Source organism: Humibacillus xanthopallidus (assembly GCF_006717145.1).
Taxonomy (GTDB): Bacteria; Actinomycetota; Actinomycetes; order Actinomycetales; family Dermatophilaceae; genus Humibacillus; species Humibacillus xanthopallidus.
Window position 1 is genome coordinate 287,071 of sequence record NZ_VFQF01000001.1, and the last position, 57,671, is coordinate 344,741.

Sequence of the window (57,671 nt, forward strand, 5' to 3'; positions counted from 1 at the left end):
CGGCTGGGCCCTCAACAAGGGGTATGCCGCGCCGGAGCACATGGACGCCATCACCCGCCTCGGGCCGTGCGAGCTGCACCGGCGGTCGTGGCGTCTGCCCGGCGTGCACGAGCCGGGTCTCGATGGGGTGTTGAATGGGATGACGGACCTGCCGGTGCCCGCCTCCGTGCCCGAGCAGACAGCGACGACGGTCAGGTGAGCCAGCGGTGAGTTCGGAAGACCTCGAGAAGTACGAGACCGAGATGGAGCTGCAGCTCTACAAGGAGTATCGCGACGTCGTCGGCCTCTTCACCCACGTCGTCGAGACCGAGCGGCGCTTCTACCTCGCCAACTCCGTCGACGTGAAGGTGCGCACCGACGGCGGCGAGGTCTTCTTCGACGTGACGATGGCCGACGCCTGGGTGTGGGACATCTACCGCCCGGCGCGCTTCGTCAAGAACGTGAGGGTCGTGACGTTCAAGGACGTCAACGTCGAGGAGCTGCCCAAGCCCGACATCAAGCTCCCGGAGTCCGGCGACTTCTCCTGACGGCCCGTCTGTTGTCCACACCTCCCCCCGCGGCCGTCGCCGCAGGGGTATGCCGTCCACAGCCGTAAGGTGGGTCTCGCGCCGTCACGCGTGGGGCACCGATGGTGGGACGCATGGACCTCACGACCCCCGTTCTCCCCGGTGGCGCACCCCTCTCCGACTCGTGCTCCGGCTCGGGCTCTCGCTCACGGTCGAGCCCTGGGAGGAGAAAGGGCGCGCGCTCGTCGCCGCCCGCCACGCGCGCCCTCGGTGACTACGGCGAGCGGCTGGCTGCGCGCTACCTCCTCGAGCAGGGTGTGGAGATCCTCGACCGCAACTGGCGGTGCGTGCGCGGGGAGCTCGACATCGTCGCGAGAGAGGGCGCCGACCTGGTCATCTGCGAGGTGAAGACGCGCAGCGGCGAGGGCTTCGGCGCGCCCTACGAGGCCGTGACGTGGCGCAAGCAGCGCCGGCTGCGCCAGCTCGGGGGGCTCTGGCGGGACGAGCATCCGGAGAAGTGCGCGGGTCCGCTGCGCATCGACGTCATCTCGATCCTGTGCCTGCCGGGTCGGCCGGCGCGGCTCGAGCACCTGAGGGGAGTGTGCTGATGGGCTTCGGGCACACGCGGTCCGTCGCCCTGCGCGGGGTCAACGGCTTCGTCGTCGACGTCGAGGCACACGTGGCGCCGGGCCTGCCGGGCTTCGCGATCAGCGGGCTGGGCGACTCGGCCGTCAAGCAGTCCTCCGACCGCATCAAGGCCGTGTCCGCACTGATCGAGGGGCTGCCGGTCAGCCAGCGGCGAGTCACCGTCAACCTCTCACCGGCAGGGGAGCGCAAGATCGGGACCGGCTTCGACCTCGCCATCCTCATCGCCGTGGCCGCTGCGATGGGCGTGGTCGAGGACCGCGTCGTCGCCGACGTCGTCCACATCGGCGAGATCGGCCTCGACGGCACGGTCCGCTCGGTGCCGGGCGTGCTGCCGCTCGTGCGCGCCGCCAGCCTCACCGGCGTTCGGCACGTCGTCGTGCCGGTCGCGAACGCGGCCGAGGCGAGGCTCGTCCGGGGGGTCAGGGTGCATCCGGTCTCCGAGGTCGCCGAGCTCATCCGTCGCTATGACGCGCTCCGGCGCGGCCGAGCCGTGGAGGAGGTGAGCGTGCCTCCGGGCCCACCGCCGGCAGTGGGAGCGGCCAAGGACCTCTCCGAGGTCGTCGGCCAGGCGGATGCGAAGCTCGCCCTCGAGATCGCGGCCGCAGGCGGGCACCACCTCATGCTCGCGGGGCCACCCGGGGCCGGCAAGACGATGCTCGCCGAGCGACTGCCGGGCATCCTGCCCGGCCTCGACAACGAGGAGTCGATGGAGGTGACGGCCATCCACTCGGTGCTCGGTGCGCTCGGGTCATCGATGGGCGGCGGTCAGCTCATCACCCGACCCCCGTTCGTCGCGCCGCACCACGGAGCGTCGCAGGCAGCCATCGTAGGTGGGGGCAGCGGGCACATCCGGCCCGGGGCGATCACGCAGGCGCACCGCGGGGTGATGTTCATGGACGAGGCTCCGGAGTTCTCGAAGGCGGTATTGCAGTCGCTGCGCACGCCCCTCGAGACCGGGTCCGTGACGATCGCCCGGGCCCTGGAGACGGTGACCCTGCCGGCCCGCTTCCAGCTCGTCATGGCGGCCAACCCCTGCCCGTGCGGCCACGGCTGGGGCAAGGGCCTCGACTGCACGTGCACGCCGATGATGCGTCGCGCCTACTTCGGGCGGTTGAGCGGTCCCTTGCTCGACCGTGTCGACCTCCAGGTCCATGTGCAGCCGCCGGGGCTGTCGCTCGCCGGCCGGTCGCCGGGGGAGTCGAGCGCGGCGGTGGCGGCGCGTGTCACCGGGGCACGGATGGCGCAGGCCAAGCGCTGGGGCCCGGTGCTCGACGCCCGTAGCCCCGTCAACGCTGACGTGCCCGGCTCCGTGCTGCGGGCCGCGCCCTGGCGGTTGCCCCCCGACGCCACGGCGACACTCGACCGCGCCCTCGAGAGGGGGTCGCTCAGCCTGAGAGGCTACGACCGGTCGCTTCGAGTCGCGTGGACCGTCGCCGACCTCGTGAGGCTCGAACGCCCCGAGCGCGAGCAGGTCGACCTCGCCCTCTCGCTGCGCCACCGGCAGGGGGTGGCGGCGTGAGGGGCGACGACCGGTGGGCGCGGGTGGCGCTGTCCCGGCTGGCGGAGCCCTGCGACAAGGAGGTGCACGCCCTCGTGGAGTCCGTCGGTGCCGTGGAGACGGTGCACCGCATCCACGAGGGCGCGGGCAAGCTCTCGCGCTTCGCCGCGCGGGTGGCCACGCTCGACACCGAGCGCGACCTGGCCATCGCCGGCACCGTGGGTGCTCGGGTGGTCGTGCCCTCCGACGAGGAGTGGCCGCAGTCGCTGAACGGCATCGCGGTGCCGCCGTGGTGCCTGTGGGTGCGCGGGCCCCTCCATCTCGGCGAGACCGTCGAGCGCTCGGTCGCGGTCGTCGGGTCACGCACGGCCACCTCCTACGGCGAGCAGATCGCCGCCGACCTCGCTGCCGGGCTGGCCACCCGGGGCTGGGCCGTCGTCTCCGGCGCCGCCTTCGGCATCGACGGCAGCGCCCACCGCGGGGCCCTCGCCGTCGACGGCCCCACGGTCGCGGTGCTCGCCGGCGGCGTGGAGCGGCCCTATCCGGTCGCCCACTCTGCGCTCATCAACCGCATCGCCGCGCAGGGGCTCGTCGTGTCCGAGGTGGCACCCGGCTCCGCCCCCATGCGGTCGCGCTTCCTCTCGCGCAACCGGCTCATCGCCGGCATGACCCGCGGCACCGTGGTCGTCGAGGCCGACCTCAGGTCGGGCTCGCGCAACACCGTCGGGCACGCGACGGACGCCGGGCGTCCGGTCGGAGCGGTGCCCGGTCCGAGCACGTCGATGGCCTCGGCGGGGTGCCACCAGGAGATCCGCGACGGGCGCGCGGTCCTCGTCACCTCGGTTGCGGAGATCATCGACCTCGTCGGAGAGATCGGCGCCGATGCCTGCGAGCCGCTCCACGGGCCCGTCCTGCCCGAGGACGGGCTGTCGCTCCTCGACGCGGCGGTGCTCGAGGCGGTGCCCTTCCGCGTCGGCACAGATCTCGACCGGCTCGTCGTCGCGACGGCCCAGTCACCGCTCGGGGTCAGGTCGGCACTCGGGCGACTCGAGCGGGCCGGCCTCGTGGTCGAGTCCGAGGGGCGGTGGCGCAAGCGCGCCGCACGCGTCCAGCGCGCCGACTGACCGCAAGGTCGAGTGCGCACTTCTCGACGGGCCGGTCTCGGCTGCCGCGCTCATCCTTCGCATGCTCCCGCTAGAGGCGGCTGTCGGGAAGTGAGTACTCGACTGTGTCTGGGGTGTCGGGAGGTGGGCACTCGACTTCTGGGGCGTGGGGGTTGCCCTATGCGGGAAGGTTTGTCATGGTGCGGGAGTGACAGATGTGGTGCAGGAGCCGGAGGGTGTGCTCGAGCGGCACTCCGAGCTGCTGCACGCGTACGGACGGCACCTCGGTGCCGAACGCGGTCGGTCACCTCACACGCGCCGCGCCTACCTCGGTGACGTGCGCAACCTGCTGACCTTCGCGGCCGGCCGCGGCATCCTCGAGCTCGACGAGCTGCGCATCGCCGACCTGCGCGCCTGGCTGGGCGAGCAGGCTGATGCCGGAGCAGCGCGCTCGACCATCGCCCGACGGGCAGCGTCGGCGCGGACGTTCCTCGGCTGGGCCGCGCACACCGGTCGCATCCCCACGGATCCCTCGTTGCGGCTCGTCGCGCCGCGACGTCACTCGGCCCTGCCCGACGTGCTCAAGCAGACCGAGGCGGGCCAGCTGCTCGACGTGGCGGCGGTGCGGGCCGACGACGCCGACCCGATCCACGTGCGCGACCGGGCCATGCTCGAGCTGCTCTATGCCAGTGGCATCCGCGTCGGCGAGCTCGCGGCGCTCGACGTCGACGACCTCGACCTCGACCAACGGGTCGTCCGCGTCATGGGCAAGGGGTCCAAGGAGCGAGTCGTCCCCTTCGGGGAGCCCGCCCGCCGTGGCCTGCTCGCCTGGCTCTCCGTTCGAGCCGCGCTCGTGACCCCCACGTCAGGCCCCGCGCTGTTCCTCGGCAGGCGCGGCAGGCGCGTGGATGCCCGGCAGGTGCGTTCGACCGTCCACGAGATGCTCTCGCACCTGCCGGACGCCCCCGACCTCGGACCGCACGGCCTCCGTCACAGCGCTGCGACGCACCTGCTCGAAGGCGGCGCCGACCTTCGGATGGTGCAGGAGCTGCTCGGCCACGCGAGCCTCGCGACGACGCAGCTCTACACCCACGTCTCGGTCGAACGGCTCCGGACGAGCTACGAGCAGGCGCACCCGCGAGCCTGAGCGCGGGCGCGGGCGCGCGGTTGGGCGCGATCTCGGGCCACTCGGGCACTCCGCCATCCGGCCACTCGGGCGACCGGAGCGTCAGCCCAGCGGCAGCAGGACGATGCGTGCCCGCCCGACGAAGGCGAGCGGGTCGAGGTAGGTGCGGCCCCGCAGCACGCCCCAGTGCAGGCAGGTCACAGGTGCGCAGTGCCCAGCCTCCGCAGAGATCGCCCCGACCGGGTCGCCCTGCGCCACAGCGGTCCCCACGCCCACCGTCGACGAGACGGGCTCGAAGGTGCTGCGCAGACCTCCCGCGTGCGTCACGACCACGACGCCGCGCCCGGCGAGCCGGCCGGCATACGTCACTGTGCCGTCCGTGGGGGAGTGGACCGCCTGCCCGACCGCGCCCACGAGGTCGACGCCGCGGTGGCCGGGCAGCCACGGCTGGTCGGGCGGGTCGAAGCGTCGTGCCACCTCAGGCGTCGGCTGCAGCGGCCACGACCAGCGAATCTGCTGCTGAGGCGCCGACGCCCTTGTGGCAGAACGACTTTCGATCGTCGGCTCGGCAACTGCACTGGCCCCCGCACTGACTGCGAGGGCGAGGGCCATGACGGCAGACAACAGCGACATGTGGCCATCGTCAGCCCAGCCACGACCCGACACGGTCGGCCGAGTCCCATCTGTGGACGACGACCTCGACGCTCTTGGAGGTGTGGACAGCCGCGCGTCAGGTCGCAGCCGCAGCCAGCCGCCGACTGGCCTCGAGCAGGACGTCGTCGCGCTTGCAGAAGGCGAAGCGGATGAGCGTGCGCGCGGCATCGGCGTCGTCGTGGAACACCGAGACCGGCACCCCCACGACGCCCGCAACAGCCGGGAGACGACGGGCGAACTCCAGGCCGTCGGCGGCCCCGAGCGGCGCCGCGTCGGCGATGACGAAGTACGTGCCCGACGGGCGTGACACCCGCAGCCCGCACTCCTCGAGCGCCGAGCACAGGAGGTCGCGCTTCGCCTGCAGCGAGTCGCGCAGACCGGCATACACCTCGTCGCCGAGTCCGAGCGCGAGCGCCACGGCCGGCTGGAACGGCCCCGACGCGACGTAGGTGAGGAACTGCTTGACGGTGCGTGCCGCGGCGACCGCCTCGGCGGGACCCGTCAGCCAGCCGACCTTCCAACCCGTGGCCGAGAACGTCTTGCCCGCGGAGCTGATCGTGATGGTGCGCTCGGCCATGCTGGGCAGGGTCGCGACGGGCACGTGCTCGGCGCCGTCGAAGACGAGGTGCTCGTAGACCTCGTCGGTCACGACCCAGGCGTCGTGCTCCCGCGCGAGCCCGGCGATCAGCTCGAGCTCGGCCCGCGTGAAGACCTTGCCCGTCGGGTTGTGGGGTGTGTTGAGCAGGACGAGCCGGGTGCGGGAGGAGAAGGCCGCCCGCAGCGAGTCCTCGTCGACGGCGAAGTCGGGGAAGCGCAGCACCGAGGTGCGGCGCGTGGCGCCCGCGAGCGCGATCGTCGCGGCATACGAGTCGTAGTAGGGCTCGAAGGTGACGACCTCGTCACCGGGCTCGCACAACGCGAGCACGACCGCGGCGATGGCTTCCGTCGCCCCGACCGTGACGAGCACCTGCGTCGCGGGGTCGAGCGAGACGCCGTAGAAGCGCTCCTGGTGCGCGGCGATCGCCGCGAGCAGCTCGGGCACGCCAGGGCCGGGTGGGTACTGGTTGCGGCCGCCGTCGATCGCCGCCTTGGCCGCCTCGAGCATCTCGCGCGGCCCGTCGGTGTCGGGGAACCCCTGACCGAGGTTGATGGCCCCGGTCGACGTGGCGAGGGCCGACATCTCCGCGAAGATCGTCGTGCCGAACGGCTGCATACGCGTGACCAGCGGCGAGCTCATGCCGACCAACCTACCCAGCCACGTCTCGCGCAGAGGCGGTCGACGTCGCAGGCCCGCGCACCGCTGGTCGTTCTCGCTAGCGTGATCGTGGTCGTGCTGTTCACGAACTGGGCCACGTCGCTGATCATGCTGACGGTGGTGGCCGGGTGGGTGACCTTCCTGCGGAGGCGGCGCGGGACGGTCAAAGACACCGCGGGGCCTGCCACGGCCCAGGAGGCACGTGCAGAGGCGTCCACCGCGATGGGCCGGACACCGGGCGGGTGATGTGACGCGTCCTCTGCCACCTGAGTTATCGGCATTCTGCTCCGGGGCCGCACAACGCGGTACTAGCGTTTTCAGGTCACGCTCGGTTGACCCCCCTGCCGGGTGGACACCGCCTGTGGGAGGCAGCTGTGTTCGCATCTCGTGCCCGCATCCTCACCGTCCTGACCGCGGCAGCCCTGCTCTTCGGCTCCGCCGGGGCGCTCGCCGCCCCCGCCGAGGTCGCCTCTGCCGCGTCGGCGGCTCCTGCTGCCAGTCCGGCACCGGCCAAGGCCGACCGCGCGGTGCTCTTCGCGTCCGACGGCATGCGACCCGATCTCATGCAGAAGTACGCCGGGCAGGGAGCGATGCCGACGTACTCGTCGATGATGGCGAGCGGAGTGCGCGGCGACAACGGCATGGTGCAGGCCTTCCCGCCGAACACCGGCGTCGGCTGGTACACGATGGCCACCGGCACCTACCCGTCCGAGCACGGCTCGACGAACAACACGTACTACCGCCCCGGCGAGGCGTTCAACAACAGGACGAGCTTCTCGGCTGCCGGGACCCTCCAGGCCGACACGATCGCGGCAGCCGCCGAGCGGGGCGGCAAGAAGGTCGCCCAGATCGAGTGGGTGGGGGGCGCCAATGCCGCAATCGCAGGTCCCACAGTCGATTTCGCCAACTTCTACTCCACACGCGGTGTCCTCTCCTATCCGCTCAACGCGACAGAGCAGGCCGGTGCGGCATCGTTCGGCATCAGCTACCAGGTGGCGGGCTTCGCCCCCGCAAGCGGCTGGGCCAACGTGCCTGCCGGCGACCCGGCCGCGCCGCCGCAGGAGACTCAGCTGACGGTGGCGACGACCTTCGCCGCGCAGAACCCCACCCGCCTCTACGACATCTACGTCTACGACTCGGTCGTCGACGGCGTCTCGGCGTACGACCGCGCGGTGCTCGTGCCGGCACTTGCCGCCAAGAACGCAGCCAGCCCGGCCGCGCAGCTCGGCGTCGGCGACTTCAAGGACGTCAAGCTGCGCGGTGCGGACGGCCTTATCGGCGCTCGCGCCGGACAGTCTGCGGGCTTCTACACCAAGCTCATGACGCTGGCTCCGGACCTGTCCAGCTTCAAGCTGTACTTCACGTCCGTCCAGCGGGTCATCGCGACGTGCTCGACCGACGCGTGCAACGCACTCACCGCCGGTGGACCTGGAGAGGACCGCCTGGAGAAGTACATCGCCGACAACCTGCCAACGGCCGTCGATGCCGACTTCGCCCCGCTCGAGGCGCGGATCATCGACGAGGACACGTACGTGCAGCAGGGTCGTGACCTCGAGAGGGCCTACGGCGACGCGGTGCTCCAGTACGTCCTCGGCACGCTCCAACCTGACACCGACCTCGCCCTCGTCGGCTATCCCGTCACCGACGAGTTCAGCCACCAGTTCATGGCTCTCGTCACCCCCACCGGTCCGAACGGCAAGCCCAACCCGGTCTACGACGACGCCGACTACAACGGCAGCCCCGACGGGCGCATCGCCCAGCGCGAGGCATACATCCGTAGCGCCTACCACGAGGCTGACGCCAAGCTCGCGCTCACGCGCTCCCTCATGGGTGGGACGCCCACGACCATCGCCGGTTCCGACCACGGCTTCGCACCCCAGTGGTATGCCGTGAATGCCGCCAAGGTGCTCTCCGACGCCGGGCTCCAGTCGCCCGAGCAGCCCTCGAACTGCAGGGCGGCCGTGCGTACGGCGCCGCCCGCCGTCAACCTCGCCAAGGCCTGTTGGGCCGGCGGTACGGCACAGATCTACGTCAACTCCACCCTGCCACCCGGCACGACGTACGAGCAGGTCCGCACACAGGTCATCAGTGCCTTCCAGAACCTCACCGACCCGGCCAACCCGGGTGACCCGGTCGTGCTCAAGATCATGAAGAAGGAGGAGCTGCGAAACGTCGACGGCAGCGACTCCCTGCACCCGAGCAGGAGCGGCGACGTCGTCGTCGTGCTCGCCCCTCCCTACCAGTTCGACGCAGCCACCCCGGGCCAGACCATCGCGTACTCGAACTTCTTCGGCCAGCACGGCTACCTGCCCGACCTCGTCGACCTTGCGCACAACATCAACATGCACGCGACGTTCGTGGCCTCCGGTCCGGGCATCCGCAAGCAGTCGCCGGTCACGGGCATGCGTGCGATCGACGTCGCCCCGACGCTCGCCTTCCTGCTGCGCATCCCCGGCCCGCAGAACGCGCGGGGCAGGATCCGGGTGGACCTGACGACGTCGCCGAACCTCAAGGTCGCGACCATCCTCGACGTCAGCGACTTCCACGGCCAGCTGATCCCGCTGGCCGAGGCGCCTGACAACACTGCTCCGTCGACGCCGTCGTTCACCATCGGTGGCGCCGCGTACCTCAAGACGTGGTTCGACTGGTACCGCAGCACCGGCGAGGCCGCTGACGGCTCGCTCCTCGTCGCGGGCGGTGACTCCGTCGGTGCCACGCCGCCGATCAGCGCCTTCTTCGGCGACACCCCGACGATCGAGACGATGAACGACATGGGCTTCACGTCCGACGGACTGGGGAACCACAACTTCGACAAGGGGTCCGCCTACCTGCGGGGCACGCTGATCCCCTTGGCGAAGTACCCCTTCCTGTCGGCCAACGTCGTCGACGCCAACGGCAAGACGCCCCCCGAGTGGAAGCTGTCGCAGGTCTTCTCCTTCGCCGGCGTCAAGATCGGGGTCGTCGGCTTCACCAACGACGACGCACCGACCCTCGTCTCGCCGACGGCGTTCCCGCCGTTCCACGTCGCGGACTCCCTCGCAGCGGTCAACGCCGAAGCGGCGCGTCTCAAGGCGACCGGCGTCAAGACGATCGTCGCGGTGGGGCACCTCGGCGCGACCAACGGCACGCTGACCAACCCGACCGGACCGCTGCTGGACCTCGCCGACAACGTCAAGAACGTCGATGTCGTCATCGGCGACCACACGGACTTCCAGGTGGTCAGCACCCGAGGCAACGGGGTGCTCGTCACGGAGAACCGGAGCAAGGGCATCAGGTTCACGCGGGTCCGGATCGTCATCGACCCGTCGACGAAGTCCGCGGTCTACGAGACGGCCGACTTCCACAAGCCGTGGAACGTCGGCGTCACACCGGATCCGACGATCCAGGCGCGGATCAACGACCTGAACGCGCAGCTGACCCCGATTCTCTCGACGGTCATCGGGTCTGCGACGAGGTTCATCCCACGCACGGATGCGTGCGGAAACGGCGCGGGGCGCACCTGCGAGTCTCTCGTCGGCAACGTGGTCTCCGACGCGATGCGCGACACCTACTCATCGATCGGGGTCGAGTTCGCCATCACGAACTCGGGCGGGCTGCGTGACGCGCTCACGTGCCCGACGACCGACAACCCGTCGGACTTCTGTCCCGCATACACGCCGCCGCCCTTCCCGATCAGCCGCGGTCAGGTGCTCACCGTGCTGCCCTTCGGCAACATCGTCGTGACGCTGACGGTGAACGGCGCCGAGCTGAAGACGATGCTCGAGAACGGCGTGTCACGGATGCCGGCGGTGGACGGTCGCTACCCGCAGGTGTCGGGTCTCTGCTTCACCTACGACATCTCCCAGCCTGCCGGTTCTCGGGTGACGGGGGCGGTTCGGCAGGGCACGGACGGCCAGTGCAGCGGCGCCCCGGTCGACCTCACGGCGAGCAGCACGTACCGGATCGCGGAGAACGACTTCATGTCGACCGGTGGCGACGGCTACCCGATCTTCGCCCCGCGGGTGACGACGCAGAACATCATGGACCAGGTCGTCGCGGACTACGTCACGCAGAAGACGCCGCTCAGCCCGACCATCATCGGGCGCAGTTCGTGCACTACCTCCGGCACCCCCGCCTGCCCCGTGGTCGTCCCCTAGAAGATGCGAGAGAAGGATCGGGTCGGGGCCAGACCGTGAAGCGGCTGCTGCGTCCCCTGGGCGCCGTCGTCGTCGCGCTTGGCGTGGCCGTCGCCGGGTGCCCTGCCGTCGGCGCCCACGGCGACGAGGACGCGCTGGTGCTCCAACCGGCCGTCACGACGCCCGGCGGAGTGGTGGGGGTGCGCGGCGACCTGCCCACGACGAACAGCATCCGGCTCGTGCTGGTGGCGGTGGGGCAGGGCGATCAGGGGGAGGTGACGCTCGCTCGGCTCGAGGACCCGCCCCAAGGGCACTTCGAGACGGCTGTCACCGTGCCGACGACAGCCGCGCCCGGGACGTGGCATGTCGAGGCCCAGACGGCCGGTGGTGCGGTCCTTGCCGAGAGTGAGCTCACAGTGCTGGCCGCGTCGCCGTCGGCGGCCCGGGACGACCGGGCCGAGCCGGTTGCGCTCTCGCCGGGCTCGACGGCCCGAGCGCTGAGCGCCATCCGGCCTGACGTCGCGGACCCTGCCACTCGCGAGCGGGCGCCCACCGTGTGGTGGCCGTATGCCGTCGTCGCGGTGATGCTGCTCGCTGCAGTCGGGTGGGTGCGCCGGCACCGACAGCGTGAGCACGGTCGCGTCCCGCCGGCCGCCACGTCTTCGAGGTGAGCCGAGCCCCTCGTCAGCCGCCGAGTCCGCAGCCGGTGATCTTGTAGAGGGTGTAGTCGCCGATGGTCGTCACCTTCTCGAGCCCTTCGACCTTGGCGAGGTCGGCGAGCCCCGACGACCGCTCGGGCCGGTCGAGCCAGTAGGTGTGGGGGGAGTCGATGGCCCAGCGCACGTTGTGACGGGCGAGGGCTGCGCAGACGTCGGGTCGATTCACGAGGTCGTTGAAGCCGGTGCCGATGACGATCTCGTCGCCGGTCGTCGGGATGGGGATCGACCGGTAGAGCGTGTTCGTTCCGAAGAGCGCGAACATCAGGGGGGTGCCGTTCTCCGGTCGGCCGACGACGCCCTCACCGTCGGGGATCAGGCGCGCCATCTCGCGCAGGGAGTCCTGAGCCTCGAAGGAGAGGATGACCTTGTGCGGCGCGTCGGGCCGGAAGAAGCTCGAGAGGAAGTCGCTGCGGGTTCGGGCGTCGAGCACGACGGTCGACAGCGGAAGCACCGCGAGCGCCAGGGCTGCCGCCACGGTGGGTCGGGTGCGCAGCGGGGGCAGCTTCGAGAGCAGCGCCCGCAGGGCGGGAGCGGATGCCGCGACGAGCACGACGCCGGGCACCGCTGCGAGAGAGGCGAGTCGGACCTTGTCGTTGTACCAGTACCCGGTGATGAGAGCCGTCCACGACGCCGTCGAGGACGCTGCCATGACATAGAGCACGACGCAGGCCACCCACATCGCGACGACGGGCAGCGCAGCCCGGGCGCGCATGACGATCCACCCGATGCCGAGGACGATGAGCGCGAGCAGACCCCAGAGGATGTCGGGGATCTGCAGCCGCCCGCCGACGACCTCGACGAGGGCGGTCCAGGTCGTCACCCGGTCCGTCCACTGGTAGGACTGCGTCGAGGCGAGGCGCGCCGACACGACCGGGGCGATGAACAGGCCGACCGCGACGGCCGCGGCCACGATCGCGAGGTCGCGGGCGACCTTCCCCCAGCCGAGGTGACCCAGCAGCCCCGCGCGCATCCGTGCAGAGCCGAACCACACGAGGGCGAAGACGACGAGGGCGACCAGCGCGTTGGGCTGGATGAGGGCGAGCCCCGGCAGCGCAGCGGCGAAGCCGAGCCACTGCCCGACCCGACGAGAGCGCGCCGCCTGGAGCATGAGGGCCAGCGCTCCGGGCGTGAGGGCCGTTGCCATGAGGTTCGGCCAGAGGACGCCCCAGCCGAGGAGGATCGTCGGGAACGACACGAAGGCGGCGGAGGCCAGCCCTCCGGCATACGTGACGAGTCGGGAGGTGCCGAGCGCGTGCCGCACGAGGGCGACGCACCCGACCGGCCACACGACGGCGGCGAGCACGACGGTCGCGACGTTGGTGCCCGGCAGCACGTCGGCGACCCCGGGCAGCAGGCTCGTCGCCACCCAGGCGTGGAAACCGTTGGGATAGAAGGTCGGGTTGGCGATCGAGAAGTTGCCGGTGTCGAGGTAGAGCGCGATCCGGCTGAGGTGGTAGACGGCGTCAGGGCTGTCGACGAGCTCGTCGGGGCGCCCGATCGCCGGCAGGATCGTCACGAGCGCGACGAAGATGCCGATGCCGATCGCTCCGACGACGTCGGGGCGGGGCCGGCCCAGCAGCCGGCGGCTCGGTGACACGGTCGGCGCGGCGGTGCCCGCCCACCGCGCGGGGAGCCGGCCGACGAGGAGGCCGACGCCCCACGCCGCGCCGAAGGCGAGCAGCGTCACGACGGCCAGCGTGGCGAGCCCCCAGCCGATGCCGACCCGCTGGGCGACCGTCGCGGCGGCCGCGATGAGCCCCACCGAGACCGCCGGCGAGACCGCGAGGGCCTCGAGCCCACGGGACCCCAGAGCGCGCACGACGAGCCAGCCGGGCAGGAAGAGCACCACGGTGAGGACGACGAACGCCGGGATCGTCTCCACCCATTGCGTCATGCCGGTCATTCTGGTGGGTCGGCTCGATTTCTCCACAACCTGCTCGAGGTCGTAGGATCGAGGGCGGTCACGTGTGCTCGTCGCACGGACCGCAATTCGCGCGTCTCCGACCGGGTCGACACCCGGGTCGCACCACGGCAGTCCCACTCCTCTCGCGAGGGCGGGCGGGGTGCGTCGAGGCGCCAGGAGCGGCGTATGCCGTCGGGCCCGTCCGTCACGGACGGTCCCGCCGCGTGCACGCAGACAACTGACAACCACACAACACCAGGAGGACACGGCATGGCCGTCGTCACCATGCGCCAGCTCCTCGAGAGCGGCGTCCACTTCGGGCACCAGACCCGTCGCTGGAACCCCAAGATGAAGCGCTTCATCATGACCGAGCGCAACGGCATCTACATCATCGACCTCCAGCAGTCGCTGACGTACATCAACAACGCCTACGAGTTCGTCAAGGAGACCGTCGCCCACGGCGGCACCATCCTCTTCGTCGGCACGAAGAAGCAGGCCCAGGAGCCCATCGCCGAGCAGGCGACGCGCGTCGGCATGCCCTACGTCAACCACCGCTGGCTCGGTGGCATGCTCACCAACTTCCAGACGATCTCCAAGCGCCTCACGCGCCTCAAGGAGCTCGAGGAGCTCAACTTCGACGACGTGGCCGGCTCCGGCTACACGAAGAAGGAGCTGCTCATCCTCAAGCGCGAGAAGGACAAGCTGGAGAAGACCCTCGGCGGCATCCGCACGATGGCCAAGGTCCCCTCGGCCGTCTGGATCGTCGACACGAAGAAGGAGCACCTCGCCGTCGACGAGGCGCGCAAGCTCGGCCTGCCCGTCATCGCGATCCTCGACACGAACTGCGACCCCGACGAGGTCGACTACAAGATCCCCGGCAACGACGACGCGATCCGCTCCGTCACGCTGCTGACGCGGGTCGTCGCCGACGCCGTCGCCGACGGTCTCATGCAGCGCTCGTCCGGCAAGTCCGGTGGCGACGCCCAGGCCGAGGAGCCGCTGGCCGAGTGGGAGCGCGAGCTCTACGCCGACGCCGCTGCTGCCACCGAGGCTCCGGCTGGTGCCGCGGAGATCGACGCCGCCGAGGCCGCTGCCGAGGCGCCGGTCGAGACCCCCGTCGAGACGCCGGCCCCCGAGGTCGCCGCCGAGATCGCCGTCGATGCCCCCGCTGAGGCTCCCGTTGCCGAGGCCGCCGAGGCTACCGAGGCTCCTGCCGCCGAGGCCGAGGTCGCCGAGCAGGCCTGAGCCCTCCGCGGCCAGCCCCTTTCGAGACATACACACACGGACGAAAAGAGCGATACAGAGCATGGCGAACTACACCGCCGCTGACATCAAGGCACTGCGCGAGCAGACCGGCGCCGGCATGATGGACGTCAAGAAGGCGCTCGACGAGGCCGACGGCGACCGCGCCAAGGCTGTCGAGATCCTTCGCGTCAAGGGCCTCAAGGGCGTCACGAAGCGTGAGGGCCGCTCGGCCTCCAACGGCCTCGTGGCGGCCAAGGCCGGCGACGGCGTCGGCACCCTCGTCGAGGTCAACTGCGAGACCGACTTCGTCGCCAAGGGCGAGAAGTTCATCGCCCTCGCCGACCAGGTCCTGGCGCAGGCGGTGGCTGCCAAGGCCACCGACGCCGACTCGCTCCTCAAGAGCACGTTCGACGACGGCAAGACCGTCCAGGAGCTGCTCGACGAGGCCAACGCCACCATCGGCGAGAAGATCGAGGTGCGCCGCGTGGCTCGCCTCGAGGGCGACACGGTTGTGTCCTACCTCCACAAGACGAGCCCCGACCTGCCCGCGCAGATCGGTGTCCTCGTGGCGCTCGAGGGTGACGAGGCCGTGGGCCGCGACGTCGCGATGCACATCGCGGCGTTCAGCCCCACCGTCCTCACCCGCGACGAGGTCCCCGCCGAGACGGTCGAGAACGAGCGTCGCGTCGCCGAGGCCACGGCCAAGGAGGAGGGCAAGCCCGAGGCTGCTCTCCCGCGTATCGTCGAGGGTCGCGTCAACGGCTACTTCAAGGAGAACGTCCTGCTCGAGCAGCCGTTCGCCAAGGAGCCCAAGAAGACCGTCGCCAAGGTGCTCGAGGAGGGCGGCGCCACGGCAAAGTCCTTCGCGCGCTTCCGCGTCGGCCAGTGAGGACACCCCTCACGCACCTTTCGTAGCGCCAACCCGCGCATCACGACGACGTATGCCGGTCGCCCCCCTGGGGCGGCCGGCATCGTTGCGTCCCAGGCACATTCACCCCAGCACATTCACCCCAGCACCATCACCCCAAGCACATCCACCCCGGGCACATCCACCGCGAGGAGGGCCGCATGGCCACCGACACCCGCACCACCGCAGTGCCGACCGACGGCCCGCTGACGGTCTCGATCACCCGTCGGGTGCGCCCCGAGGACGAGCCGCTCATGCAGGCCTGGGTGCACGCAGGCACGTCGATGGCCGAGCGCTTCGACGGCTTCCTCGGCGCTGGCTGGGTCCGCTCGGGTGAGCAGGACTGGCACATGCTCTACCGCTTCGACTCCCGCGCGAACCTCGACGCGTGGGAGCGATCGACGGAGCGGATGCGCTGGCTGCGCTCTGCAGCCGACCTCGTCGAGCACCGCCGGACCGAGTACCGCACAGGCATCGAGGGCTGGTTCGACGAGCCGGAGACGCGCTCCGTCGAGGGGCCGGCCGATTCCGACCGGTCCACCGGAGCGCCGCCGCCGCGGTGGAAACAGGCCACGGTCATCTGGCTCGCCTTCTTCCCGACGAGCCTCGCGCTGACCTACCTGTTGTCGCCGGTGAGCGGCGACTGGCCGGTGCTGCTCCGGGTGCTTGTCACTACGCTCATCGCGACGCCCTGGATGACGTACGTCTTCCTGCCCTTCGTCACGCGGCTCTTCGCGCGCTGGCTCAGAGCCGCGGGCTGACCCGCGCTCCGGTTGCCGCCTCGAGGGCGCCCGCCCACCGCAGCACTTCGGCATCGGCGCCCCGGCGGCCGATGAGCGTGGCACCGACCGGCATGCCGCTGGAGCGCAGCCCGAGAGGCACGGTCACGGCAGGGTGACCGGCGCTGGCGTAGAAGGCCGAGTGCACGTTCGACAGCGACAGGAGCACGTCGGCGCCCGAGTGCTCGAACGCCTCGCCGAGCAGCTGCCGTGTGCGCTCGGCCAGGGCCGCGGCAGCCGCCGCGTGCGCCTCGGCGGTGGTGCGCCGCACGGCGGCGAGGCTGACGAACGACTGCCCCCGGGGGATGCGGCGCTCCGGGTCGGCGAGCCCCAGCCGCTGGAGCTCCACTACCGATGCCGGTCCTCCAGCGGCAGCCACGGCGGCCATCGTCTCGTGGGAGAGCCCGCCGAGGACCACGGCCACGAGGTCCTTCTCGACCGCGCCCGCGGTCTTGGCGTCAGCCACCTCCACCTCGACGCAGGTGGCCCCGAGCGCCTCCAGCGCCCTGGCGGCACGGTCGAGCAGGGCGCCGTTGTCGGTCGTGTCCTCGAGAGCGCTGCGCTGCCGCAGGACCTCCGCCCGCAGGACCCCGACCCGCGAGCCCGGCAGCGGTCCGGAGCCCACGATCTCGACGCGAAGCGCCCCGCCTGTCATCGCCTCGAGCAGGGCGGCCGCATCGGCCACGGTGCGCGCCACAGGTCCTGCGTCGTCCTGCGTGGCGACGAGAGGCATGATGCCCGCGCCGGGCACGAGCCCGTGGGTGGGCTTCATGGCGACGACACCGTTGAAGGAGGCCGGCGCGAGGAGCGAGCCGGAGGTCTCGGTGCCGATGCCGACGACGGTGAGGCCGGCGGCGACCGCGACCGCGGTGCCGCTGCTCGAGCCGCCGGGCGTCACGTCGGGGCCGTGGGGGTTGACGGTCTGCCCACCGACGGCGCTGACGCCGGGGGTGGTCGACACCGCGCCGGCCAGCTCGGAGAGGTTGTTCGTGCCGAGGACGACCGCCCCGGCCGCGCGCACGGCGGCGACGACGGCGGCGTCGGCGTCGGCCACGTGGTCGGCGAGGGAGAAGGTCCCACCCGTCGTGTGCATCGGCGCTGCCGTCGCGATGTTGTCCTTCACCGTCAGCGGTATGCCGTCCAGCGGGCCCCGCGCGGCACCCGCGGCGCGTCGTTCGTCGGACTTACGCGCCTCGTCCAGAGCACGGGGGTTGAGCTCGAGGATGCTGCGGAGCCGGTCGTCGAGGGCGCGGACGCGGGCGAGGTGGTGTAGCAGGAGGTCACGTGCGGAGAGAGAACCGGAGTCGAGCGCCGTTGCGAGAGAGGCAATGTCGGCTCCCTCCACCAACGAGCTGACACGCTCGGCGTCCGTGCCGGAGATGGTCGCCAGGGCCGCTTCGAAGGGAGCGAAGTCGAGAGGGCGGAGCCGGTCGGGCGTCGTGACCCGTCGTGCGACCCACCTCGACGCGATGACGGATCGGGCGGCGTCGAGGATCACGGACACGGTCGAACTGTAGTGCGCTGGGGAGTGCGCCGCAGGCTGCGGAGGTGTCTGCCCGTGTCTGCACCGTCACACCGGATCTGTCTCGTGGGTCACAGCCGACGTATACCCACGGGGGTACCGTCGAAGACATGACCACCACACAGAAGTCCCTCGTGGTGCTGGGCGCGGGCACGGCCGGAACCATGGTCGCGAACAAGCTCCGTCACCGCCTCCCGAAGAGCGACTGGAAGATCACGGTCGTCGACAAGACCGACATCCACGACTACCAGCCCGGCTACCTGTTCATCCCCTTCGGGATGAACACTCCTGACCAGATCCGCAAGAGCAAGCACGCCTTCATCCATGACGGCATCGAGCTCGTCCTCGCCGATATCGACCGGGTCGATGCCGAGGCGAAGTCGGTCTCGCTGACGGGCGGGCGGACGCTCACCTACGACTACCTCGTCATCGCCTCGGGCACGAGCCCGCGCCCGGACCAGACCCCCGGCATGCTCGGCGACGAGTGGCACAGGTCGGTCGGCGAGTTCTACACGTACGAGGGGTCGGTCGCGCTCCGTGACGCGCTCGATGCCTTCACCGGCGGGCGTCTCGTCGTGCACATCACCGAGCTGCCCTTCAAGTGCCCGGTCGCCCCGCTCGAGTTCACCTTCCTCGCCGACGACTACCTCAAGGGCCGCGGGTTGCGCGACCGGACCGAGCTCGTCTTCGTCACACCCCTTGACGGCGCCTTCACCAAGCCCGTGGCGAGCAAGGAGCTCGGCCACCTGCTCAAGGAGCGCGGCGTCACCGTGGAGACCGACTTCATGGTCGAGAGCATCGACCAGGAGCGCAAGGTCCTCATCTCCTACGACGAGCGCGAGGTCCCCTACGACCAGCTCGTGACGATCCCGCTCAACATGGGCGCAGACTTCGTCGCCCGCTCGGGGCTCGGCGACGACCTCAACTACGTCCCCGTCGACAAGCACACGTCGCAGTCCACGCAGTACCCCGAGATCTTCGCCCTCGGCGACGCGAGCAACATCCCGACGTCCAAGGCAGGCTCGGTCGCTCACTTCTCGGTCGAGGTCTTTGTCGAGAACTTCCTCGAGCTCGTGGCCGGCAAGCCGATGACGCACTCGTTCGACGGGCACGCCAACTGCTTCGTCGAGTCGGGTCAGGGCAAGGCGCTGCTCCTCGACTTCAACTACGACACGGAGCCACTCACCGGCACCTTCCCGATCGCGAAGATCGGCCCGATGACGCTGCTGAAGGAGTCGCGCGCCAACCACGTCGGCAAGCTCGCCTTCCGGCACGTCTACTGGAACGTCCTCCTGCCCGGCCGACCGATCGGCCTCCCTGCCCAGATGTCGATGACCGGCAAGATCCCGGCCGACGCCACAGCCTGAAAGGACTGAACTCCCATGCCCAGCACGACCATTGCCGGCCGCCAGATCAACGTCAACGACGAGGGCTTCCTGCTCGACCCCGACGACTGGACCGAGGACCTCGGCGCCGAGTTCGCGCGCCTCATCGGCGTCGAGATGACCGAGGACCACTGGAAGCTCGTCCGCTACCTCCGTCAGGACTACAAGGCTCAGGGCGAGACCCCCACCCTGCGTCGGGTCAGCACCCAGACGGGGATGCCGGTCAAGCAGCTCTTCACCCTCTTCCCCGGCAAGCCGGCCAAGAAGATGGCCTACGTCGCCGGTGTGCCGAAGCCCAAGGGCTGCGTCTGAGCCGTCCCGCTCACCGACCAGCCTCTCCCACCACACCGACCAGACCTGAGGAGCACGACATGACCACCATCGACCACGACGTCCAGACCGAGACGCCGTTCGTCCCGTCCTTCGACACCCCGTCGGAGGAGGGCCGCAAGCTCGCCATCATCTGCAGCAAGGGCACCCTCGACATGGCCTACCCGGGGCTCATCCTCGGCAACGCCGCCCTCGGGGAGGGCATCGAGACCCATCTGTTCTTCACCTTCTGGGGCTTCGACATGATCAACAAGAAGACCCAGAGCAGCCTCAAGGCCACCCTGCTCGGCAACACCGCGATGCACATGCCCCAGGGCCTCGGAGGCATCCCGGGAATGACCCACCTCGCCACCTCGCAGCTCAAGAAGGCCATCGCCGAGCTCGACATCCCCGAGGTGCCCGACTTCCTCGACCAGATCGTCGCGTCAGGTGGTCACCTGTGGGCGTGCCGACTGTCTGCGGACATGAACCATCTGACGGAGGCGGACCTGCGTGACGATGTCGAAGGCATCATCTCGGCGTCCGACTTCATCGAGATGACCGCGGGCGCCCAGCTGCTCTTCATCTGAGGCAGCCGGGGTCTGGACGGCCCGGAGCGGTTCGGCCGCCCCGGGCCGCTTCGCGTCTTCACAGGATCTCCACACGTCGCACGCGCACCCTGTCGCAGCGCCCTCCTAGGCTCGATGACATGAGCCAGGGGAGCAGTGCAGCGCCACCGACCGAGGCCGTCCAGGCGACCCTGCTCGTCGTCGAGGACGACCCCACGATCAACCAGGCTGTCACCGATCGCCTTGTCGCAGAGGGTTTTCGAGTCGTTCAGGCGTTCGACGGGCCCGGCGCGGTGCAGGCTCACAGCGAGCACACACCCGACCTCGTCGTCCTCGACCTCATGCTCCCCGGCTTCGACGGCCTCGAGGTGTGCCGTCGCATCCAGGCCGAGCGACCGGTGCCGGTGCTCATGCTCACCGCCCGTGCCGACGAGACCGACCTGCTCGTCGGGCTCGGGGTCGGCGCGGACGACTACGTCACCAAGCCCTTCCGCATGCGCGAGGTCGTCGCCCGCATCCGGGCGCTCCTTCGCCGGGTCGACCGCGCCCGCGACCTCGTGGGCGGCCAGGTCGGCCAGCTCACGGTCGACGACGTCGTCGTCGACCGTGCCTCCCGCCGCGTCACCGTCGCGGGCTCCGAGGTGCACCTGACGCCCCTGGAGTTCGACCTGCTGCTCGCACTCGCCGCAGAGCCCGGGGCCGTGCGCGGTCGCGACGACCTCATGCAGGAGGTGTGGGGCTGGGCCGACGCGCGTGGCACCCGCACCCTCGACAGCCACGTCAAGGCGCTGCGGTCCAAGATCGGCGCCGACCGCGTGCGCACCGTCCACGGGGTCGGCTACGCCCTCGAGGTCTCGCAGCGACAGGATCCCCGGTGAACACCGACCGCCCGCTCGACGGCATCCGGTCGATCAAGGCCAAGCTCGGCCTGCTCGTCGCCGTGAGCATCGTCGTGGCTGCCCTCGTGGCGCAGATCGGCGACCGCGCGGGGGTCCCCACCTGGCTCACGCTGCCCGTGACGATCGTCGCCGCGCTCGGGGTCACCCAGTGGCTCGCCCGCGGCATGACCTCGCCCCTGCGCGAGATGACCGTGGCGGCCTCCCGGATGGCTACGGGCGACTACTCGCAACGGGTCTCCGCGACGTCGGCCGACGAGGTCGGAGCCCTGGGGGTCGCCTTCAACACGATGGCCGCCGACCTCGCCGATGCCGACCGCCAACGCCGCCAGCTCGTCGCCACGGTCTCGCACGAGCTGCGCACTCCGCTCACGGCCCAGCAGGCGCTCCTCGAGAACCTCGTCGACGGCGTCGTGCGACCCGACGACGCCGTGCTGCGCACCGCCCTCGCCCAGGCCGAGCGCCTCGGTGCCCTCGTCGCTGACCTGCTCGACCTCAGCCGGGTCGACGGTGGCCGGGTGCCGCTGACCCTCGCGAGCGTCGACGTGCGCGAGCTCGTCGAGCAGGCCGTCGCCGAGGCCGGCGTGTCGCGCCGCGGCACCGTCCACGAGGTCCAGGTGCCGCGCAACCTGCACGTCGTCGCCGACGTCGCGCGCCTGCACCAGGTGCTCGCCAACCTCCTCGACAACGCAGACCGGCACAGCCCCACCGGTGGCACCGTCACCGTGAGCGCCGGCCGCGAGGGCGCCGACCGCTGGTGGCTGCTCGTCCGCGACGAGGGGCCGGGCGTGCCGACGGAGTCCGCCGAACGCATCTTCGACCGCTTCGGGTCGGGCGACGACGCCGGAGGGGGCACGGGCATCGGCCTCGCGATCGCGAGCTGGGTGTGCGAGCTGCACGGCGGGTCCATCTCCGCTCTGGCCACCCCGCCGGGCGAGCGGGGCGCCCGCATCCGTGCCGTCCTTCCGGTCGAGCCGCGACCCGCGCCCGCGCCCGCTCCACCGACGAACCCGCCAGCGATGCCGTATGCCGGCTCGTTCCCCACCGCTGTCGTCGTCGCCCCGGCCGCTCCCACCCCGTCTCACCTCACGTCATCGACCACGTTGCCCGCTCCGTCCTCGACCACGTCACCCGCTACGTCCCCGACCACCCCCACGACGGCGCCACCTGCCGTCATGCCCCTCGCGACCCAGGAGTCCTCCGTGCCCCAGCCCGTCCCTGCTGCAGCCGGCGCGTCACCAGCTGCCCCAATAGGTGCTTCCGGCCCGACCCCGCCGACGGCGTCCGGCCGTGTCCCGGTCGGCGAGCGCGAGCCGCTCATCGACTCCGTGTTCGGTGACCTGTGGCCCGAAGCCGGGCTCGCACCACAGGTCCGGCTGCTCCTCGTGTGCCTGGGGGTCGGCGTGCTCTCGGCGGCCCTGCTGCCCTACCGCAACATGGGGCTCGCCCTGCTCGTCGTGCTGCTGACCGGTGGCACCGTGCTGTGGCGCACGTCCGAGCGCCGGGCGTCGCGGTGGTCCCTCGTCACGGCGGTCGTCTGCATCGGGCTCGCCTCGCTGTCCGTTCTCCGGGCCGCCGACTGGCTCATGGTGCTCGCCGTTCTGCTCGGGATCGTCCTCACCGTGACGGCCCTGACCGACGCGAAGGGGCTGTCGTCGATGGTCGCGGGGGCCGTGGCCTGGCCGCTGGCGGCGCTTCGGGGCCTGCCGCTGCTCGGCCGGACCATCGGTGCCACGAGCCGCGTCTCCGTCGTCTGGCCGATCGTGCGCACCGCCGCCATCTCGCTCGTCGCGCTCGTCGTCTTCGGTGGACTCTTCGCGTCGGGTGACGCCGTCTTCGGCTCGTGGGCGGGTGCCCTGGTGCCCGAGCTCGCCTGGGACAGCCTGATCTTCCGGTTCTTCGTCGGCTTCGTCATGGGCGGCGCCCTGCTCGCGGCGGCCTACGTCGCGCTCAACCCGCCGAAGGTGCACCGGGTCGCCGCCCCGGCTGCCCGCCCCGTCGCCCGGATGTGGGAGTGGGTCATCCCGGTCGGCCTCGTCGTCGCCCTCTTCGTCGCGTTCGTCGTGGCCCAGGCGGCGGCGCTCTTCGGCGGCCACGACTACGTCCGGCGCACGACCGGCCTGACGTATGCGGACTACGTCCACCAGGGTTTCGGCCAGCTCACCGTCGCCACGCTGCTGACCCTCGCGACCGTCGCGGTCACCGTGCGCAAGGCGCCACAGGAGACCCCCCGCGAGCGCCTCGTGCTCCGGGTCGTGGTCGGCGCGCTGTGCGTGCTGACGCTCGTCGTCGTCGCGTCCGCCCTCCACCGCATGGACCTCTACCAGCAGGCCTACGGCTTCACCGTGCTTCGTGTGCTCGTCGACGCGTTCGAGCTGTGGCTCGGCCTGCTCGTCGTCCTCGTCCTCGTCGCGGGCATCCGGCTCCAGGGCTGGTGGCTGCCGCGGGCGGCGCTCGTCTCGGCAGCGGCGTTCGTCCTGCTGGGCGGCGTGCTCAACCCGGAGGCCTGGGTGGCCCAGCACAACATCGACCGGTACGCCGCCACGGGCAAGCTCGACGTCGCCTACCTCTCGACGCTCGGCCCCGATGCGGCGCCGACGATCGTCGCCGGCCTGCCCCGTGACATCGCGATCTGCGCGGTCGCGACCGACCCGGCGTCGGGCGACGACGCCCTCGCGTGGAACCTCGGCCGGTCGCGGGCGTCGGCCCTCGAGGTGGGTCCGGCCCCCGCTGCCGAGGTCGAGCGGTGTGCGACCCTCCGCGCGGGGGGACTCCACCGCTGAGGCAGGATGGCGCGGTGCGTCGTGACATCGCCGATCTCTTCGAGCTCGACCCGGCCCTGACCCACCTCAACCACGGTGCCTTCGGGGCGGTGCCCCGGTCGGTGCGCGAGGCGCAGGACCAGGCCCGTGCCGCCGTCGAGCGAGCGCCGATGCGGGCGTTCCGTGACGAGCTGCCGGCCGGCCTCGGGGACGCGCGTGAGGCGGCTGCGGCCTTCGTCGGCGTGCCAACCGACGCAGCCGCCCTCGTGCGCAACGTCAGCGAGGGCGTTGCCGTCGTGCTCGCCTCTCTCGACATCGGCCCCGCAGACGAGGTCGTCGTCAGCTCGCACGGCTACCCGACGGCCGCGTCGGCCGTCCAGGCCCGAGGCGCCACGGTGAGCACCGCGACCTTCGGGCTGGGCGACGACCCCCGCGACGTCGTCGCAGCCCTCGCCGGCGCCGTGACCGACCGCACGCGCCTCGTCATCGTCGACCACATCACCTCACCGACCGCCCTCGTGCTCCCGGTGGCCGAGGTGGCAGCCGCCGTCGCACCGGTGCCCGTGCTCGTCGATGCCGCCCACGTGCCCGGTGCGTTGCCGGGGCTCGACGTGGAGGCCCTCGGCGTCGACTTCTGGGTCGGCAACCTCCACAAGTGGGCCTACACGCCGCGGTCGGCAGCGACGCTGTGGGTCGCCGCGCACCACCGTGACCGCATCCGGCCCCTCGTCACCTCGTGGAGCCACGGCCTGCCCTTCCCCGCGAGCTTCGACCTTCAGGGCACCGTCGACCATTCGGCCTGGCTCGCCGTGCCCGACGGCCTCGCGGCCTGGCACGCGCTCGGCGGGTGGCCGCAGGTCGAGCGCAATGCAGCACTCCTGCGCCGGGGAGCCGAGTACGTGCGCACGGCACTCGGCACGCCGAGCCCGCACGGCGGCATACCGACGGCGCCCTGCCTCGAGGTCGTCGCCCTCCCACCCGGGGTCGCCGAGACCCCGGAGGCCGCCGAGGAGCTGTGGCAGCGGCTGTATGCCGCGGGCTTCGTCGTGCCGCCGGTGTCCTTCGCGGGGCGCGGGCTGCTGCGCCTTGCCGCCGCGCCGTACAACGACGAGGACGACTACGAGCGCCTGGCCGCGGCGCTCCAGACGCTGCTGCGCGCCGGCTCGGGCGCTCGCTGACCCCGACCTGACGGGCCTCACCTGCGGTGTCGCCGGGGGAGGGGGCTCGATGCGGCTGCTGCGGCCGGCATGTGGAAAGATCGACCGACCGCTGGAACTGTCCCACGAGGAGGCCCCGCGCCATGACCGACGCCCACTCCACCCACTTCCACCGGGTGCTTCTCAAGCTTTCCGGCGAGGTCTTCGGCGGAGGCCGCATCGGCCTCGACCCGGCGGTCGTCGCCGGCATCGCCACCCAGATCGCCGACGCCGTGCGCGGGGGCGTCGAGGTGGCCGTCGTCATCGGCGGCGGCAACTTCTTCCGCGGAGCCGAGCTGCAGCAGCGCGGGATGGACCGCACGCGCGCCGACTACATGGGCATGCTCGGCACGGTGATGAACTGCCTCGCGCTCCAGGACTTCCTCGAGAAGGAGGGCATTGAGACGCGGGTGCAGTCGGCCATCGGCATGCAGCAGGTCGCCGAGCCCTACATCCCGCGGCGGGCGATCCGCCACCTCGAGAAGGGCCGGGTCGTCATCTTCGGCGCCGGCGCCGGCATGCCGTTCTTCTCGACCGACACCGTGAGCGCCCAGCGCGCCCTCGAGATCAAGTGCGACGCCGTGCTCATCGCCAAGAACGGCGTCGACGGCGTCTACGACTCCGACCCCCGCACGAACCCCGACGCGAAGAAGCTCGACACCGTCACCTTCAACGACGCGATCGTCGAGGGGCTCAAGGTCGTCGACGCAGCCGCCTTCAGCCTCTGCATGGAGAACAAGCTGCCGATGGTCGTCTTCGGGATGGAAGGCGCGGGAAACATCACGCGGGCGCTGCTCGGTGAGAGGATCGGCACGCTGGTCACCAACGCCTGACCACCGCCTGACGACCGTCTGGCCAACGCCCACCAGACCAGCACCCGGCAGCAGCTGCACGACGTGACAGCACCCACTGGCACCACCGAGGACGAGGAAGCGCACGCACCATGATCGAAGAGACGATGTTCGAGGCCGAGGAGAAGATGGACAAGGCCGTCGAGGTCCTCAAGGAGGACTTCGCGGGCATCCGCACCGGCCGCGCCAACCCGGGCCTGTTCAACAAGCTGACGGTCGAGTACTACGGCGCGCCGACGCCGCTGCAGCAGCTCGCGTCGTTCCAGAACCCCGAGCCGCGCACCATCCTCGTCATCCCCTTCGACAAGTCGGCGATGCACGAGATCGAGCGCTCCATCCGCAACTCCGACCTCGGTGTCAACCCGAGCAGCGACGGCAACCAGATCCGGTGCGTCATGCCTGAGCTGACCGAGGAGCGCCGCCGCGAGTACATCAAGCTCGCGCACCACAAGGCCGAGGAGGCGCGCGTCTCCGTGCGCAACATCCGTCGCAAGGCCAAGACCGACCTCGACAAGCTTGTCAAGGACGGCGAGGTCGGCGAGGACGACGGCTCGCGCGCCGAGAAGGAGCTCGACGGCCTGACGAAGAAGCACACCGACCTCGTCGACGGTCTCGTCAAGGCCAAGGAGGCCGAGCTGCTCGAGGTGTGACCCTCGGCTCTCGACCCACGATGACGACCGACCCACCACCGGACCCCGTGGAGCCAGCGCCCACGGCGGCCCACGAGGGTGAGGGACTGCTCGACCCCGTGCCCTACGACCCCGCCCTCGACGACATCGCCGGCCTGCCGCCCGAGCAGGTGCTCGTCAAGAAGCCCAGCCGGGCCGGCCGCGACCTGCCGATGGCGATCGGCGTCGGCGTCGGCCTCGGCGCGCTCATCATCGCGACCCTGCTCATCCGCAAGGAGTCCTTCGCGGTCGTCGTCGCGCTGGCGGTGATGGTCGCCATCTGGGAGCTGCGCGCAGCGCTCCGCCATGCCGACGTGCGGGCGCCGTTCGTGCCGGCTCTGGTCGGGTCGTCCGTGATGATGTGGGCGGCCTACGTGCACGGCCCGGCCGCCCTGACCGTCGCGTGGGCGCTGACCTGCGCCGCGATCGTGCTGTGGCGCACGACGGGTCGCTCCGCCGGCGCCGGACGTGACGTGCTCGGCGGCATCTTCATCGCGACCTACCCGACCTTCCTCGTCGGCTTCGCCATGCTCCTGCTGTCGGCGCAGGACGGCGTCGCGCGGATGTTCGTCTTCCTCGTCACCGCCGTCTGCAGCGACGTCGGGGGGTATGCCGCCGGCGTCCTCTTCGGCAAGCACCCGATGGCTCCGACGATCAGCCCCAAGAAGTCGTGGGAGGGCTTCGCCGGCTCGGTGCTGCTGTGCGTCGTCAGCGGTTCGCTGACCGTCCACTTCTTCCTCGGTCACGCCTGGGTCATCGGCGTGGCCCTGGGCGTCGGCGTGGCCATCGCCGCGACGGTCGGGGACCTCATGGAGTCGCTCATCAAGCGCGACCTCGGCATCAAGGACATGTCCCACATCCTCCCCGGCCACGGCGGCATCATGGACCGCCTCGACTCGCTCGTCGTCGTCGCCCCGATCGTCTGGGCCGTGCTGACGCTGCTCGCCGTGCAGCCGGCCTGACGCGATGGCCCCGGACCGCGACGGCACCGCCGTGCCACTCTTCGACCAGACCGGTCGCGTCGTGCTCGTCACGGGCGCGGGCGGTCCGAGCGGCATCGGCTTCGTCACCGCGGCACTGCTCGGGCGGCTCGGCGCGACGGTCGCGGTGGCAGCGACCACAGCCCGCGTCGACGACCGAGTGCGTGAGCTCGGCGCCCGGGGCGTGACCGCGTCGGCGCACGTCGGTGACCTCACCGACCCCGACGTGGTGTCACGGGTCGTCGAGGAGTGCGTCGCTCGGCACGGCCGTCTCGACGCGCTCGTCAACAACGCCGGCATGGTGAGCGCCACCGAGCCCGACACCCTCGGCGGCGACATCGACGACACGGACCCGGACCGCTGGCGCCGCTCGATCTCGCGCAACCTCGACACCGCTTACTTCGTCACCCGGGCGGCGATGCCGCACCTGCGGGCCTCGGGCCGGGGTCGCATCGTCTTCGTCAGCAGCGTCACCGGCGCCGCGATGGGCATGCGCCGCGAGGTGGGGTATGCCGCGTCGAAGGCCGCGCTCGTCGGCCTCGCCCGCGGGCTGGCGGTCGACGAGGGGCGCCACGGGGTGACGGCCAACGTCGTCGGGCCTGGCTGGATCGCCACCGGCTCCCAGACGGCTGACGAGGCGGTCGAGGGGCTCGCGACGCCGCTCGGTCGGTCCGGCACGCCGGAGGAGGTGGCAGCGGCGATCGCCTTCCTCGTGAGTCCGGAGGCGGCATACGTCACCGGCCAGGTGCTGCTCGTCGACGGGGGCAACACCGTGGCGGAGCAGCGCGCCCTCGACGCCTGAGACAATGGGGTCACCATGACCGAGTCTCCTGACCCCACCGCCCCCGCCTCCGGGTCCACGCCGCAGCCGACCGCTGACGTGCCTGACGTCCCCGCTGCACCGGCCGCGCCCGTCGCGCTTCCGGAGCCGACGACCGCGCGCCCCGTGCCGGGGCAGCTGACGTTCCAGGCGCCGCGCCGGGGCAAGCCCCCGCGGCACCTCGCCGACTTCACCCCGGCGGAGCGCAGGGAGGCCGTGGAGTCGCTGGGGCACAAGGGCTTTCGCGCCAAGCAGCTCTCGACGCACTACTTCGAGCGGCTGGAGGACGACCCGGAGCAGATGACCGACCTGCCCAAGGCCGTGCGGTCGGAGCTCGTCGCCGACCTGCTGCCGACGCTGCTGACCCCGATCGTGCAGCGGGTGGCCGACGACGGCCAGACCCTGAAGTACGCGTGGCGCCTGCACGACGGTGCGATCGTCGAGTCGGTCCTCATGCGCTATCCCAAGCGCGTGACCATCTGCATTTCCAGCCAGGCCGGGTGCGGCATGAACTGCCCCTTCTGCGCGACGGGTCAGGCAGGTCTGACGCGCAACCTCTCGGCGGGCGAGATCGTCGAGCAGGTGGTGTGGGCGGCCCGGGCCCTGCGCCGGGGTGAGCTCGCCGGCGGTGGCGACGAGGACCGCGAGACGCCGCTACGGGTCAGCAACGTCGTCTTCATGGGCATGGGCGAGGCGCTCGCCAACTACAAGGCCTCGATCGGCGCGATCCGCCGGCTCACCGACCCGACCCCCGACGGCCTCGGCATCTCGGCGCGCGGGGTGACGATGTCGACGGTGGGCCTCGTGCCCGGGATCGACAGGCTGACGGCCGAGGGCATCCCCGTGACGCTCGCCCTGTCGCTGCACGCCCCCGACGACGAGCTGCGCAACGAGCTCGTGCCGATCAACACCCGGTGGTCGGTCGACGAGGCGCTCGACGCGGCATACCGCTACTACGAGGCGACGGGCCGACGCGTCTCGATCGAGTACGCCCTCATCCGCGACATCAACGACCACGGCTGGCGCGCCGACCTGCTCGGCGAGAAGCTCGCGGCGCGGGGCAGTGGCTGGGTGCACGTCAACCCGATCCCGCTCAACCCGACACCCGGCTCGAAGTGGACCGCGTCGCGGCCCGGCGTCGAGCAGAACTTCGTCGAGCGGCTGCGGGCACACGGCATACCGACGACCATCCGCGACACCCGCGGCCAGGACATCGACGGGGCCTGCGGGCAGCTCGCCGCCGCGACCGCCTGAGGCGTCTCGACGGGGAGGGTGGCGCGTGCGTGAAGCGCGTCACCCGCCGTGCGACGGCGCCCGTCGCGAGCAGGCCCGGGCGTAGGGTGAAAGTGTCCTGACCTCCCGGGCCCCAGTGGTGTCGCCACCGGTGGACGGCGCGACGGACGGCCCCCCAGGAGGTAGCCGCGTGAACCAGCTCAGCCTCGGCGTCATGTCTCGCTCGCTCAAGGAGAACGAGGGGCGGCTCGCCCTGCACCCGCAGCACCTGAGCCGCATCCCAGAGGACCTGCGGGGGAGGATCTATCTCGAGCAGGGCTACGGCGAGCGCTTCGGCGTCACCGACGGCCAGCTCGGCGAGTGGGTCGCCGGCTTCCGCACCCGCGAGCAGCTCGTCGAGGAGTGCGACGTCATCCTCCAGCCGAAGCCGCTGCTCAGCGACATCGCCGCGCTACGCGTCGGCCAGGTGCTCTGGGGGTGGCCGCACTGTGTGCAGGACAGCGCCCTCACCCAGCTCGCCATCGACCGGCAGCTGACCCTCATCGCCTTCGAGGCGATGAACCACTGGAACGCCGACGGGTCCTTCGGCCTGCACGTCTTCCACAAGAACAACGAGCTGGCCGGCTACTGCTCCGTGCTCCACGCGATGCAGATCGCCGGGATCACCGGCGACTACGGGCCGCAGCGGCGGGCCGTCGTCATCGGCTTCGGCGCGACCGCCCGCGGCGCAGTGACGGCGCTCGGCGCGCTCGGCGTGAGCGACGTCGACGTCCTCACCCACCGCCAGACCGCGGCGGTCGCCTCGCCCATCCACTCGGCGCACATGGTCCACTTCGACACCGACGACACCCGGGCGAGGGTGAGCCACGCGGTCACCGAGGACGGGAGGGTGCCGCTTGGCGAGTTCCTCGCCGACCACGACATCATCGTCAACTGCGTGCTCCAGGACACCGACGCACCCCTGATGTTCATGACCGACGACGACCTGAAGCACGCGGCGCCCGGCACCCTCGTCATCGACGTGTCCTGCGACGAGGGCATGGGGTTCACCTGGGCCAAGCCCACGACCTTCTCCGAGCCCACCTTCGTCGTCGGCGACAACGTGCTCTACTACGCCGTCGACCACAGCCCCTCCTACCTGTGGAACGCCGCGACGTGGGAGATCAGCGAGGGGCTGCTGCCCTTCCTCCCGATCGTGATGGCCGGCCCCGAGGGCTGGGACTCGCACCCCACCATCCGTCGGGCCATCGAGATCCGTGAGGGCGTCATCCAGAACCCCGCCATCCTCAGCTTCCAGGGACGCTCGCCCAAGCACCCGCACTGGCCGCTCGCGACCTGACCCCGACCCCGACCCTGCCCCCCGACCCCCCCGATTCGAGGTGATGCTGGCAGGGACGTGGGTGCCGCGATCACCTCGAACCGGGGTGCGGCGTCTGCTGATTCGAGGTGATGCTGGCAGGGACGTGGGTGGCGCGATCACCTCGAACTGGGGTGTCAGGCGGGCTCGGCGCGGTAGGTGCGGCGGTAGGCGAGCGGCGAGAGTCCGACCGCGGCCCCGAGGTGCTGTCGGAGCGAGGCCGTCGTGCCGAAGCCGGCATCTGCGGCGACGCGGTCGACGGGCAGCTCGGTCGTCTCGAGGAGCTGTCGGGCTCGCTCCACCCGGGCTCGCACGAGCCAGTTTCCGGCGGTCTCACCGGTCTCCTCACGGAAGCGCCGCGTGAAGGTGCGCACGCTCATGCCGGCGTGACGAGCCATGTCGGACAAGGAGATCGGCTCGCCGAGGTGCTCGAGCACCCAGGTGCGGGTCGGGCCCGTGCCGGCCTCGCTCGCGTCAGGTACGGGCCGTTCGATGAACTGGGCCTGCCCGCCGGCTCGCCACGGGGCGACGACGGCCCCGCGGGCCACCCGGTTGGCGGCGTCCGACCCGAGGTCGCTGCGCAGGACGTGGAGCAGCAGGTCGATGCCGGCGGCGTTGCCGGCCGAGGTGAGCACGTCGCCGTGGTCGACGTAGAGCACGTCGGGGTCGAGATCCACGAGCGGGAAGTGCCGGCGGAAGAGGTCGGCGTAGACCCAGTGGGTCGTCGCCTCCCGACCGTCGAGCTTGCCCAGCCCGGCCAGCACGAAGGCGCCCGTGCAGATCGAGAGCCAGCGTGCCTCCGGTCGAGCCGTCGCCGCGAGGTCGACCAGCTCCTGCGGCAGCCGACCGTGGGTGACGATCTCGGTTTTGGTGATGCCGGGAACGACGATGGTGTCCGCCTGCGAGAGCGTCGAGTTCGGGTGGGTCGGGAGGGCGGCATACCCCGCCGATGTCGTGACGGGGCCGTCGTCGAGCGTGCTCATCGTGACCTCGTAGGGGGCGGGAGCGCCGGTGAGCCGGCCCGGCCAGCCCGGGTCGAGGGCGGTGGCGCTGAAGAAGCGGTGCGGCAGGCCGAGCTCGAAGGCCACGACGCCGTCGAGCGCGAGCACCGCGACCCTGTGTGGCCGGTGGGGGCGGTGCCGTGGCGCAGGAAGAGGGCGGTCGAAAGGCGAACTCATGGCCAGATCCTTGCACATCATGTCCAGCGGGCCACTCGTCGCCGGACACCGCGATGCAGCAGAGTTCTCCCGTGAGCCCCTCCGACCCACCCGCCATCACTGCCGCGACACCGCCAGCCGCGGTGCCGATGTCCTCGTCGCCGGCCCCGGCTGCACCCCCACCGAGCCGGCGGATCCACCCGGCGTGGTGGGTCGCCGTCGTCACCTTCCTGACGATCATCGGAGCCGCGGGCTTCCGCTCCACCCCGGGCGTGCTCATGACGCCGCTGCACGAGGAGTTCGGCTGGCCGATGGGTGTCATCGGCGGCGCCGTGTCGGTCAACCTCGTCCTCTTCGGTCTCGCGGCGCCTTTCTCGGCGGCCCTCATGGAGCGGCTCGGAATTCAGCGGGTCATCGCGACGGCCCTCGTGCTCGTCAGCATCGGGTCGCTCCTGCCCATCTGGATGACCGCCTCGTGGCAGCTCGTCCTCTGCTGGGGGATCGTCGTCGGCCTCGGCACCGGCGCGATGGCGATGAGCCTCGTGGCGACCGTCACCGGGCGCTGGTTCGTCGCGCGCCGCGGCCTCGTCACGGGCGTGCTCACCGCGGCGGGCGCGACGGGTCAGCTCATCTTCCTGCCCGTCCTCGCGTGGCTCGCCGAGCACCACGGGTGGCGCAGCGCCGCGATCGCGACGTCGGCCGCGGCGCTCGCCGTCGTGCCGCTCGTGCTGTGGAAGCTGCACGACCATCCGAGCGTCCTCGGCATCACGGCATACGGCGCTCCGGAGGGCACGCCCGTCGGACGGCCGCCGAGGCCGACCGGCCACCCGGCGCGGTTGGCGCTCACGACGCTGCGCGACGCGTCGCGCACGAAGGTCTTCTGGCTGCTCGCCGGCAGCTTCGCGGTGTGCGGCGCCTCGACGAACGGCCTCGTCGGCACCCACTTCATCCCCGCCGCCCACGACCACGGCATGGCGACGACGACGGCGGCCGGGTTGCTCGCGCTCGTCGGTGTCTTCGACATCGTCGGCACGGTCTTCTCGGGGTGGCTCACGGACCGCGTCGACCCGCGCATCCTCCTGACGGCCTACTACACGCTGCGCGGAGGCTCGCTCTTCCTGCTGCCCTCGCTCTTCAGCGACTCGATGCACGTCAACATGCTTGCCTTCATCCTCTTCTACGGCCTCGACTGGGTGGCGACCGTGCCTCCCACGATCGCCTTGTGCCGCAGCGCCTTCGGTGAGCGCGCGCCGATCGTCTTCGGCTGGGTCTTCGCCTCCCACCAGATCGGCGCGGCCTTCGCCGCACTCGGGGCGGGGCTCATCCGTGACCAGCTCGGCACCTACACCCTCGCGTGGTACGTTGCCGGCGCCCTCTGCCTCGTCGCCGCCGTGATGTGCGTCTCGATCGCGACCGCTCGGCTGTCAGATGCGTCACCTCAGCGCACGGAGTCTGGCGCGGAGGCGTCCCCGGCGGCACAGTGAGGCCATGAGCGACGGCGCTTCGACGGCATACCAGAGCATCTACGACGCGAGCCTGCGCGACCCCGAGGGTTTCTGGCGCACGGCGGCCACCCTCATCGACTGGGTGACGCCACCGGACCGCGTCCTCGACGACTCGCGGCCGCCGTTCTACCGGTGGTATCCCGATGCCGAGCTCAACGTGTGCTTCAACGCCGTCGACCGGCACGTCGAGGCGGGGCGCGGTCAGCAGGCAGCCGTGCACTACGACTCGCCCGTGACAGGCACCAAGACCACGCTGACGTATGCCGACCTGCTGGCTCGTGTGCGCGCCGTGGCCGGAGGCCTGCGCGGGCTGGGCGTCGGCAAGGGCGACCGCGTCGTCATCTACATGCCGATGGTGCCCGAGGCGGTCATCGCGATGCTGGCCTGCGCCCGCATCGGCGCGATCCACTCCGTCGTCTTCGGCGGATTCGCGCCCCAGGAGCTCGCCGCGCGCATCGACGACGCCGCCCCCAAGGTCGTGCTGTCTGCGTCGTGCGGCGTGGAGCCGAGCCGCGTCGTGCGCTACAAGCCCTTCCTCGACGAGGCGATCCACCGCTCCGACCACAAGCCCGAGCGCTGCGTCATCCTCCAGCGCGAGCAGCTCGAGGCCGAGCTCGGCGAGCGCGACATCGACTGGCGCGACTTCGAGTCGAGCGAGGCGGCCCGCGAAGGGGCCGAGTGCGTGACGGTCGCCGCGACCGACCCGCTCTACATCCTCTACACGTCCGGCACGACCGGGAAGCCCAAGGGGATCTACCGCGACAGCGGGGGATATGCCGTGGCGCTGCGCTGGTCGATGGAGGCGATCTACGACGTCGCGCCGGGCGAGACGATGTTCACCGCCAGCGACGTCGGCTGGGTCGTCGGGCACTCCTACATCGTCTACGCCCCGCTGCTGACGGGAGCGACGACGGTGCTCTACGAGGGCAAGCCGATCGGTACGCCCGATGCCGGCGCGTTCTGGCGCGTCATCGAGGAGTACCGCGCCGTCTGCCTCTTCACGGCACCGACCGCCTTCCGGGCGATCAAGAAGGAGGACTCGACCGCGTCGCTCGTCGCCGACTACGACCTGTCGAGCTTCCGTGCGCTCTTCCTTGCCGGTGAGCGTCTGGACCCCGACACCTACGAGTGGGCCTCCGCGGCGCTCGGCAAGCCCGTCATCGACAACTGGTGGCAGACCGAGACCGGCTGGCCGATCGCCGCGAACCCCAAGGGAATCGGGCTGCTGCCGATCAAGGCCGGCTCACCGACCGTGGCGGTTCCCGGCTACGACGTGCAGATCCTCGACGGCTCCGGCGAGTCGGTCGAGCCGGGGGTCGAGGGAGCGATCTGCATCAAGCTCCCGATGCCGCCCGGCACCCTGCCGACCCTCTGGGGTGACGACGAGCGCTACATCAGCTCCTACCTCTCGGCCTACCCCGGCTACTACCTCACCGGTGACGGTGGCTACGTCGACGAGGACGGCTACCTCTACGTCATGGGCCGCACCGACGACGTGCTCAACGTCGCCGGCCACCGGCTCTCGACCGGCGCCCTCGAGGCCGCGCTCGCGGGCCACGAGGCGGTGGCCGAGTGCGCCGTCATCGGGGTGCACGACGACCTCAAGGGTCAGGTGCCGCGCGGGCTCGTCGTGCTGAAGTCCGGCATCGACGCCGCGACCGAGGGCGAGCGCATCAGCCGCGAGCTCGTCGCTCGCGTGCGGTCGGAGGTCGGCGCCGTCGCAGCCCTGCACCAGGTCGACATCGTGGCCGGGCTGCCCAAGACGCGGTCGGGCAAGATCCTGCGCAAGACGATGCGTGAGATCGCCGACGGCAAGTCGCCGACCGTGCCCGCGACGATCGAGGACCCGGCAGTGCTCGAGGCCCTCGGCTCCGTCCTCCGCGGCTCCTGACCCTCCCGCAGCGTCCCGAACCCCCCGCATCAACCCCCGGTTCGAGGTGATGCCGGACTTGACGTGGCTCCCGCGATCACCTCGAATCGGGGTGTGAGGCCTGGGGGTTCGAGGTGATTCTGGACCTGACGTGGCTGCCACCATCACCTCGAATCGGGGTGTGAGGGCTGCGGATTCGAGGTGATCCCGGCACCGACGTGGATGCCGCGATCACCTCGAACCGGGGGGTGGGAGGAGGAGGGGGAGGACGTCGTCGATGGTGTCGACGAGGTGCAGGACCTGCTCCATCCGCCGGCCTCGGGCCAGTGCCTGCAGCGCCGGCCACACCGGAACCGTCTCGGTCCAGTGCTCCTGCCCGACGAGCACGAGAGGTGGGAGCACTGCGTCGTCCGCCGCGTAGTAGAGCGGAGTCACCGCCTGGAAGACCTCCTGCACCGTGCCCGCCGCCCCGTCGAGCACGACGACTCCCGCGTTGGAGCGGGCGAGCAGCCCCTCCTCGCGGATCGCGTTGGAGAAGTACTTCGCGATGACGTCGCAGAAGACGTTGGGCGGCTCGTGGCCGTAGAACCACGTGGGGATTCCGAGCGAGCGCGCGGTCGGTCCGAGGGTCTCGGGCGTCGCCGCCGGCTCGTCACCGACCACGGCCTCGCGCGCCTCCAGCGCGACGCGCGCCCAGGCCGTCACGTCGGGGCGGAAGCCGGGCACGGGAGCGATCCGCCGCACGGCCTCCGCGACAGCGTCCGGCGTTGGGCAGAGCGCACCGAGGTTCGCCGCCTCCATCGCCCCCGGACCACCTCCGGTCGCGACGACGTGCCCCGCCTCCGCCAGGGCGTGGCCGAGACCGGCCGCCCCCGCGTATGCCGCCGAGTGCCGTCCCACGGCATGCCCGCCCATGATGCCCACGACCGAACGCCCCGCGACGAACTCGTCGAGCGCGTCGGTGACCGAGTCGTCGTGGATCGCCCGCACGAGCGTGCAGTACGCGTCGGTGCGCAGCCGGGCATCGACGAACCACGCGTAGGCGCGGGCGTCAGGCGTCGCGGCATACCCCTGCTCGAGGCCCGCGTAGAGGTCAGCGGGGACGTAGAGCCCGCGCCACGGGTCGACCGGTGCGTCGGCGATGCCCGGGAAGACGATGGCCCCGCCGTGCAGGAGCACCTCGGCGACGTCGCGGGGCACCCGGCCACCGAGCACGACGAGGCCGGTGAGGTCACCGTGGGCGGCGAGCCGGTCGGCGTGACCCGAGAGGTCGAGGTCCTGCAGCCGCAGCCCCGAGAGCGGCTCACCGGAGTCGAGGTGGTCGTCCAGCTCGTCGAGGCTCTCGATCTCCATCCGCACATCCTCACGCACGGCACCCCGCCGAGGGGGAGGCGGGCCGAACGAGCTGTTGCAGCGAAAACCACACCGGAGCGCAGCGCGGTGACAGGCTGCTGACATGAAGAGCACCATGCAGACGACGCCCCTGCTCATCTCGACGCTGATGCGCTACGGCACGACGGTGCACGGCGCCAGCGAGGTCGTCACGTGGACCGCCGAGGGCGGCCGGCGGACGACCTTCCGCCAGCTGGGGGAGCAGGCCGCGCAGTTGGCGAACGCGCTGCGGCGGCTCGGCATCACGGGTGACCAGCGGGTCGCCACCTTCATGTGGAACAACGCCGAGCACCTCGCGGCCTACCTCGCGGTGCCGTCGATGGGGGCGGTCCTGCACGCCCTCAACATCCGGCTCTTCCCCGAGCAGCTCGTCTACGTCACGCGCCACGGCGGTAGCGAGGTCGTCATCGTCGACAACACCCTCGCGCAGCCGTTCAGCCGGTTGCTGCCGCACCTGCCCGCGGTGCGGCACGTCATCGTCAACGGCCCGGTCGACGACGAGACGCGCGAGGCACTCGCCGCTCCTGACACCGTCGAGGCGGTCCACGACTTCGCCGGCCTGATCGCGAACGAGCCGGTCACCTTCGACTGGCGCGACGACCTGGACGACGACGACGCCGCGTCGATGTGCTACACCTCCGGCACGACGGGCAACCCCAAGGGTGTCGTCTACTCCCACCGGAGCAATTACCTGCACTCGATGGCCGTCGCCGCGACGCTCGGCATGACGTCTGCCGACCGGCTGCTCATCGTCGTGCCCCTCTTCCACGCCAACGCCTGGGGCTTCCCCTACAGCGCCATGGTGAGCGGCGCGACCCTCGTCATGCCCGACCGGTTCCTCCAGGCGGCGCCGCTGACGGCGATGATCGAGGCCGAGAAGGTGACCGGCGGGGCCGGCGTGCCGACGATCTGGAACGACCTGCTCCACCACCTCGACACGGAGGAGGCCGACGTCTCCTCGGTGCGGATGCTCATGGTGGGAGGGTCCGCGGCGCCCCCGGCCCTCATCCGCGCCTTTGCCCAGAACCACGACATCGACATCATCCACGGCTGGGGCATGACCGAGATGTCGCCCGTCGGGTCGCTCGCCGTGCCCCCGGGCCACGTCGAGCCCGGCTCCGAGGAGTACTGGGAGTACAAGTCGAGCCAGGGCCGCATCCTCTGTGGTCTCGAGGCCCGGATCGTCGCCCCGGACGGCGCGGTCGCCGAGCCCGGCTCCGGGGTGGTCGGTGAGCTCGAGATGAGGGGGCCGTGGGTCACGGCCTCCTACTACCGCAGCGGCACGGAGTCACAGGCCGAGGTCGACGACATGGCGTCGAAGTTCGACGACGGGTGGCTGCGCACCGGGGACGTCGGCCGGTTGTCGCAGGACGGATTCCTCAACCTCACCGACCGGGCCAAGGACGTCATCAAGTCAGGCGGGGAGTGGATCAGCTCCGTCGACCTCGAGAACGCCCTCATGGCGCATCCCGACGTCCTCGAGGCGTCGGTCGTCGGAGTCCCGGATGAGAAGTGGGGCGAGCGACCTCTGGCCTCGGTCGTGCTGAGGCCAGAGGTCGCGACGAGCATCGAGGACCTGCGCGACTTCCTCGAGAGCCGGGTCGCCCACTGGCAGGTGCCGGAGCGGTGGGCGCTCATCGACGAGGTGCCCAAGACGAGCGTCGGCAAGTTCGACAAGAAGCGCCTGCGCCAGCAGTACGCCGACGGGGACCTCCAGGTCACCTCGCTCTAGCGCCTCGCCCGTCTCCACGGGTGGATCACGAGCCGACGAGGAAGCACGGCCTGCAAGGATCGCCGGGTGACCGGTGTGCTCGAGGGCTTCGCGACGATCGCCGTGATCGTCGCGGTCGGGTGGCTGCTCGCCGACCGCCGCATCCTCGACGAGAGCGCGCAGGTCAACCTCTCGAGGCTCGCCTTCTACGTCGCGTCGCCGGCCCTGCTGCTCACCGTCATGCAGCGCACCTCGCTCGACCAGGTGCTGTCGGCCAACCTCGTGACGTCGCTCATCAGCTTCGTCGTCGTCGTCGGGGTCTACCTTCTGATCGCCCGATTCCGTTGGGCGGGAGGCACGCTCGGGTCACGCTTGATCGGGAGCCTCTCGGCGGCATACGTCAATGCGGGCAACCTCGGCATCCCCATCGCGCTCTACGTGCTCGGCGACGTCGCCTGGGTGGCACCGACGCTCCTCATGCAGCTGCTCATCATCACGCCTGTCGCGATGGCGCTCTTCGACAGCGACGCGCGCGGCGAGCGCCCGACGCTGGGTCGCAGTGTGCGACGGATGTTCAGCAACCCGATCACCCTGGGCGCCGTCGCCGGCCTGCTCATCGCCGTCTTCGACATCCACCTGCCGCGCGTGGTCGCGGCGCCCATCGACCTGCTCGGTGCCATGGCGGTTCCCTCGATGCTCGTCGCCTTCGGCATCTCGCTCCGGCGCGGCCCTCGACCGGCCACGGGCCGCGGCGCCACCCATGTCTGGACCCTCGTCGGGCTGAAGGTCCTGCTCATGCCGGCGGTCGCGCTCGGCGTCGGGCTCGCGCTCGGCCTGCGCCGCGAGGCGCTCTTCGCCGTCGTCGTGACCGCGGCGCTGCCGACAGCGCAGAACATCTTCACGTATGCCGTCCGCTACCGCCGCGAGGTGAGCCTCGCCCGCGACGTCATCTTCATCAGCACCTTCGTGTCGGTGCCCGTCATCCTCGGCATCGCGGCGCTCTTCCACTGGCTCGCGGGCGTCTGACCCAGCCCATCGAGAGCGCACTCCGACTGCGTTGTCGATCAGAGCGCGCCGCAGACCCCGATCGAGAGAGCACTCCGTCGGGCGACGAAGTGCTCTCTCGATCGGCGTGCGGTGCTGGGGGGCTGGTCAGAAGCCGAAGTCGCCTCCGCCGAAGTCCCCGCCGAAGCTGCCGCCACCGAAGTCTCCGCCGAACTCGCCACCTGCGAAGTCCTGGCCCCCGGCGTCTCCGCCGGCGTCTCCGCCGCCATCCCCACCGGAGTCACCGGAGTCACCGGAGTCGCCCGAGTCACCGCCGTCGGCCGACGCGTCCCCGGCCTCCTGGGCCTCGGGGGAGGAGTCGTATCCGCCGAGCATCATGTCGGCGAGCGCGGAGCCGACGACGACGCCGGCGATGGTGCCGAGCATCGAGCCGGCGATCATGCCGCCCATGCCCATGCCGCCGGGTCGTCCGCCACCGAAGGCGCCCTGGAGGTAGCCGGGGCGGTTCATCTCGGCGCGGGTCGCGCTGCGGGCGAGGTCGGCGGGCTGGTCGCTGCGCGGCCGCTCCGACTCCGGCAGGTCGTCATTGAGGCGCTGGAGCACGAGCTGGCGCTGCTCGGGCGACAGCTTGCCGAAGGCCTCGGTGTGCACGCGCTCGATGTCCTCAGGTGGCGCGGTGCGCAGCAGGTACTTGTAGCGGGCGATGGCCCGCTCGTCCTCCGTGGAGGCGCCACCGTGCGGAGCCGGCACGGCGTAGGGCTGGCCCGTCGGCGCCGGCTGTCCGGTCGGCGACCCGGCTCCCCACTGGCCGCTGGGCGTCTGCTGGGGGCGTTGCTGCTGCAAGGGTTCTCGGCCCAGCAGCTTGTCGAGGAATCCCATGTCGTCTCCTTGCGTCGGCGTCGCATGACGGTCGCGGGTGTCACGCGGCCGTATGCCGCGCGCGTCCACCCACGTGTCCTACCCAACGACGCTGGGCCGGCCACCGTTCCTGCGGTGGCCGGCCCAGCGGCATACATCGGGGGTCGTGCGGGTGCCGACGACGGCTCAGAGGTGGTTCTCGGCCTCGATGAGCACGCCGCGCAGGCGCGACTCGATGTCGTCGAACTCCGTCGGGCCCATGATGAGCGGCGGCGCGAGCTGGATGACGGGGTCGCCCCGGTCGTCGGCGCGGCAGTAGATGCCGGCGTCGAAGAGCGCCTTGGAGAGGAAGCCGCGGAGGAGGCGCTCCGACTCGGCGTCGTTGAACGTCTCGCGAGTGGCCTTGTCCTTGACGAGCTCGATGCCGTAGAAGTACCCGGCGCCGCGCACGTCACCGACGAGCGGGAGGTCGAGCAGCTTGTCGAGGGTCGCCTTGAAGATCGGGGCGTTGGTCTTGACCCGGTCGTTGAGGCCCTCGCGCTCGAAGATGTCGAGGTTGGTCATCGCGACCGCCGCCGACACGGGGTGGCCACCGAAGGTGTAGCCGTGCGGGAAGTAGGTCGTGCCGTTCTTGAAGGGCTCGAAGAGGCGGTCGCTCGCGATCATCGCGCCGATGGGGGAGTAGCCGCTCGTCATGCCCTTGGCGCACGTGATGATGTCGGGCACGTAGCCAAAGTCGTCGCACGCGAACATCGAGCCGATGCGGCCGAAGGAGCAGATGACCTCGTCGGACACGAGGAGCACGTCGTACTCGTCGCAGATCTCACGCACGCGCTCGAAGTAGCCGGCGGGCGGCGGGAAGCAGCCGCCGGAGTTCTGGACCGGCTCGAGGAAGACCGCGGCGACCGTGTCGGGGCCCTCGAACTCGATGGCCTCGGCGATGCGGTCGGCGGCCCAGCGGCCGAAGGCCTTCTCGTCGTCGCGCAGGTGCTCAGGCGCGCGGTACATGTTGGTGTTCGGCACCTTGTGCGCACCGGGCACGAGCGGCTCGAACATCTCCTTGGCCGCCGGGATGCCGGTGATCGACAGGGCACCCTGGGGCGTGCCGTGGTAGGCGACCGCGCGGGAGATGACCTTGTGCTTCGTCGGCTTGCCGGTCAGCTTGAAGTACTGCTTCGCGAGCTTCCACGCGGTCTCGACGGCCTCGCCGCCGCCCGTCGTGAAGAAGACGCGGTTGAGGTCGCCGGGCGCGTGGCTGGCGAGCCGCTCCGCGAGCTCGATCGCCTTTGGGTGCGCGTAGCTCCAGAGCGGGAAGAACGCGAGCTCCTTGGCCTGCTTGGCCGCAGCCTCCGCCAGCTCCTCGCGGCCATGGCCGACCTGCACGACGAACAGGCCCGAGAGGCCGTCGACGTACTCGTTGCCGCGGTCGTCCCAGATCTTCCAGCCGTCGCCCTTGGTGATGATGGGCACGGAGTGGCCGAGACCGCCCTCGCCCTTGTTCTCGAAGACCGAGTGGCGCGTGAAGTGCATCCACAGGTGGTCGCGGGCGGCATCGGAGTGCAGCGCGCCCGTCGGTGTGCGGTGGTCTGAGGTGGGCTCCCAGACCTCGTTCGGGTTGATGCTCATCGTGTACCCCAGTTGTAGAGCTGCTTGTTGAGTTTCAGGTAGACGAACGTCTCGGTCGCCGTGACACCCGGCAGCGGTCGGATGCGGCTCGTGAGCAGCTCGAGCAGGTGGTTGTCGTTCTCGCAGACGACCTCGGCCAGCACGTCGAAGCTGCCGGCCGTCGTCACGACGTAGGACACCTCGTCCATCGCGGTCAACGCGTCGGCCACGGCTGTCATGTCGCCAGATACGCGCAGCCCGACCATCGCCTGGCGCTGGAACCCCACCTGCAATGGGTCCGTCACCGCGACGATCTGCATGACGTCGGCCTCCAGCAGGCGCTGGACCCGCTGCCGGACGGCGGCCTCGGAGAGGCCGACCTCCGCGGCGATGGAGGCGTAGGACTTGCGTCCGTCGTGCTGGAGGAGCTCGATGATGGTCTTGCTGACCTCGTCGAGGTTGACGGAGGGTTTCCTGGTGGTGCCGCCCCCGTTGTTGGCCACGCCCCGGATCGTCGTCATGGCCCGATAGTGACCTGTGGAACGCGCTGTTGGCAAGTCCCTGATCGACTGATTCCGAAGATTTATCTTCCGTAGGGTTCACCAAAGCGCAGTTTTGTGTCTAGCATCGGCGCATGACCTCGCAGCCGCGCCAGCTCCGCAACTTCATCGGTGGCCAGTACGTCGACCCCGAGACCGACGCGACGACCGACATCGTCGACCCCTCCACGGCCCAGGTGGTCGCCAAGGCCCCCGTCAGCACGCAGGCCGACGTCGACCGCGCCTACGCGGCGGCGTCGACGGCCTTCGAGACGTGGGGTGACACGACGCCGGGTGAGCGCCAGGCCGCCCTGCTGAAGTTCGCCGACGCCATCGAGGCACGGGCCGACGACTTCGTCCGCCTCGAGGCCGCGAACACCGGCAAGCCGCACGCCCTCACGGCGAGCGAGGAGATCCCCCCGATGCTCGACCAGCTCCGGTTCTTCGCCGGGGCGGCACGCGTGCTCGAGGGCAAGTCGGCCGGCGAGTACATGAAGGGCCACACCTCGTGGATCCGGCGCGAGCCGATCGGCGTCGTCGGCCAGGTCACCCCGTGGAACTACCCGATGATGATGGCGATGTGGAAGATCGCCCCGGCGCTCGCCGCCGGCAACACGATCGTGCTCAAGCCGAGCGACACGACCCCCGAGACGACCCTGCTGCTCGCCGAGCTCGCGTCGGAGTTCCTCCCCGAAGGCACCTTCAACGTCGTCACGGGTGACCGCGAGACCGGCCGTCACCTCGTCGAGCACCGCACGCCGGCCCTCGTCGCCATCACCGGCTCGGTGCGCGCCGGCATGCAGGTCGCCGAGAGCGCGTCGCGCGACCTCAAGCGCGTCCACCTCGAGCTCGGCGGCAAGGCACCCGTCGTCGTCTTCGACGACGCCGACATCGAGGCGGCCGTCGAGGGCATCGCGATCGCGGGCTACTTCAACGCGGGGCAGGACTGCACCGCAGCGACGCGCGTGCTCGCCGGCCCCCGCATCCACGACGACTTCGTCGCCGCGCTCGCCGAGTATGCCGCCGGGTCGGCCAAGGTCGGTATGCCGGACGACCCGGACGCGCTGTTCGGCCCGGTCAACAACCCGAACCAGGTCGCGCACGTCGGCGGCATGATCGACCGGCTGCCCGACCACGCCCGCATCGCGGCCGGTGGTCGGCGCGCCGAGGGCCTGGGCGACGGCTACTTCTTCGAGCCCACGGTGCTCGCGGGCCTGCGCCAGGACGACGAGCAGATCCAGAACGAGATCTTCGGCCCGGTCATCACGGTGCAGCAGTTCACCGACGAGGCCGAGGCGATCGCCTGGGCCAACGGTGTGCAGTACGGCCTCGCCTCGTCCGTGTGGACCCGCGACTTCGGCAAGGCCATGCGGATGAGCAAGAAGCTCGACTTCGGGTGTGTGTGGATCAACACGCACATCCCGGTCGTCGCCGAGATGCCGCACGGGGGCTTCAAGCACAGCGGCTATGGCAAGGACCTGTCGATGTACGGACTCGAGGACTACACCCGCATCAAGCACGTCATGGCCAACATCGAGTCATGAGCCTTCGCGCCGCCCGGTCCGGGCGGCGCGAACTCTTGTGCCTCACCGAACGTTCAGCACACCAGCGACCAGCACCACTCACGGGTCAGCGTCGATCCCCTCCACCCGGCCCCACGAAAACCCCCTGGAGAAGTGAACCCCATGAACGACAAGTCATTCGACAAGGACAACCCGATGCTGCGAGCCGCCCTCATGCGGGGTCTCGTCAGCCGCAGGTCGGCGATGATGGGGGCCGCCGGCGTCGGCGCCGCCGCCTTCCTCGCGGCCTGCGGGTCGGCCGGCAAGAACGCCTCCACGGGTGGCGCCTCCGGTGGCGCGGCCAGCCGCACCGCAGCGGCGGCGCAGGACATGTCCGACGCCGAGAAGGTCATCAACTGGTCGAACTGGACCGAGTACATCGACACGAGCAAGGACGGCAAGTCGCGTCCGTCGCTCGACGCCTTCCAGAAGAAGACCGGCATCAAGGTCAACTACACCGAGGACTACCTCGACAACGACGAGTTCTACGCGAAGGTGCGTCCGCTCCTCGAAGGCGGCAAGGACACCGGCCGTGACGTGTGGTGCAGCACCGACTGGATGGTGGCCCGCCTCATCCGCCAGGGCTACGTCCAGAAGCTCGACCTCGCCAACATCCCCAACGCGAAGAACCTCAGCGACTCGCTGAAGAACGTCGAGTTTGACCCGGGCCGGCTCTACTCCCTGCCGTGGCAGAGCGGTTTCGCCGGCATCGGCTACAACCTCAAGGCGACCGGCGGCAAGAAGATCGAGTCGATCACCCAGCTGCTCACCGACCCGGCTCTCAAGGGCAAGGTCACCCTCCTCACCGAGATGCGCGACACGGTCGGCCTCGTGATGATGGAGCAGGGCAAGGACATCTCGAAGTTCACCGACGCGGACTTCCAGGCCGCGATCGACGTGCTCCAGCAGGCGAAGGACTCGGGCCAGATCCTGCGCTTCACCGGCAACGAGTACACCGAGGGCCTGGCCAAGGGCGACATCGCCGCGTGCGTGGCCTGGACGGGCGACGTCGTGCAGCTGCAGTTCGACGACCCCAACATCCAGTACGCCCTGCCGGAGAAGGGCTACACGCTCTGGTCCGACAACTTCGTCATCCCGGCTCTCGCCAAGCACAAGAAGAACGCCGAGAAGCTCATCGACTACTACTACGACCCGGCCGTCATGGCGGAGGTCGTGGCCTTCGTCAACTACATCTCCCCGGTCAAGGGCACGGCTGCCGAGCTGACGAAGCTCGACCCGGCCCTCGGCAAGAACCCCCTCATCGTGCCGACGGAGGATGTCCTGTCGCGTGCGCAGGTCTTCCGGGGCCTCAGCACCGCCGAGGAGACCAAGTACAACAAGCTCTACTCCGCCCTGACGACGGCATGAGCGAGCAGAGCAAGGGCGACCTCAGCCTCGTCGCCCTCACCAAGTCCTTCGCGACCTTCACGGCCGTCCACCCGCTCGACCTGACCATCCCGCAGGGGTCGTTCTTCGCGCTGCTCGGGCCCTCGGGCTGCGGCAAGACGACGACCCTGCGGATGATCGCCGGGCTCGAGGAGCCGACGGGCGGGCGGATCCGCATCGGCGACAGCGACATCACCGAGACCAAGGCCTACCAGCGCAACGTCAACACGGTCTTCCAGAGCTACGCCCTCTTCCCGCACATGTCTGTGCTCGACAACGTCATGTTCGGGCTGCGCCGGCGCGGCGACAAGGACGCCAAGGCCAAGGCCAACGAGGTGCTCGAGCTCGTCCAGCTCGGGCAGGTCGCGAACAAGAAGCCGACGCAGCTCTCGGGCGGCATGCAGCAGCGCGTGGCGCTCGCCCGTGCCCTCGTCAACCGGCCCGACGTGCTGCTCCTCGACGAGCCGCTCGGCGCGCTCGACCTCAAGCTGCGGCGCCAGATGCAGATCGAGCTGAAGCGCATCCAGCAGGAGGTCGGCCTGACCTTCATCCACGTCACGCACGACCAGGAGGAGGCCATGACCATGGCCGACTCCATCGCCGTGATGAACGCGGGTCGCATGGAGCAGCTCGGCGACCCGGCCACGCTCTACGAACAGCCGCGGTCGACCTTCGTCGCCAACTTCCTCGGGCAGTCCAACCTGCTGCGGGCCCGGGTCAACCCCGGTGGCACCGACGAGATGGTCACGGTGCGCGCCCACGACGTCGACCTCGAGGTCTCGCGGGAGCACCTGCCCGACGGTGTCGGCGACGTGTGGCTCGGGGTGCGCCCCGAGAAGCTGCGCCTCGGCGAGTCCGGTGGCCCGAACCACCTGCGCGGCATCGTGCGCGACGTGTCCTTCAGTGGTGTCGCCACGCAGTACTCCGTCGAGATGCCGTGGGGCCAGGAGCTCATCGTCATCCAGCAGAACGACGGCTCGAACCGGGCGACCCTCGGCGAGGCCGTCACCGTCTCCTGGGCCGCCCAGCACGGATTCGCCCTCGACGCGTCGCAGGACGCAGAGGCCGGGGCCGAGCTGGTGGACGACCATGGCTGAGGCCGCGGTCCTGTCGACCGGCTCGGCAGCGCCGCCGAGCCGGCGCCGGCGCAACTGGGTGCCCTACGCGCTACTGCTGCCCGGCATCCTCTGGCTCCTGATCTTCTTCGTCCTGCCGATGGTGACCCTCGCGTCGCAGTCGCTGCAGGAGGGCAACGTCGACGACGGCTACGTCTTCACCGCCAACTTCAGCATCTACCTCGACGCGCTGAAGCAGTACTGGCCGCAGTTCGTGCGCTCGTTCGTCTATGCCGGCATCGCGACGGGTCTCGCGCTCCTGCTCGGCTACCCGCTCGCCTACTTCATCGCGCAGAAGGCCGGCCGCCACAAGAACCTCGTCCTCGTGCTCGTCATCGCGCCGTTCTTCACGAGCTTCCTCATCCGCACGCTGGCATGGCGCACGATCCTGTCCGACGACTGGTTCATCACGACGTGGGCCCAGAACCTCCACATCACCGACTTCCTGCAGGCGGTGGGGCTCACCGACAACGACTCGCTGCTCAACTCGCAGTTCGCCGTCATCATGGGCCTCACCTACAACTTCCTGCCGTTCATGATCCTGCCGCTCTACACCTCGCTCGAGCGACTCGACCCGCGGCTCATCGAGGCTGCAGGCGACCTCTACGCGTCGCCGTGGCAGACCTTCCGCAAGGTCACCTGGCCGCTGTCGCTCCCCGGAGTCGTCGCCGGCACCCTGCTGACCTTCATCCCCGCAGCGGGTGACTTCATCAACGCCAGGCTGCTCGGCAACACCCAGACGACGATGATCGGCTCGGTCATCGACAGCCAGTTCCTCCGGGTGCTCGACTACCCGCTCGCGGCCGCGCTGTCGTTCATCCTGCTCGTCCTCATCGTCGCGATGGTCTCGGTCTACGTGCGCCGGGCCGGAACGGAGGAGCTGCTCTGATGTCCTGGATCAAGCGACACCTCATCACCTTCGCCGCGATCGCGGTGCTCATCTACATGCTCGTGCCCAACGTCATCGTGGCGGCGTTCTCGTTCAACGACCCCAAGGGCAAGTACAACTACAACTTCAACGAGTTCTCGACGGCGGCCTGGACCAACCCCTGTGGAGCCCAGGGCATCTGCGAGTCGCTCGGGCTCAGCCTGCAGATCGGTGTCATCGCGTCGCTGGCCGCGACGGCCCTCGGCACGATGATCGCCTTCGCCCTCGGCCGCTACCGCTTCCGCGGACGGTCGGCGACGAACCTGCTCATCTTCATGCCGATGGCCACGCCCGAGGTCGTCATGGGTTCGAGCCTGCTGACGCTCTTCCTCATGCTCGGCGTGCCCTCCGGCCGCACGGCGATCCTCATCGCCCACATCATGTTCTGCGTGTCGTTCGTCGTCGTGGCCGTCAAGGCGCGGGTGGCGACCCTCGACCCGAAGCTCGAGGAGGCGGCGGCTGACCTCGGGGCCAACCCGACGCAGACCTTCATGAGGGTGACGCTGCCGCTCGCTGCCCCCGGCATCGCGGCGGGAGCCCTGCTCGCCTTCTCGCTGAGCTTCGACGACTACATCATCACGAACTTCAACGCGAGCCCGAGCTCGATCACGTTCCCGATGTACGTCTGGGGCGCCTCGGCGCGCGGCGTGCCCGTGCAGGTCTACGTCATCGGAACCGTGATGTTCCTGCTGGCCCTCATCGTCGTCATGACGGGTCAGCTCATCTCCAGCAGACGCAACCGACAGGTGGCCTGATCCAGCATGCGTGTCCTCATGATCGGCTCCGGGGGAGTCGGTGACGCCGCCGCGCGCATCGCGGCGGAGCGTGACTTCTTCGAGCTGTGGGTCGTCGCCGACTACGACGTGGCACGCGCTGAGCGCACCGTCGCGGCCGTCACCGGACGGCATTCCGGAATGAAGGGTGGCGGGGCTCGCGAGCTCGCATCCGCCACCCTTCCCCGGCTCCACGGAACTCCGGGAGCACCGGGTGGGGAGGGGCGCTTCGTCGCCGCCCAGGTCGACGCCTCGTCGGCCGAGGCGGTGACGGAGCTCGCCCTCGCCCACGGCGCGACCCACGTCTTCAACGCCGTCGACCCGAAGTTCAACATCCCGGTCTTCACCGGCGCCAGGGCCGCCGGGGCCGACTACCTCGACATGGCGATGAGCCTGTCGCAGCGTCACCCCGAGCAGCCCTTCGAGAAGGTCGGCGTCATGCTCGGCGACGAGCAGTTCGCCGTGGCGGGGGAGTGGGAGGCCGAGGGCCGTCTCGCGCTCGTCGGCATCGGCGTCGAGCCCGGGCTCTCCGACGTCTTCGCGCGGTATGCCGCCGACCACCTCTTCGACGAGATCGACGAGCTCGGCACCCGCGACGGCGCCAACCTCGTCGTCCACGACGAGCAGGGCAACGACATCTTCGCCCCGAGCTTCTCCATGTGGACGACGATCGAGGAGTGCCTCAACCCTCCGGTCATCTGGGAGAAGGAGCGCGGCTGGTTCACGACCGCGCCGTTCAGCGAGCCGGAGGTCTTCGACTTCCCGGCCGGCATCGGGCCCGTCGAGTGCGTCAACGTCGAGCACGAGGAGGTGCTCCTCATGCCGCGCTGGGTCGACGCGAAGCGGGTCACCTTCAAGTACGGCCTCGGCGACGAGTTCATCACCATCCTCAAGGTCCTGAACACGCTCGGTCTCGACCGCACGGAGCCGATCACCGTCAAGGGGGTGCAGGTCTCGCCGCGCGACGTCGTCGCAGCGGCGCTGCCCGACCCCGCGACGATCGGCCCGCGGATGACGGGCAAGACGTGCGCCGGGCTCTTCGTCACCGGCACGGGCAAGGACGGCCTGCCGCGCCGCACCTACCTCTACCACGTCGTCGACAACGCCGACACGATGGCGGGCTACGACGCCCAGTGCGTCGTCTGGCAGACCGCGATCAACCCCGTCGTCGCCCTCGAGCTGCTCGCGAACGGCACGTGGAAGGGGGCCGGTGTCCTCGGGCCCGAGGCGTTCGACGCCGTGCCCTTCCTCGACCTGCTGGCCGCACCGAAGCCCGCGGGCTACGGCTCGCCGTGGGGCCTCGAGGACCGCTGACGCCCCGCAAGGGCCGGGCGGTGCCGATCATCAACAGAGAGTTAGGGTTTCAGTCATGGCAACGGTGACGCAGCAGTCAGTTCTCGAGTCCGTCCCCAAGGGACTGCTCATCGGCGGTCAGTGGCGCGATGCCAGCGGCGGCAAGACCCTCGCCGTCGACGACCCGGCCACCGGCGAGATCCTCACGCACGTCGCCGACGCCAGCGTCGCCGACGGCAAGGCGGCCCTCGACGCAGCCGTCGCGGCGCAGTCGGACTGGGCCCGCACGGCACCGCGCGACCGCGGGGAGATGCTGCGGGCGGCATACGAGAAGATCACCGAGCGGGCCGACGAGTTCGCCATGCTCATGACGCTCGAGATGGGCAAGACGCTCGCCGAGAGCCGCGGCGAGGTCGCCTACGGCGCCGAGTTCTTCCGGTGGTTCTCGGAGGAGGCCGTGCGCATCGGCGGTCGCTACGCCGTCTCGCCCAACGGCGCCACCCGGCTCATGACGATGAAGCAGCCCGTCGGCCCCGTGCTCATGATCACGCCGTGGAACTTCCCGCTCGCGATGGGCACCCGCAAGATCGGCCCGGCCATCGCGGCCGGCTGCACGATGGTCGTCAAGCCGGCCAGCCAGACCCCGCTGACGATGCTCGCGCTCGCCGACGTGCTCCAGGAGGTCGGGCTGCCCGACGGCGTGCTCAACGTCGTCACGACGACGACGACCGGCGAGGTGATGGAGCCGATCATCCGCGACCCGCGCCTGCGCAAGCTGACCTTCACCGGGTCGACGTCGGTGGGCCGCAAGCTCATCGAGCAGGCGTCCGAGCAGATCCTGCGCGTGTCGATGGAGCTCGGCGGCAACGCGCCGTTCCTCGTCTTCGGCGACGCCGACGTCGACAAGGCCGTGACCGGCGCCATGCTGGCCAAGATGCGCAACATGGGCGAGGCCTGCACCGCCGCCAACCGCTTCTATGTGCACGAGTCGCTCGCCGAGGAGTTCTCGACCAAGCTCGCCGAGCGGATGGGTGCGCTTACCCTCGGCCGCGGCACCGAGGAGGGTGTCGACGTCGGCCCCCTCGTCGACGAGAAGTCGCGCGACAAGGTCTCCGCGCTCGTCGACGACGCGGTCGCCAAGGGCGCCCGGGTCGTCGTCGGGGGCTCGGCTCGTGAGGGAGCGGGCTGGTTCTACCAGCCGACCGTCCTCACCGACGTGCCCGAGACCGCCGACCTCGCCCGTGAGGAGATCTTCGGGCCCGTCGCCCCGGTGTCGACCTTCAGCACCGACGACGAGGCGATCCGCATGGCCAACGACACGGAGTACGGTCTCGTCGCCTACCTCTTCACCAACGACCTCTCCCGGGCGCTCACGGTCTCCGAGGCCCTCGAGTTCGGAATGGTCGGGGTCAACCAGGGCATCGTCTCCAACCCGGCGGCGCCCTTCGGTGGCGTCAAGGCCTCCGGCGTCGGCCGCGAGGGTGGCTTCGAGGGCATCGAGGAGTACCTCGAGACGAAGTACGTCGGGATCGCCCTCTGAGCCCTGCGCGGGAGTCGCCAAACCGCCCCGCAGCGACGCCGGGCTGTGGTGAAATCTGCCCATGGTGACACCTGCGGCCCACCGCGAGACCGGACCGCTTCGCTCGCTCGACGCGCTGCTCGACGACACCGACGCGGTGCTCCGGCGCGGCGGCACCGCGGGCGCGACCGTGTGGTCGACCGGGTTCCCCCTGCTCGACGACACGCTGACCGGTGGGTTCCGCTCGGGCGAGCTCGTGCTCCTCGGTGGCCCGGCCGGCCACGGCAAGACGACGATGGGGGTGCAGTTCGCGCGAAATGTCGTCGCGGCCGGCGGCACCGCGGTGATCTTCTCCTACGAGCACGAGAGCCACACGCTCCTCGAGCGGCTCATCGCCATGGAGGCCGCCGAGCGCACGCAGGGTGAGGTCGCCGGTGTCATCGAGGTGCGGCGCGCGTTCGAGGCCGGCTCCGGCGGGGGTTCGCTCGAGGCCGTGCTGTCCGCTCTGCCCGGCGGGGCGCGGGCGTATGCCGCCCTGACGAGCTACGGCGACCGCCTGCACATCCACGAGTCGTCCGGAGCGACGACGACGCTCGAGGAGGTCTCCGCCGTCATCCGCGCCGTCACGCAGACGACCGGGGAGGCGCCGTTCGTGCTGCTCGACTACGTGCAGAAGATCCCGGTCGACCGGCCCGATGAGACCGAGCGGGTCACGGCAGCGGCCGAGGGGCTCAAGGACCTGGCGCTCGAGGCCCGGGTGCCGATCGTCGCGATCTCGGCGGCCGACAAGGAGGCGCTCGTCTCGGGGCACCGGATGCGCACCCACGACCTGCGCGGGTCGTCTGCGCTCGCCTTCGAGGCCGACGTCGTCATGATCGTCGGCGACAAGGTCGACATCGTCTCGCGCGAGCACCTCGTCTACGACCTCGGCAACATCCAGCGCTTCCGTGGCTGGTCGGTGCTGACGATGGAGAAGAACCGCCACGGCCAGGCCCGCATCGAGCTCGAGTTCGCCAAGGACTTCGAGCACGGCCGCTTCCACCCCGAGGGCAACGCCGTCAACGAGCGGCTCATCGACGAGCGCGTCTTCATCTCCTAGCGGGAGCCGGCCGGACGGCATACCGGGGCGGTTGGCCAGCTCGACCGTGTCGGCTGGGTCGATCCCGTGGCTCAGCGGGCGATGACCGTGATCCGCACGTCGTCGCGCTCGTCCTGCACCTGCTCGAGGATGTCGACGACGGTCTCGTAGGTGTCGTGGTCGACCCGGCGGAGGGCCCCGACGTGGTCCCACACGAGCTCGAGGGTCTGGCCGCGGGCCACCTCGAGGTCACGGAGGGCGTCGAGCAGGGCGTCCCAGTTGTGGCCGAACCAGTCGGGCAGGTCGAGGTCGGTCGCGAAGGCCTGGAGCACGCCGGCCTTGTCGGTGCCGGCACCGGCCGCGCCGACGATGCGCACGTCGTGGCCGAGCGAGGCGAGCAGGTCGAGGTGGTCGTCGGCCTCGCTGTGCGGCCCGAGGAAGGTCGTCATGTCCCCTCCTCGATGCGGCTGAATGACGCGTAGTGGTCAGCGGTCCAGTAGCGCTCGCCCTGCGACCCGGTGATGATGCGACGCGCTCCACGGTCAGCTGAGCCGGGCGTGATCACAGTGAACTCCTTGTAGTAGCCGCGCGGCTCGGCCGGAAGCAGCCGCTCGCGGTTGGCGAAGGTCTGGTTGTCGCTGCGGGGGTAGGGAAACGGCCCGCCCGACCGGATGAGGGCCAGGGTCGCCCGGGCCTCTGGAGGCAGGGCCGACGCGGCGATCCACGGCAGACCCGAGGTCGGGTCGGTCGCCCCGCCGGAGCGGGTTGGGCCACCGGGCGAACCGGGCGTGACCGACGTGCGGGTGACGGTGACGCCCGCGGGCGAGGCGGCCTCGGTGCCCGGCCCACCGCGGGCGGCCTGCCCGACGAGCCAGACGAGCACGCCGATGACGACGACGAGGACGCCGAGCAGGATCGGTCGCGACCGGGTCGAGTTCACGCCGCCATCATGCCTGCCTCATGGTCCGCGGGGGAGTGCGAGCCTCGGGCGCGGCCGTCCCCCTCGCGGCGTGCGACACAATGCCCGGGTGACCGTTGCCGCACCGCCGCCCTCGCCCCAGCCGCCCGCTCGACCGCGCCGGGTCGTCCTGCTCGGGTCCACCGGCTCGATCGGCACCCAGGCCATCGACCTCGTGCAGCGCAACCGCGACCGCTTCGAGGTGGTCGGGCTCAGCGCCGGCAGCAACCTCGAGCTCGTCGCCGAGCAGGCCGTCGTCCTGCGGGTTCCCGTCGTCGCGGCGGCCGGGGGCTCTGAGGGCGACCTCGCCACCGCCATCGCGCGCGCCGCCGACGCGGCGGGCGTCACGGCATACCGCCCCGAGCTGCTCGTCGGCGCGGACGCCAGCACGACGCTCGCGGCGCGCGAGGCTGACGTCGTCGTCAACGGCATCACCGGCGCCATCGGCCTCGAGCCGACTCTCGCCGCCCTGCGCGCGGGGACGACGCTCGCGCTCGCCAACAAGGAGTCGCTCATCATCGGCGGCCCGCTCGTCAAGGCGGTGGCGGCGCCGGGCCAGATCGTGCCCGTCGACAGCGAGCACTCGGCCATCGCGCAGTGCCTCCGCGGGGGGCGCGCCGAGGAGGTGCGCCGGCTCGTCGTGACCGCGAGCGGCGGGCCGTTCCGGGGCCGCACGCGAGCCGAGCTCGCCGACGTGACGCCGGAGCAGGCGCTCGCGCACCCGAACTTCTCGATGGGCCGGGTCATCACGACGAACTCGGCGACCCTCGTCAACAAGGGTCTCGAGGTCATCGAGGCCCACCTGCTCTTCGACATCCCCTTCGAGCGCATCGACGTCGTCGTGCACCCGCAGCAGATGATCCACTCGATGGTCGAGTTCGTCGACGGCTCGACGATCGCCCAGGCCGGCCCGCCGCGAATGCTCGTGCCGATCGCCCTCGGCATGAGCTGGCCCGACCGGATCGCCGACGCCGACGTGCCGGTCGACTGGACCCGCGCGCAGAGCTGGGAGTTCGAGCCGCTCGACGACATCGCCTTCCCGGCCGTCTCGCTCGCTCGCCGCGTGGGCGAGGCCGGGGGCACGTGGCCGGCCGTCTACAACGCCGCCAACGAGGTGTGCGTCGACGCCTTCCACGAGGGGCGGCTCGGCTTCGTCGACATCGTCGACACCGTCTCGCGCGTCGTGGAGGCGTATGCGGCCGAGCCGGCCTCGCACGGGCGTGACCTCACGCTCGACGACGTCCTTGCCGCCGACACCTGGGCCCGCGACGAAGCCCGGCGCACCATCGCCACTCCCTGACCCCCGGTTCGTCGGCGTCGGGTCGGGGTTCACAGGGTGGCGATGTGACAATGGGACGTGCTCTTCGTCCTAGGGGTCCTCGTCGTCGTGATCGGCGTGGCACTGTCCATCGCCCTGCACGAGATCGGTCACCTCGTGCCTGCCAAGAAGTTCGGCGTCAAGGTGACCCAGTACATGGTCGGCTTCGGACCGACGATCTGGTCGCGCAAGCGCGGTGAGACCGAGTACGGCATCAAGGCCGTGCCGCTCGGCGGCTACGTGCGGATGATCGGCATGCTGCCCCCGCGCCCGGGCGACAAGCCCGGCGAGCTGCGCACCCTCTCGACCGGTCGCTTCAGCCAGATGGTCGACCAGGCGCGCGCTGACTCGATGGAGGAGGTGCGCCCCGGCGACGAGGACCGCGTCTTCTACAAGCTGAGCCCCGGCAAGAAGATCATCATCATGCTCGGCGGCCCGGTCATGAACCTCATCATCGCGGCCGTGCTGCTCACCGGCGTCATCACGATCTACGGGCTGCCGCAGGTGGCGCCCAAGGTCGGCCTGCTCTCGGCGTGCGTGCCGACCGCCGCCCCGACCCTGCAGGTGCCTCAGCCGAAGTGCGCGACCGGCGACCCGCAGAGCCCGGCCGTCGCCTCGGGCCTCAAGGTGGGCGACCGCATCCTCTCCGTCGACGGGCGCGCCATCACGTCGTGGGACCAGGTCACGGCGGCGATCCGCGAGAGCCAGGGCCGCACCATGAGCTGGGTCGTGCAGCGTGGCGACCAGCAGGTGCCGATCTCGATCACCCCGGCCGTGCTCGAGCGGGCCAGCTACGGCGAGGACGACAAGCCGGTCGCGAAGGACGGCAAGATCGTGCTCTCCCCGATGGGCTTCGCCGGCATCACTCCGGCGCAGGAGCTCGTCCGGACCCCGATCTACGAGGCTCCGAAGTTCGTCTGGGACCGCACCGTCGACACCGCCTCGATCATCGTGCGCATCCCGCAGAAGATGGCGGGTGTCATGCAGGCGGCCTTCGGCTCGGGTGAGCGTGACCCCAACGGCCCGATCTCCGTCGTCGGCGTGGGCCGCATCGGCGGCGAGGTGGCGGCCCTCGACATCCCTGCCGACGAGGGTGGCAACTGGGTCAAGCTCGCCCAGCTCGTGCTCCTCATCGCCTCGCTCAACCTGGCCCTCTTCGTCTTCAACCTCATCCCGCTGCTGCCGCTCGATGGCGGCCACGTGGCCGGCGCGATGTGGGAGGCGGTCAAGCGGGGCTGGGCGCGGCTGCGGCATCGGCCCGACCCCGGCTACGTCGACGTGGCCAAGGGACTGCCGATCGCGTACGGCATGTCGCTCGTGCTCATCACCATGTCGGTCCTGCTCATCTACGCCGACATCGTCAAGCCCATCAACATCTTCGGCTGACGACCGCCCGCGCAGCTCGTCTGCGTCCGACGAACTGCTCTTTCGATTGGGGAAGTGCTCTCTCGGTTGGGTTGTTCGGGGGTACTCGGGGGCGGAGCCCCTGCGGCGCAGAGGGTCCTCGGGCCGGTCGGTGCGGACTCAGCGCCGCGGGTTGTTCGGGGGTACTCGGGGGCGGAGCCCCCGAGGGTGACCATAATGGCGACATGAGCGTTTCCCTCGGTATGCCGCCCCTGCCCCCGCCGGTCCTCGCGCCCCGTCGCCAGACCCGTCAGATCCACGTGGGCAAGGTCGGCGTCGGCAGCGACTACCCCGTCTCGGTGCAGTCGATGACGACGACCCCGACGACCGACATCAACGCGACCCTCCAGCAGATCGCCGAGCTGACGGCCAGCGGCTGCGACATCGTGCGCGTCGCCTGCCCGAGCCAGGACGACGCCGACGCCCTGCCCGCCATCGCGCGCAAGAGCCAGATCCCGGTCATCGCGGACATCCACTTCCAGCCGAAGTACGTCTACGCGGCCATCGACGCCGGCTGCGCTGCCGTGCGCGTCAACCCCGGCAACATCCGCCAGTTCGACGACCAGGTCAAGGAGATCGCCAAGGCGGCCAAGGACGCCGGCGTCTCCATCCGCATCGGCGTCAACGCGGGCAGCCTCGACAAGCGGATCATGGACAAGTACGGCAAGGCGACGCCCGAGGCGCTCGTGGAGTCGGCGGTCTGGGAGGCGAGCCTCTTCGAGGAGCACGACTTCCACGACTTCAAGATCTCGGTCAAGCACAACGACCCCGTCATCATGGTGCGCGCCTACGAGCTTCTCGCCGAGCGCGGCGACTGGCCCCTGCACCTCGGCGTGACCGAGGCAGGCCCCGCCTTCCAGGGCACCATCAAGTCGGCGACGGCCTTCGGCGCGCTCCTCTCGCGGGGCATCGGCGACACGATCCGCGTCTCTCTGTCGGCCCCGCCGGTCGAGGAGGTCAAGGTCGGCATCCAGATCCTCCAGAGCCTCAACCTGCGGCCCCGCAAGCTCGAGATCGTCTCGTGCCCGTCGTGCGGCCGCGCCCAGGTCGACGTCTACACGCTCGCCGACCAGGTGACCGCAGGGCTCGAGGGCATGACCGTGCCGCTGCGCGTCGCCGTCATGGGCTGCGTCGTCAACGGCCCGGGCGAGGCCCGCGAGGCCGACCTCGGCGTCGCCTCGGGCAACGGCAAGGGCCAGATCTTCGTCAAGGGCGAGGTCATCAAGACCGTGCCCGAGGCAATGATCGTCGAGACCCTCATCGAGGAGGCCATGCGCCTCGCCGAGGAGATGGGCGAGCCGATCGACGAGGACTCGGCCGGCGCGCCGAGCGTCACCGTCAGCTGACCCGCGCCGGCACGGAGCCGGCACAGCGCCCGGCACGTCGAGACCGCAGGCTGCACCGCCTCCGCGACAGCGAGGGCGGCTGCTTCCCCGACGACACCCGCTGTTCACCGCGGCTCACTAGACTCCGAGAAGCCGCCCGGCAGGGCGGTGGCCACTGGTGAAGGAGTCGCCTTGCCCGACCCGCTGCTCGCCGGCGATCGGGCGCCTGCGCCCCGTACCCTCGTCGACGTCCTGCACGCGACGATCGACGCGCACCCCGACGCACCCGCCATCGACGACACGCGCTCGGTCCTGACCTACCGCGAGCTCGGCGAGCAGGTCGACGCCATGGCGATCGCGCTCC

The 57,671-nt window shown here is 70.7% G+C and carries 51 protein-coding genes (2 of these 51 only partly in view); 40 read left to right on the forward strand and 11 right to left on the reverse strand.

What is annotated here, in order from left to right:
* The 6 genes from FHX52_RS01295 to FHX52_RS01320 form a co-directional block, all read left to right on the forward strand.
* A protein-coding gene (locus FHX52_RS01295) for a ribonuclease HII (RefSeq protein ID WP_141819220.1) crosses the window boundary here: on the forward strand, positions 1–199 show its 3' end. It extends 575 nt beyond the left edge of the window; only the last 199 of its 774 coding nucleotides appear in the window; the start codon falls outside the window, past its left edge; its stop codon occupies positions 197–199.
* A gap of 7 nt (positions 200–206) precedes the next feature.
* Complete coding sequence (locus tag FHX52_RS01300) at positions 207–527, forward strand: DUF2469 domain-containing protein (protein WP_026863782.1); 321 nt, start codon at positions 207–209, stop codon at positions 525–527.
* Positions 528–640: 113 nt separating this feature from the next.
* Positions 641–1,114 carry a YraN family protein gene (locus FHX52_RS01305; RefSeq protein ID WP_141819222.1) on the forward strand — a complete coding sequence of 158 codons (474 nt, stop codon included), beginning with the start codon at positions 641–643 and terminating at the stop codon, positions 1,112–1,114.
* A complete protein-coding gene (locus FHX52_RS01310; RefSeq protein ID WP_141819224.1) occupies positions 1,114–2,673 on the forward strand; it encodes a YifB family Mg chelatase-like AAA ATPase in 1,560 nt (519 codons plus the stop codon). Before FHX52_RS01305 ends, FHX52_RS01310 begins: the two co-directional genes overlap by 1 nt.
* Positions 2,670–3,776, forward strand: a complete 1,107-nt coding sequence (gene dprA / locus FHX52_RS01315; protein WP_141819226.1) for a DNA-processing protein DprA — start codon at positions 2,670–2,672, stop codon at positions 3,774–3,776. Before FHX52_RS01310 ends, dprA begins: the two co-directional genes overlap by 4 nt.
* Before the next feature lie 196 nt (positions 3,777–3,972).
* Positions 3,973–4,902, forward strand: coding sequence for a tyrosine recombinase XerC (locus FHX52_RS01320; protein WP_141821967.1), 930 nt, complete (start codon positions 3,973–3,975; stop codon positions 4,900–4,902).
* Positions 4,903–4,983: 81 nt separating this feature from the next.
* Here FHX52_RS01320 and FHX52_RS01325 read toward each other — a convergent pair whose 3' ends face one another.
* Both FHX52_RS01325 and FHX52_RS01330 read right to left on the reverse strand, forming a co-directional pair.
* Positions 4,984–5,514, reverse strand: coding sequence for a murein hydrolase activator EnvC family protein (locus FHX52_RS01325; RefSeq protein ID WP_141819228.1), 531 nt, complete (start codon positions 5,512–5,514; stop codon positions 4,984–4,986).
* Positions 5,515–5,611: 97 nt separating this feature from the next.
* Positions 5,612–6,772, reverse strand: a complete 1,161-nt coding sequence (locus tag FHX52_RS01330) for a pyridoxal phosphate-dependent aminotransferase (protein ID WP_141819230.1) — start codon at positions 6,770–6,772, stop codon at positions 5,612–5,614.
* Between the two features lie 81 nt (positions 6,773–6,853).
* Here FHX52_RS01330 and FHX52_RS01335 point away from each other — a divergent pair, with 81 nt between their 5' ends.
* The 3 genes from FHX52_RS01335 to FHX52_RS01345 all read left to right on the forward strand — a co-directional run bounded on the left by FHX52_RS01335 (position 6,854) and on the right by FHX52_RS01345 (position 11,576).
* Positions 6,854–7,036: a hypothetical protein gene (locus FHX52_RS01335; RefSeq protein WP_141819232.1), complete on the forward strand. Its 183-nt coding sequence runs from the start codon at positions 6,854–6,856 to the stop codon at positions 7,034–7,036.
* A 128-nt stretch (positions 7,037–7,164) separates the two neighbouring features.
* Positions 7,165–10,926, forward strand: a complete 3,762-nt coding sequence (locus tag FHX52_RS01340; RefSeq protein WP_141819234.1) for a 5'-nucleotidase C-terminal domain-containing protein — start codon at positions 7,165–7,167, stop codon at positions 10,924–10,926.
* A 35-nt stretch (positions 10,927–10,961) separates the two neighbouring features.
* A complete protein-coding gene (locus FHX52_RS01345; protein ID WP_141819236.1) occupies positions 10,962–11,576 on the forward strand; it encodes a hypothetical protein in 615 nt (204 codons plus the stop codon).
* Positions 11,577–11,589: 13 nt separating this feature from the next.
* On the opposite strand, the gene FHX52_RS01350 is transcribed toward FHX52_RS01345, so the two are convergent.
* Positions 11,590–13,518, reverse strand: a complete 1,929-nt coding sequence (locus FHX52_RS01350; protein ID WP_141819238.1) for a DUF6541 family protein — start codon at positions 13,516–13,518, stop codon at positions 11,590–11,592.
* A gap of 279 nt (positions 13,519–13,797) precedes the next feature.
* Here FHX52_RS01350 and rpsB point away from each other — a divergent pair, with 279 nt between their 5' ends.
* The 3 genes from rpsB (at position 13,798) to FHX52_RS01365 (ending at position 16,440) form a co-directional block, all read left to right on the forward strand.
* Positions 13,798–14,772 (forward strand): 30S ribosomal protein S2, encoded by a 975-nt coding sequence (rpsB, locus tag FHX52_RS01355; RefSeq protein ID WP_141819240.1) that lies wholly within the window; start codon positions 13,798–13,800, stop codon positions 14,770–14,772.
* A gap of 61 nt (positions 14,773–14,833) precedes the next feature.
* A complete protein-coding gene (gene tsf, locus FHX52_RS01360; RefSeq protein WP_141819242.1) occupies positions 14,834–15,661 on the forward strand; it encodes a translation elongation factor Ts in 828 nt (275 codons plus the stop codon).
* 179 nt (positions 15,662–15,840) lie between these two features.
* On the forward strand, positions 15,841–16,440 hold the full coding sequence (locus tag FHX52_RS01365) for a putative antibiotic biosynthesis monooxygenase (RefSeq protein ID WP_141819244.1): 600 nt from the start codon (positions 15,841–15,843) through the stop codon (positions 16,438–16,440).
* Here FHX52_RS01365 and FHX52_RS01370 read toward each other — a convergent pair.
* A complete protein-coding gene (locus FHX52_RS01370) occupies positions 16,424–17,962 on the reverse strand; it encodes an amidase family protein (protein ID WP_141819246.1) in 1,539 nt (512 codons plus the stop codon). The two genes, FHX52_RS01365 and FHX52_RS01370, sit on opposite strands and share 17 nt — an antisense overlap.
* 128 nt (positions 17,963–18,090) lie before the next feature.
* On the opposite strand from FHX52_RS01370, the gene sqr reads away from it, so the two are divergent.
* The 12 genes from sqr to FHX52_RS01430 all read left to right on the forward strand — a co-directional run bounded on the left by sqr (position 18,091) and on the right by FHX52_RS01430 (position 30,988).
* Positions 18,091–19,347: a type III sulfide quinone reductase, selenoprotein subtype gene (gene sqr, locus FHX52_RS01375; protein ID WP_141819247.1), complete on the forward strand. Its 1,257-nt coding sequence runs from the start codon at positions 18,091–18,093 to the stop codon at positions 19,345–19,347.
* 15 nt (positions 19,348–19,362) lie between these two features.
* On the forward strand, positions 19,363–19,677 hold the full coding sequence (locus FHX52_RS01380; RefSeq protein WP_141819249.1) for a TusE/DsrC/DsvC family sulfur relay protein: 315 nt from the start codon (positions 19,363–19,365) through the stop codon (positions 19,675–19,677).
* 59 nt (positions 19,678–19,736) lie between these two features.
* Positions 19,737–20,264 carry a DsrE/DsrF/DrsH-like family protein gene (locus FHX52_RS01385; RefSeq protein ID WP_141819251.1) on the forward strand — a complete coding sequence of 176 codons (528 nt, stop codon included), beginning with the start codon at positions 19,737–19,739 and terminating at the stop codon, positions 20,262–20,264.
* 119 nt (positions 20,265–20,383) lie between these two features.
* Positions 20,384–21,121 (forward strand): response regulator transcription factor, encoded by a 738-nt coding sequence (locus tag FHX52_RS01390; RefSeq protein ID WP_141819253.1) that lies wholly within the window; start codon positions 20,384–20,386, stop codon positions 21,119–21,121.
* Positions 21,118–23,922, forward strand: a complete 2,805-nt coding sequence (locus tag FHX52_RS01395; RefSeq protein WP_141819255.1) for a DUF4153 domain-containing protein — start codon at positions 21,118–21,120, stop codon at positions 23,920–23,922. The genes FHX52_RS01390 and FHX52_RS01395 overlap by 4 nt, the downstream gene beginning before the upstream one ends.
* Positions 23,923–23,936: 14 nt before the next feature.
* Complete coding sequence (locus FHX52_RS01400) at positions 23,937–25,079, forward strand: aminotransferase class V-fold PLP-dependent enzyme (RefSeq protein ID WP_141819257.1); 1,143 nt, start codon at positions 23,937–23,939, stop codon at positions 25,077–25,079.
* A 122-nt stretch (positions 25,080–25,201) separates the two neighbouring features.
* A complete protein-coding gene (pyrH, locus tag FHX52_RS01405) occupies positions 25,202–25,930 on the forward strand; it encodes a UMP kinase (RefSeq protein WP_141819259.1) in 729 nt (242 codons plus the stop codon).
* 110 nt (positions 25,931–26,040) lie between these two features.
* Positions 26,041–26,598, forward strand: coding sequence for a ribosome recycling factor (gene frr / locus FHX52_RS01410; RefSeq protein ID WP_141819261.1), 558 nt, complete (start codon positions 26,041–26,043; stop codon positions 26,596–26,598).
* Positions 26,599–26,645: 47 nt separating this feature from the next.
* Complete coding sequence (locus FHX52_RS01415) at positions 26,646–27,578, forward strand: phosphatidate cytidylyltransferase (RefSeq protein ID WP_246069561.1); 933 nt, start codon at positions 26,646–26,648, stop codon at positions 27,576–27,578.
* A gap of 4 nt (positions 27,579–27,582) precedes the next feature.
* Complete coding sequence (locus FHX52_RS01420; protein ID WP_141819265.1) at positions 27,583–28,398, forward strand: SDR family NAD(P)-dependent oxidoreductase; 816 nt, start codon at positions 27,583–27,585, stop codon at positions 28,396–28,398.
* Between the two features lie 15 nt (positions 28,399–28,413).
* Positions 28,414–29,670 (forward strand): dual-specificity RNA methyltransferase RlmN, encoded by a 1,257-nt coding sequence (gene rlmN, locus FHX52_RS01425; protein ID WP_246069562.1) that lies wholly within the window; start codon positions 28,414–28,416, stop codon positions 29,668–29,670.
* A gap of 169 nt (positions 29,671–29,839) precedes the next feature.
* A complete protein-coding gene (locus FHX52_RS01430; protein ID WP_141819267.1) occupies positions 29,840–30,988 on the forward strand; it encodes a N(5)-(carboxyethyl)ornithine synthase in 1,149 nt (382 codons plus the stop codon).
* Between the two features lie 155 nt (positions 30,989–31,143).
* Here the strand turns inward: FHX52_RS01430 and FHX52_RS01435 are convergent, their stop codons facing one another.
* Positions 31,144–32,184 (reverse strand): GlxA family transcriptional regulator, encoded by a 1,041-nt coding sequence (locus FHX52_RS01435; protein WP_221630426.1) that lies wholly within the window; start codon positions 32,182–32,184, stop codon positions 31,144–31,146.
* Between the two features lie 128 nt (positions 32,185–32,312).
* On the opposite strand from FHX52_RS01435, the gene FHX52_RS01440 reads away from it, so the two are divergent.
* Both FHX52_RS01440 and FHX52_RS01445 read left to right on the forward strand, forming a co-directional pair.
* Entirely contained in the window at positions 32,313–33,647 is a 1,335-nt protein-coding gene (locus tag FHX52_RS01440) for an MFS transporter (protein ID WP_185747199.1), read from the forward strand.
* Between the two features lie 4 nt (positions 33,648–33,651).
* Positions 33,652–35,559, forward strand: coding sequence for a propionyl-CoA synthetase (locus tag FHX52_RS01445; RefSeq protein WP_141819272.1), 1,908 nt, complete (start codon positions 33,652–33,654; stop codon positions 35,557–35,559).
* Positions 35,560–35,769: 210 nt separating this feature from the next.
* Here the strand turns inward: FHX52_RS01445 and FHX52_RS01450 are convergent, their stop codons facing one another.
* Positions 35,770–36,891, reverse strand: coding sequence for an LOG family protein (locus tag FHX52_RS01450; protein ID WP_141819274.1), 1,122 nt, complete (start codon positions 36,889–36,891; stop codon positions 35,770–35,772).
* Between the two features lie 103 nt (positions 36,892–36,994).
* Between FHX52_RS01450 and FHX52_RS01455 the strand changes: the two genes are divergently transcribed.
* Positions 36,995–38,662: a fatty acid--CoA ligase gene (locus FHX52_RS01455; protein WP_141819276.1), complete on the forward strand. Its 1,668-nt coding sequence runs from the start codon at positions 36,995–36,997 to the stop codon at positions 38,660–38,662.
* 66 nt (positions 38,663–38,728) lie between these two features.
* Positions 38,729–39,667, forward strand: coding sequence for an AEC family transporter (locus tag FHX52_RS01460; RefSeq protein ID WP_141819278.1), 939 nt, complete (start codon positions 38,729–38,731; stop codon positions 39,665–39,667).
* A gap of 126 nt (positions 39,668–39,793) precedes the next feature.
* On the opposite strand, the gene FHX52_RS01465 is transcribed toward FHX52_RS01460, so the two are convergent.
* The 3 genes from FHX52_RS01465 to FHX52_RS01475 all read right to left on the reverse strand — a co-directional run bounded on the left by FHX52_RS01465 (position 39,794) and on the right by FHX52_RS01475 (position 42,630).
* A complete protein-coding gene (locus FHX52_RS01465; protein ID WP_141819280.1) occupies positions 39,794–40,525 on the reverse strand; it encodes a hypothetical protein in 732 nt (243 codons plus the stop codon).
* A 165-nt stretch (positions 40,526–40,690) separates the two neighbouring features.
* Entirely contained in the window at positions 40,691–42,130 is a 1,440-nt protein-coding gene (locus FHX52_RS01470; RefSeq protein ID WP_141819282.1) for an aspartate aminotransferase family protein, read from the reverse strand.
* The gene (locus tag FHX52_RS01475) at positions 42,127–42,630 is read right to left on the reverse strand and encodes an Lrp/AsnC family transcriptional regulator (RefSeq protein WP_185747028.1); all 504 of its coding nucleotides are present in this window, start codon (positions 42,628–42,630) and stop codon (positions 42,127–42,129) included. Before FHX52_RS01475 ends, FHX52_RS01470 begins: the two co-directional genes overlap by 4 nt.
* A 113-nt stretch (positions 42,631–42,743) precedes the next feature.
* Here FHX52_RS01475 and FHX52_RS01480 point away from each other — a divergent pair, with 113 nt between their 5' ends.
* The 8 genes from FHX52_RS01480 (at position 42,744) to FHX52_RS01515 (ending at position 52,323) form a co-directional block, all read left to right on the forward strand.
* Entirely contained in the window at positions 42,744–44,192 is a 1,449-nt protein-coding gene (locus FHX52_RS01480; RefSeq protein ID WP_141819284.1) for a gamma-aminobutyraldehyde dehydrogenase, read from the forward strand.
* Between the two features lie 141 nt (positions 44,193–44,333).
* A complete protein-coding gene (locus FHX52_RS01485; protein ID WP_141819286.1) occupies positions 44,334–45,578 on the forward strand; it encodes a polyamine ABC transporter substrate-binding protein in 1,245 nt (414 codons plus the stop codon).
* A complete protein-coding gene (locus FHX52_RS01490; protein WP_141819288.1) occupies positions 45,575–46,693 on the forward strand; it encodes an ABC transporter ATP-binding protein in 1,119 nt (372 codons plus the stop codon). Before FHX52_RS01485 ends, FHX52_RS01490 begins: the two co-directional genes overlap by 4 nt.
* Positions 46,686–47,600, forward strand: a complete 915-nt coding sequence (locus tag FHX52_RS01495; protein ID WP_141819290.1) for an ABC transporter permease — start codon at positions 46,686–46,688, stop codon at positions 47,598–47,600. Before FHX52_RS01490 ends, FHX52_RS01495 begins: the two co-directional genes overlap by 8 nt.
* A complete protein-coding gene (locus tag FHX52_RS01500; protein ID WP_141819292.1) occupies positions 47,600–48,394 on the forward strand; it encodes an ABC transporter permease in 795 nt (264 codons plus the stop codon). The genes FHX52_RS01495 and FHX52_RS01500 overlap by 1 nt, the downstream gene beginning before the upstream one ends.
* Before the next feature lie 6 nt (positions 48,395–48,400).
* Positions 48,401–49,726 (forward strand): saccharopine dehydrogenase family protein, encoded by a 1,326-nt coding sequence (locus tag FHX52_RS01505; protein WP_141819294.1) that lies wholly within the window; start codon positions 48,401–48,403, stop codon positions 49,724–49,726.
* 55 nt (positions 49,727–49,781) lie between these two features.
* Positions 49,782–51,245, forward strand: a complete 1,464-nt coding sequence (locus FHX52_RS01510) for an NAD-dependent succinate-semialdehyde dehydrogenase (RefSeq protein ID WP_141819296.1) — start codon at positions 49,782–49,784, stop codon at positions 51,243–51,245.
* A 61-nt stretch (positions 51,246–51,306) separates the two neighbouring features.
* Positions 51,307–52,323, forward strand: coding sequence for a DnaB-like helicase C-terminal domain-containing protein (locus FHX52_RS01515; protein WP_141819298.1), 1,017 nt, complete (start codon positions 51,307–51,309; stop codon positions 52,321–52,323).
* A 71-nt stretch (positions 52,324–52,394) separates the two neighbouring features.
* Here FHX52_RS01515 and FHX52_RS01520 read toward each other — a convergent pair whose 3' ends face one another.
* Both FHX52_RS01520 and FHX52_RS01525 read right to left on the reverse strand, forming a co-directional pair.
* Positions 52,395–52,751, reverse strand: coding sequence for a barstar family protein (locus FHX52_RS01520; protein ID WP_141819300.1), 357 nt, complete (start codon positions 52,749–52,751; stop codon positions 52,395–52,397).
* Entirely contained in the window at positions 52,748–53,242 is a 495-nt protein-coding gene (locus FHX52_RS01525; protein ID WP_141819302.1) for a guanyl-specific ribonuclease, read from the reverse strand. The genes FHX52_RS01520 and FHX52_RS01525 overlap by 4 nt, the downstream gene beginning before the upstream one ends.
* 88 nt (positions 53,243–53,330) lie before the next feature.
* Between FHX52_RS01525 and dxr the strand changes: the two genes are divergently transcribed.
* The 4 genes from dxr to FHX52_RS01545 all read left to right on the forward strand — a co-directional run.
* Positions 53,331–54,560: a 1-deoxy-D-xylulose-5-phosphate reductoisomerase gene (gene dxr, locus FHX52_RS01530; RefSeq protein ID WP_185747029.1), complete on the forward strand. Its 1,230-nt coding sequence runs from the start codon at positions 53,331–53,333 to the stop codon at positions 54,558–54,560.
* Between the two features lie 57 nt (positions 54,561–54,617).
* A complete protein-coding gene (locus tag FHX52_RS01535) occupies positions 54,618–55,964 on the forward strand; it encodes a M50 family metallopeptidase (protein WP_141819306.1) in 1,347 nt (448 codons plus the stop codon).
* Positions 55,965–56,167: 203 nt separating this feature from the next.
* On the forward strand, positions 56,168–57,328 hold the full coding sequence (gene ispG, locus FHX52_RS01540; protein WP_141819308.1) for a flavodoxin-dependent (E)-4-hydroxy-3-methylbut-2-enyl-diphosphate synthase: 1,161 nt from the start codon (positions 56,168–56,170) through the stop codon (positions 57,326–57,328).
* 171 nt (positions 57,329–57,499) lie between these two features.
* On the forward strand, positions 57,500–57,671 hold the beginning of the coding sequence (locus FHX52_RS01545) for a Pls/PosA family non-ribosomal peptide synthetase (protein ID WP_141819310.1). It continues 3,743 nt past the right edge of the window; 172 of the gene's 3,915 nt are visible here — the first part of the coding sequence; it begins with the start codon at positions 57,500–57,502; the stop codon falls past the right edge of the window.

What these genes read in the sequence shown, in the direction of transcription:
- FHX52_RS01305 (WP_141819222.1), top strand. Translation starts at nt 641, where the DNA reads ATGGACCTCACGACCCCCGTTCTCCCCGGTGGCGCACCCCTCTCCGAC.
- FHX52_RS01310 (WP_141819224.1), top strand. Translation starts at nt 1,114, where the DNA reads ATGGGCTTCGGGCACACGCGGTCCGTCGCCCTGCGCGGGGTCAACGGC.
- FHX52_RS01325 (WP_141819228.1), bottom strand. Translation starts at nt 5,514, where the DNA reads ATGTCGCTGTTGTCTGCCGTCATGGCCCTCGCCCTCGCAGTCAGTGCG.
- FHX52_RS01330 (WP_141819230.1), bottom strand. Translation starts at nt 6,772, where the DNA reads ATGAGCTCGCCGCTGGTCACGCGTATGCAGCCGTTCGGCACGACGATC.
- FHX52_RS01350 (WP_141819238.1), bottom strand. Translation starts at nt 13,518, where the DNA reads ATGACGCAATGGGTGGAGACGATCCCGGCGTTCGTCGTCCTCACCGTG.
- rpsB (WP_141819240.1), top strand. Translation starts at nt 13,798, where the DNA reads ATGGCCGTCGTCACCATGCGCCAGCTCCTCGAGAGCGGCGTCCACTTC.
- tsf (WP_141819242.1), top strand. Translation starts at nt 14,834, where the DNA reads ATGGCGAACTACACCGCCGCTGACATCAAGGCACTGCGCGAGCAGACC.
- FHX52_RS01365 (WP_141819244.1), top strand. Translation starts at nt 15,841, where the DNA reads ATGGCCACCGACACCCGCACCACCGCAGTGCCGACCGACGGCCCGCTG.
- sqr (WP_141819247.1), top strand. Translation starts at nt 18,091, where the DNA reads ATGACCACCACACAGAAGTCCCTCGTGGTGCTGGGCGCGGGCACGGCC.
- FHX52_RS01380 (WP_141819249.1), top strand. Translation starts at nt 19,363, where the DNA reads ATGCCCAGCACGACCATTGCCGGCCGCCAGATCAACGTCAACGACGAG.
- FHX52_RS01385 (WP_141819251.1), top strand. Translation starts at nt 19,737, where the DNA reads ATGACCACCATCGACCACGACGTCCAGACCGAGACGCCGTTCGTCCCG.
- FHX52_RS01390 (WP_141819253.1), top strand. Translation starts at nt 20,384, where the DNA reads ATGAGCCAGGGGAGCAGTGCAGCGCCACCGACCGAGGCCGTCCAGGCG.
- pyrH (WP_141819259.1), top strand. Translation starts at nt 25,202, where the DNA reads ATGACCGACGCCCACTCCACCCACTTCCACCGGGTGCTTCTCAAGCTT.
- frr (WP_141819261.1), top strand. Translation starts at nt 26,041, where the DNA reads ATGATCGAAGAGACGATGTTCGAGGCCGAGGAGAAGATGGACAAGGCC.
- FHX52_RS01420 (WP_141819265.1), top strand. Translation starts at nt 27,583, where the DNA reads ATGGCCCCGGACCGCGACGGCACCGCCGTGCCACTCTTCGACCAGACC.
- rlmN (WP_246069562.1), top strand. Translation starts at nt 28,414, where the DNA reads ATGACCGAGTCTCCTGACCCCACCGCCCCCGCCTCCGGGTCCACGCCG.
- FHX52_RS01435 (WP_221630426.1), bottom strand. Translation starts at nt 32,184, where the DNA reads ATGAGTTCGCCTTTCGACCGCCCTCTTCCTGCGCCACGGCACCGCCCC.
- FHX52_RS01440 (WP_185747199.1), top strand. Translation starts at nt 32,313, where the DNA reads ATGTCCTCGTCGCCGGCCCCGGCTGCACCCCCACCGAGCCGGCGGATC.
- FHX52_RS01445 (WP_141819272.1), top strand. Translation starts at nt 33,652, where the DNA reads ATGAGCGACGGCGCTTCGACGGCATACCAGAGCATCTACGACGCGAGC.
- FHX52_RS01450 (WP_141819274.1), bottom strand. Translation starts at nt 36,891, where the DNA reads ATGGAGATCGAGAGCCTCGACGAGCTGGACGACCACCTCGACTCCGGT.
- FHX52_RS01455 (WP_141819276.1), top strand. Translation starts at nt 36,995, where the DNA reads ATGAAGAGCACCATGCAGACGACGCCCCTGCTCATCTCGACGCTGATG.
- FHX52_RS01465 (WP_141819280.1), bottom strand. Translation starts at nt 40,525, where the DNA reads ATGGGATTCCTCGACAAGCTGCTGGGCCGAGAACCCTTGCAGCAGCAA.
- FHX52_RS01470 (WP_141819282.1), bottom strand. Translation starts at nt 42,130, where the DNA reads ATGAGCATCAACCCGAACGAGGTCTGGGAGCCCACCTCAGACCACCGC.
- FHX52_RS01475 (WP_185747028.1), bottom strand. Translation starts at nt 42,630, where the DNA reads ATGACGACGATCCGGGGCGTGGCCAACAACGGGGGCGGCACCACCAGG.
- FHX52_RS01480 (WP_141819284.1), top strand. Translation starts at nt 42,744, where the DNA reads ATGACCTCGCAGCCGCGCCAGCTCCGCAACTTCATCGGTGGCCAGTAC.
- FHX52_RS01485 (WP_141819286.1), top strand. Translation starts at nt 44,334, where the DNA reads ATGAACGACAAGTCATTCGACAAGGACAACCCGATGCTGCGAGCCGCC.
- FHX52_RS01490 (WP_141819288.1), top strand. Translation starts at nt 45,575, where the DNA reads ATGAGCGAGCAGAGCAAGGGCGACCTCAGCCTCGTCGCCCTCACCAAG.
- FHX52_RS01495 (WP_141819290.1), top strand. Translation starts at nt 46,686, where the DNA reads ATGGCTGAGGCCGCGGTCCTGTCGACCGGCTCGGCAGCGCCGCCGAGC.
- FHX52_RS01500 (WP_141819292.1), top strand. Translation starts at nt 47,600, where the DNA reads ATGTCCTGGATCAAGCGACACCTCATCACCTTCGCCGCGATCGCGGTG.
- FHX52_RS01505 (WP_141819294.1), top strand. Translation starts at nt 48,401, where the DNA reads ATGCGTGTCCTCATGATCGGCTCCGGGGGAGTCGGTGACGCCGCCGCG.
- FHX52_RS01510 (WP_141819296.1), top strand. Translation starts at nt 49,782, where the DNA reads ATGGCAACGGTGACGCAGCAGTCAGTTCTCGAGTCCGTCCCCAAGGGA.
- FHX52_RS01515 (WP_141819298.1), top strand. Translation starts at nt 51,307, where the DNA reads ATGGTGACACCTGCGGCCCACCGCGAGACCGGACCGCTTCGCTCGCTC.
- FHX52_RS01520 (WP_141819300.1), bottom strand. Translation starts at nt 52,751, where the DNA reads ATGACGACCTTCCTCGGGCCGCACAGCGAGGCCGACGACCACCTCGAC.
- ispG (WP_141819308.1), top strand. Translation starts at nt 56,168, where the DNA reads ATGAGCGTTTCCCTCGGTATGCCGCCCCTGCCCCCGCCGGTCCTCGCG.